This window comes from Massilia sp. NBRC 108631, assembly GCF_059704565.1.
In genome coordinates this window covers 1-56,857 of record NZ_BAAKJE010000049.1, presented here as the reverse complement: position 1 = coordinate 56,857, position 56,857 = coordinate 1, and the positions used below count along the sequence as shown (strand labels likewise).

The 56,857-nt window shown below is 66.7% G+C and carries 54 protein-coding genes (1 of these 54 cut by a window edge); 31 read left to right on the top strand and 23 right to left on the bottom strand.

Going from position 1 to position 56,857, the window contains the following annotated elements:
- From fliF to fliR, 13 genes are all read left to right on the top strand, one after another.
- On the top strand, positions 1-1,404 hold the 3' portion of the coding sequence (gene fliF, locus AC6H42_RS05820) for a flagellar basal-body MS-ring/collar protein FliF (RefSeq protein WP_057157558.1). Its footprint begins 339 nt before the window's first position; only the last 1,404 of its 1,743 coding nucleotides appear in the window; the start codon falls outside the window, past its left edge; it ends in the stop codon at positions 1,402-1,404.
- Positions 1,397-2,395 (top strand): flagellar motor switch protein FliG, encoded by a 999-nt coding sequence (fliG, locus tag AC6H42_RS05815; protein WP_057157557.1) that lies wholly within the window; start codon positions 1,397-1,399, stop codon positions 2,393-2,395. Before fliF ends, fliG begins: the two co-directional genes overlap by 8 nt.
- 14 nt (positions 2,396-2,409) lie before the next feature.
- Positions 2,410-3,147 (top strand): flagellar assembly protein FliH, encoded by a 738-nt coding sequence (locus AC6H42_RS05810; RefSeq protein WP_497547598.1) that lies wholly within the window; start codon positions 2,410-2,412, stop codon positions 3,145-3,147.
- 1 nt (position 3,148) lies between these two features.
- Positions 3,149-4,555 carry a flagellar protein export ATPase FliI gene (gene fliI, locus AC6H42_RS05805; protein ID WP_057157553.1) on the top strand — a complete coding sequence of 469 codons (1,407 nt, stop codon included), beginning with the start codon at positions 3,149-3,151 and terminating at the stop codon, positions 4,553-4,555.
- Positions 4,556-4,590: 35 nt separating this feature from the next.
- Complete coding sequence (gene fliJ / locus AC6H42_RS05800) at positions 4,591-5,031, top strand: flagellar export protein FliJ (protein WP_497547597.1); 441 nt, start codon at positions 4,591-4,593, stop codon at positions 5,029-5,031.
- A gap of 19 nt (positions 5,032-5,050) precedes the next feature.
- Positions 5,051-6,607, top strand: a complete 1,557-nt coding sequence (locus AC6H42_RS05795; RefSeq protein ID WP_497547596.1) for a flagellar hook-length control protein FliK — start codon at positions 5,051-5,053, stop codon at positions 6,605-6,607.
- Positions 6,608-6,674: 67 nt separating this feature from the next.
- Entirely contained in the window at positions 6,675-7,187 is a 513-nt protein-coding gene (gene fliL / locus AC6H42_RS05790; RefSeq protein ID WP_057157549.1) for a flagellar basal body-associated protein FliL, read from the top strand.
- A gap of 29 nt (positions 7,188-7,216) precedes the next feature.
- Positions 7,217-8,197: a flagellar motor switch protein FliM gene (gene fliM, locus AC6H42_RS05785; protein WP_056393971.1), complete on the top strand. Its 981-nt coding sequence runs from the start codon at positions 7,217-7,219 to the stop codon at positions 8,195-8,197.
- 25 nt (positions 8,198-8,222) lie between these two features.
- A complete protein-coding gene (gene fliN, locus AC6H42_RS05780; protein ID WP_056393969.1) occupies positions 8,223-8,642 on the top strand; it encodes a flagellar motor switch protein FliN in 420 nt (139 codons plus the stop codon).
- Positions 8,639-9,409: a flagellar biosynthetic protein FliO gene (fliO, locus tag AC6H42_RS05775; protein ID WP_229418314.1), complete on the top strand. Its 771-nt coding sequence runs from the start codon at positions 8,639-8,641 to the stop codon at positions 9,407-9,409. Before fliN ends, fliO begins: the two co-directional genes overlap by 4 nt.
- Positions 9,399-10,163 (top strand): flagellar type III secretion system pore protein FliP, encoded by a 765-nt coding sequence (fliP, locus tag AC6H42_RS05770; RefSeq protein ID WP_057157547.1) that lies wholly within the window; start codon positions 9,399-9,401, stop codon positions 10,161-10,163. The genes fliO and fliP overlap by 11 nt, the downstream gene beginning before the upstream one ends.
- A 13-nt stretch (positions 10,164-10,176) precedes the next feature.
- Complete coding sequence (gene fliQ / locus AC6H42_RS05765; RefSeq protein WP_025595552.1) at positions 10,177-10,446, top strand: flagellar biosynthesis protein FliQ; 270 nt, start codon at positions 10,177-10,179, stop codon at positions 10,444-10,446.
- 13 nt (positions 10,447-10,459) lie between these two features.
- On the top strand, positions 10,460-11,320 hold the full coding sequence (fliR, locus tag AC6H42_RS05760; protein WP_497547595.1) for a flagellar biosynthetic protein FliR: 861 nt from the start codon (positions 10,460-10,462) through the stop codon (positions 11,318-11,320).
- Here fliR and flgL read toward each other — a convergent pair whose 3' ends face one another.
- The 11 genes from flgL to flgB all read right to left on the bottom strand — a co-directional run bounded on the left by flgL (position 11,321) and on the right by flgB (position 22,181).
- Entirely contained in the window at positions 11,321-12,580 is a 1,260-nt protein-coding gene (gene flgL / locus AC6H42_RS05755; protein WP_082552108.1) for a flagellar hook-associated protein FlgL, read from the bottom strand.
- A 23-nt stretch (positions 12,581-12,603) separates the two neighbouring features.
- Positions 12,604-14,559 carry a flagellar hook-associated protein FlgK gene (flgK, locus tag AC6H42_RS05750; RefSeq protein ID WP_057157545.1) on the bottom strand — a complete coding sequence of 652 codons (1,956 nt, stop codon included), beginning with the start codon at positions 14,557-14,559 and terminating at the stop codon, positions 12,604-12,606.
- Positions 14,560-14,670: 111 nt separating this feature from the next.
- Complete coding sequence (gene flgJ, locus AC6H42_RS05745) at positions 14,671-15,660, bottom strand: flagellar assembly peptidoglycan hydrolase FlgJ (RefSeq protein WP_497547594.1); 990 nt, start codon at positions 15,658-15,660, stop codon at positions 14,671-14,673.
- A 10-nt stretch (positions 15,661-15,670) separates the two neighbouring features.
- Complete coding sequence (locus tag AC6H42_RS05740) at positions 15,671-16,789, bottom strand: flagellar basal body P-ring protein FlgI (protein WP_497547592.1); 1,119 nt, start codon at positions 16,787-16,789, stop codon at positions 15,671-15,673.
- Positions 16,790-16,791: 2 nt separating this feature from the next.
- Positions 16,792-17,448 carry a flagellar basal body L-ring protein FlgH gene (locus tag AC6H42_RS05735; protein WP_057157540.1) on the bottom strand — a complete coding sequence of 219 codons (657 nt, stop codon included), beginning with the start codon at positions 17,446-17,448 and terminating at the stop codon, positions 16,792-16,794.
- 16 nt (positions 17,449-17,464) lie between these two features.
- Positions 17,465-18,247 carry a flagellar basal-body rod protein FlgG gene (gene flgG, locus AC6H42_RS05730; protein ID WP_057157539.1) on the bottom strand — a complete coding sequence of 261 codons (783 nt, stop codon included), beginning with the start codon at positions 18,245-18,247 and terminating at the stop codon, positions 17,465-17,467.
- Positions 18,248-18,314: 67 nt separating this feature from the next.
- The gene (gene flgF / locus AC6H42_RS05725) at positions 18,315-19,058 is read right to left on the bottom strand and encodes a flagellar basal-body rod protein FlgF (protein WP_497547591.1); all 744 of its coding nucleotides are present in this window, start codon (positions 19,056-19,058) and stop codon (positions 18,315-18,317) included.
- A gap of 14 nt (positions 19,059-19,072) precedes the next feature.
- A complete protein-coding gene (locus AC6H42_RS05720) occupies positions 19,073-20,617 on the bottom strand; it encodes a flagellar hook protein FlgE (protein ID WP_057157536.1) in 1,545 nt (514 codons plus the stop codon).
- Positions 20,618-20,651: 34 nt separating this feature from the next.
- A complete protein-coding gene (locus AC6H42_RS05715) occupies positions 20,652-21,332 on the bottom strand; it encodes a flagellar hook assembly protein FlgD (RefSeq protein WP_057157535.1) in 681 nt (226 codons plus the stop codon).
- A gap of 25 nt (positions 21,333-21,357) precedes the next feature.
- Positions 21,358-21,765: a flagellar basal body rod protein FlgC gene (gene flgC, locus AC6H42_RS05710; RefSeq protein ID WP_057157534.1), complete on the bottom strand. Its 408-nt coding sequence runs from the start codon at positions 21,763-21,765 to the stop codon at positions 21,358-21,360.
- A gap of 2 nt (positions 21,766-21,767) precedes the next feature.
- Complete coding sequence (gene flgB / locus AC6H42_RS05705; RefSeq protein WP_057157533.1) at positions 21,768-22,181, bottom strand: flagellar basal body rod protein FlgB; 414 nt, start codon at positions 22,179-22,181, stop codon at positions 21,768-21,770.
- A 155-nt stretch (positions 22,182-22,336) separates the two neighbouring features.
- Between flgB and flgA the strand changes: the two genes are divergently transcribed.
- The 4 genes from flgA to AC6H42_RS05685 all read left to right on the top strand — a co-directional run bounded on the left by flgA (position 22,337) and on the right by AC6H42_RS05685 (position 25,637).
- Complete coding sequence (flgA, locus tag AC6H42_RS05700; RefSeq protein ID WP_057157532.1) at positions 22,337-23,056, top strand: flagellar basal body P-ring formation chaperone FlgA; 720 nt, start codon at positions 22,337-22,339, stop codon at positions 23,054-23,056.
- A gap of 82 nt (positions 23,057-23,138) precedes the next feature.
- Positions 23,139-23,444, top strand: coding sequence for a flagellar biosynthesis anti-sigma factor FlgM (gene flgM, locus AC6H42_RS05695; RefSeq protein ID WP_057157531.1), 306 nt, complete (start codon positions 23,139-23,141; stop codon positions 23,442-23,444).
- Positions 23,445-23,451: 7 nt separating this feature from the next.
- The gene (locus tag AC6H42_RS05690) at positions 23,452-23,916 is read left to right on the top strand and encodes a flagella synthesis protein FlgN (RefSeq protein ID WP_057157530.1); all 465 of its coding nucleotides are present in this window, start codon (positions 23,452-23,454) and stop codon (positions 23,914-23,916) included.
- A gap of 62 nt (positions 23,917-23,978) precedes the next feature.
- Positions 23,979-25,637: a hypothetical protein gene (locus tag AC6H42_RS05685; protein ID WP_057157529.1), complete on the top strand. Its 1,659-nt coding sequence runs from the start codon at positions 23,979-23,981 to the stop codon at positions 25,635-25,637.
- Positions 25,638-25,673: 36 nt separating this feature from the next.
- Here the strand turns inward: AC6H42_RS05685 and motD are convergent, their stop codons facing one another.
- From motD to flhB, 7 genes are all read right to left on the bottom strand, one after another.
- Entirely contained in the window at positions 25,674-26,456 is a 783-nt protein-coding gene (gene motD / locus AC6H42_RS05680) for a flagellar motor protein MotD (RefSeq protein ID WP_057157528.1), read from the bottom strand.
- Between the two features lies 1 nt (position 26,457).
- Positions 26,458-27,207, bottom strand: a complete 750-nt coding sequence (locus tag AC6H42_RS05675) for a flagellar motor protein (protein WP_057157527.1) — start codon at positions 27,205-27,207, stop codon at positions 26,458-26,460.
- Positions 27,189-27,920, bottom strand: a complete 732-nt coding sequence (locus tag AC6H42_RS05670) for an RNA polymerase sigma factor FliA (RefSeq protein WP_056393936.1) — start codon at positions 27,918-27,920, stop codon at positions 27,189-27,191. The genes AC6H42_RS05675 and AC6H42_RS05670 overlap by 19 nt, the downstream gene beginning before the upstream one ends.
- Positions 27,921-27,937: 17 nt before the next feature.
- Positions 27,938-28,762, bottom strand: a complete 825-nt coding sequence (locus AC6H42_RS05665; protein WP_057157526.1) for a MinD/ParA family ATP-binding protein — start codon at positions 28,760-28,762, stop codon at positions 27,938-27,940.
- Positions 28,755-30,212, bottom strand: a complete 1,458-nt coding sequence (gene flhF / locus AC6H42_RS05660) for a flagellar biosynthesis GTPase FlhF (protein ID WP_057157525.1) — start codon at positions 30,210-30,212, stop codon at positions 28,755-28,757. The genes AC6H42_RS05665 and flhF overlap by 8 nt, the downstream gene beginning before the upstream one ends.
- 201 nt (positions 30,213-30,413) lie before the next feature.
- Complete coding sequence (gene flhA / locus AC6H42_RS05655; protein WP_057157524.1) at positions 30,414-32,555, bottom strand: flagellar biosynthesis protein FlhA; 2,142 nt, start codon at positions 32,553-32,555, stop codon at positions 30,414-30,416.
- A complete protein-coding gene (gene flhB / locus AC6H42_RS05650) occupies positions 32,552-33,769 on the bottom strand; it encodes a flagellar biosynthesis protein FlhB (protein ID WP_082552107.1) in 1,218 nt (405 codons plus the stop codon). The genes flhA and flhB overlap by 4 nt, the downstream gene beginning before the upstream one ends.
- Before the next feature lie 234 nt (positions 33,770-34,003).
- Here flhB and AC6H42_RS05645 point away from each other — a divergent pair, with 234 nt between their 5' ends.
- The 10 genes from AC6H42_RS05645 to AC6H42_RS05600 are packed head-to-tail and all read left to right on the top strand — an operon-like array spanning position 34,004 to position 46,484.
- Positions 34,004-34,885: a hypothetical protein gene (locus AC6H42_RS05645; protein ID WP_057157523.1), complete on the top strand. Its 882-nt coding sequence runs from the start codon at positions 34,004-34,006 to the stop codon at positions 34,883-34,885.
- A gap of 56 nt (positions 34,886-34,941) precedes the next feature.
- Positions 34,942-36,090: a DUF4214 domain-containing protein gene (locus AC6H42_RS05640; protein WP_057157522.1), complete on the top strand. Its 1,149-nt coding sequence runs from the start codon at positions 34,942-34,944 to the stop codon at positions 36,088-36,090.
- 60 nt (positions 36,091-36,150) lie between these two features.
- Complete coding sequence (locus tag AC6H42_RS05635) at positions 36,151-38,274, top strand: glycosyltransferase (protein ID WP_497547590.1); 2,124 nt, start codon at positions 36,151-36,153, stop codon at positions 38,272-38,274.
- Positions 38,271-40,724 (top strand): glycosyltransferase family 2 protein, encoded by a 2,454-nt coding sequence (locus tag AC6H42_RS05630; protein WP_497547588.1) that lies wholly within the window; start codon positions 38,271-38,273, stop codon positions 40,722-40,724. Before AC6H42_RS05635 ends, AC6H42_RS05630 begins: the two co-directional genes overlap by 4 nt.
- Positions 40,721-41,356 (top strand): class I SAM-dependent methyltransferase, encoded by a 636-nt coding sequence (locus AC6H42_RS05625; RefSeq protein ID WP_497547587.1) that lies wholly within the window; start codon positions 40,721-40,723, stop codon positions 41,354-41,356. Before AC6H42_RS05630 ends, AC6H42_RS05625 begins: the two co-directional genes overlap by 4 nt.
- On the top strand, positions 41,353-42,555 hold the full coding sequence (locus AC6H42_RS05620; RefSeq protein ID WP_057157518.1) for a glycosyltransferase: 1,203 nt from the start codon (positions 41,353-41,355) through the stop codon (positions 42,553-42,555). Before AC6H42_RS05625 ends, AC6H42_RS05620 begins: the two co-directional genes overlap by 4 nt.
- Positions 42,556-42,591: 36 nt before the next feature.
- On the top strand, positions 42,592-43,953 hold the full coding sequence (locus AC6H42_RS05615; protein ID WP_082552105.1) for a rhamnan synthesis F family protein: 1,362 nt from the start codon (positions 42,592-42,594) through the stop codon (positions 43,951-43,953).
- A gap of 3 nt (positions 43,954-43,956) precedes the next feature.
- Positions 43,957-44,955, top strand: a complete 999-nt coding sequence (locus tag AC6H42_RS05610) for a sulfotransferase family 2 domain-containing protein (protein WP_057157516.1) — start codon at positions 43,957-43,959, stop codon at positions 44,953-44,955.
- Between the two features lie 9 nt (positions 44,956-44,964).
- On the top strand, positions 44,965-45,894 hold the full coding sequence (locus AC6H42_RS05605; RefSeq protein ID WP_057157515.1) for a methyltransferase domain-containing protein: 930 nt from the start codon (positions 44,965-44,967) through the stop codon (positions 45,892-45,894).
- A gap of 35 nt (positions 45,895-45,929) precedes the next feature.
- On the top strand, positions 45,930-46,484 hold the full coding sequence (locus AC6H42_RS05600; protein ID WP_057157514.1) for a hypothetical protein: 555 nt from the start codon (positions 45,930-45,932) through the stop codon (positions 46,482-46,484).
- A 9-nt stretch (positions 46,485-46,493) separates the two neighbouring features.
- On the opposite strand, the gene AC6H42_RS05595 is transcribed toward AC6H42_RS05600, so the two are convergent.
- Entirely contained in the window at positions 46,494-47,210 is a 717-nt protein-coding gene (locus AC6H42_RS05595; protein ID WP_497547586.1) for a pseudouridine synthase, read from the bottom strand.
- 120 nt (positions 47,211-47,330) lie between these two features.
- Between AC6H42_RS05595 and AC6H42_RS05590 the strand changes: the two genes are divergently transcribed.
- A complete protein-coding gene (locus tag AC6H42_RS05590; RefSeq protein ID WP_057157512.1) occupies positions 47,331-47,627 on the top strand; it encodes a hypothetical protein in 297 nt (98 codons plus the stop codon).
- A gap of 180 nt (positions 47,628-47,807) precedes the next feature.
- Here AC6H42_RS05590 and AC6H42_RS05585 read toward each other — a convergent pair whose 3' ends face one another.
- The 4 genes from AC6H42_RS05585 to AC6H42_RS05570 are packed head-to-tail and all read right to left on the bottom strand — an operon-like array spanning position 47,808 to position 50,976.
- Positions 47,808-48,845 (bottom strand): S49 family peptidase, encoded by a 1,038-nt coding sequence (locus AC6H42_RS05585; protein ID WP_057157511.1) that lies wholly within the window; start codon positions 48,843-48,845, stop codon positions 47,808-47,810.
- Between the two features lie 28 nt (positions 48,846-48,873).
- The gene (locus AC6H42_RS05580; RefSeq protein ID WP_057157510.1) at positions 48,874-49,248 is read right to left on the bottom strand and encodes a Rieske (2Fe-2S) protein; all 375 of its coding nucleotides are present in this window, start codon (positions 49,246-49,248) and stop codon (positions 48,874-48,876) included.
- Entirely contained in the window at positions 49,248-49,907 is a 660-nt protein-coding gene (locus AC6H42_RS05575; protein WP_497547585.1) for an HAD-IIIA family hydrolase, read from the bottom strand. Before AC6H42_RS05575 ends, AC6H42_RS05580 begins: the two co-directional genes overlap by 1 nt.
- A 34-nt stretch (positions 49,908-49,941) precedes the next feature.
- Positions 49,942-50,976: an RluA family pseudouridine synthase gene (locus AC6H42_RS05570; protein WP_057157508.1), complete on the bottom strand. Its 1,035-nt coding sequence runs from the start codon at positions 50,974-50,976 to the stop codon at positions 49,942-49,944.
- A 577-nt stretch (positions 50,977-51,553) separates the two neighbouring features.
- Here AC6H42_RS05570 and AC6H42_RS05565 point away from each other — a divergent pair.
- The 3 genes from AC6H42_RS05565 to mobA all read left to right on the top strand — a co-directional run.
- The gene (locus AC6H42_RS05565; protein ID WP_497547584.1) at positions 51,554-54,757 is read left to right on the top strand and encodes an Rne/Rng family ribonuclease; all 3,204 of its coding nucleotides are present in this window, start codon (positions 51,554-51,556) and stop codon (positions 54,755-54,757) included.
- 113 nt (positions 54,758-54,870) lie between these two features.
- The gene (moaA, locus tag AC6H42_RS05560) at positions 54,871-55,977 is read left to right on the top strand and encodes a GTP 3',8-cyclase MoaA (RefSeq protein WP_057157506.1); all 1,107 of its coding nucleotides are present in this window, start codon (positions 54,871-54,873) and stop codon (positions 55,975-55,977) included.
- A 7-nt stretch (positions 55,978-55,984) separates the two neighbouring features.
- A partial coding sequence (gene mobA / locus AC6H42_RS05555; protein ID WP_497547583.1) for a molybdenum cofactor guanylyltransferase MobA occupies positions 55,985-56,857 on the top strand: 873 nt, incomplete at its 3' end.

The window sequence follows — 56,857 nt, the reverse complement described above, 5'->3', positions numbered from 1 at the left end:
CCCAAGGGTGGCAATGTCGGCTTCGAGCTGATGGAGAACCAGAAGCTGGGCGTGTCCCAGTTCCTCGAGCAGGTCAATTACCAGCGCGCGCTGGAAGGCGAACTGGCGCGCTCGATCCAGTCGATCGCGGCGGTCGATTCGGCCCGTGTGCACCTGGCCATGCCGAAAGACAGCGTGTTCGTGCGCGAACAGCAGAAGCCGACCGCGTCGGTGATGCTGCACCTGCACCCCAACCGCCAGATCGAGCCGGCCCAGGTGCAGGCCATCGTGCACCTGGTGGCCTCCTCGGTGCCGCAGCTGATGCCGTCCAACGTGACGGTGGTGGACCAGGCCGGCAACCTGGTGTCGGACACCAACAAGAATGGCGCCGGCAGCAACAAGAGCCTGGACGCCAGCCAGCTGAAATACGTGCAGGAACTGCAAAAGCAGGTCATCAAGCAGGTCGAATCCATCGTGCTGCCCATCGTCGGCGAAGGCAATGTGCGCGCGGAAGCGGTGGCCGACGTGGACTTCGCCGCCGTCGAGCAGGCGGCCGAATCGTACAAGCCGAATTCGCCGCCGGAAGCGTCCGCCATCCGCAGCCAGCAAAGCAGCGAGACCAACGGCGCCGGCAACGCCAATCCGAACGGCGTGCCGGGCGCGCTGTCGAACCAGCCGCCCGGCACGGCCACCGCGCCGCTGACCACCACGCCGCCGGGTACCGCCCCCGCGCCGGGCACGCCGCCGGGCGCCGTGGCCGGCGGCGCCAACGGCTTGCCGAACCACAAGGAATCGACCACCAATTACGAAGTCGACAAGACCGTGCGCTACGAGCAGAAGGCCATGGCCGGCCTGAAGCGCATGACGGTGGGCGTGGTCATCAATTACCGCCGCATCGTCGACGCCAAGACCGGCAAGGTCACCGTCAAGCCGTTCACGCCGGAGGAAATGGCCAAGATCAACAGCCTGGTCAAGGAAGCCATGGGCTACAACCAGGAACGCGGCGACTCGCTGAGCGTGGCCAACGCGCCGTTCGACGGCGTCGACAAGCCGTTCGAGGCGCCGGTGGTGCTGGACTGGTGGCGCGATCCGGCCAACTTGCCGCTGGCCAAGGAGCTGGCCAAGTTCCTGATCACCGCGCTGATCCTGCTGTACATCCTGCTGCGCATCGTGCGGCCGATGATGCGGCCGGTGTTCAAGAAGATCGACGAGATCAACGAGCCCGAGCCTGAACCGGAAGAGCCGGTCATCGAGGAACCGGTGGGCCCGACGCCGGAAGAGATCATGGCGGAAGAACTCGCTAAAATGGAAGAAAATACCGCGCGGACATACCGCGACAACCTGGCGCTGGCGAAGAAACTGGCCGCGGACGATCCGCGCATCGTCGCCAACGTCATCAAAGCATGGATAGGCGCAAATGACTGATTCGACCGGACTGCAAAAAGCCGCCATCCTGATGCTGGCAATGGGCGAGAGCGAAGCTGCCGAGGTGATGAAATTCCTCGGCCCGCGCGAAGTGCTGAAACTGGGCGCGGCCATGGCGACAATGAAAAACGTGCCGCACGAGCAAGTGGTCGACACCCTGGACGACTTCCGCGACCAGGTGGCGGCCGCCTCCACCGTGGGCCTCGATTCGGACGAGTACATCCGCCAGGTGCTGACCAAGGCGCTGGGCGACGACAAGGCCTCGGTGCTGCTGTCGCGCATCCTGGGCGGCAAGGACGCGTCCGGCATCGAATCGCTGAAGTGGATGGATTCGCAGTCGGTGGCCGAACTGATACGCAACGAGCACCCGCAGATCATCGCCACCATCCTGGTGCACCTGGAGCGCGACCAGGCCTGCGAAATCCTGGGACACTTCACCGACCGCTTGCGCAACGACGCGGTGCTGCGCATCGCCACGCTGGACGGCGTGCAGCCGGCCGCGCTGCGCGAGCTGAACGACGTGCTGACCAAGCTGCTGTCTGGCAATGAAAACATCAAGAAATCGACGCTGGGCGGCGTGCGCGCGGCGGCCGAGATCCTGAACTTCATGAGCGGCGAGCAGGAAAATTCGGTGATGGACAACATCAAGAACTACGACAACGACATGGCGCAGAAGATCATGGACGAGATGTTCGTGTTCGACAACCTGATCGATATCGACGACCGCGGCATCCAGCTGCTGCTGCGCGAAGTGCAGTCGGAAATGCTGATCATTGCCCTGAAGGGCGCGTCGCAGGACTTGCGCGACAAGATCTTCAAGAACATGTCGGCGCGCGCCAGCGAAATGATGCGCGAGGACCTGGAATCGAAGGGGCCGGTACGCCTGTCCGAAGTGGAAACGCAGCAGAAGCAGATCCTGCAGATCGTGCGCCGGCTGGCGGACGAAGGCCAGATCGTGCTGGGCGGCAAAGGCGAAGATTCCTTCGTCTAAGTTGATAGAGTTACATGGCACATATACCCAAAGAGCAGCAAACCGCCTTCCAGCGCTGGGAAATGAAGTCCTTCGGCGACTTCCGCCCCAGCGCGGTGGCCGCGCGCGAGGCTGAAGCGGCCGCGCAAGCGGCCCTGGCACCGCCGCCGCAGGTGGACGCGGACGAAGGACACTATCTGGAGCAGGAACCGCCTGCCCCCGCCTACCCGACCGAGGAAGAACTGGCGGCCATCCGCGAGCAGGCCCGCATCGACGGCTACGACAAGGGCTACGCGGCCGGCCACGCCGAAGGCCATGCGGACGCCATTGCCCTGGGCAAGGAAGCCACCGACCTGGAGCTGGCGCCGCTGCGCGAACTGGCCGGCAACTTCAGCACCGCGCTGCAGGACGCCGACCAGCTGATCTCGGCCGACGTGCTGGAACTGGCGCTGCAGCTGGCCAAGGGCATGCTCAAGCAGTCGCTGCAGGTCAAGCCCGAGCTGATCCTGCCCATCGTGCGCGAAGCCATCGAATACCTGCCGGTGCTGCAGCAGCCGGCGCTGCTGATGCTGAACCCGGACGACGCGAAAACCGTGCGCGAAGGCATAGGCGAGGAGCTCGACAAGGGCGGCTGGCGCGTCATCGAGGACGCGCAGATCGAACGCGGCGGCTGCAAGATCGACACCGCCAGCAACCAGATCGACGCCCAGGCGTCGGCCCGCTGGCAGCGCCTGACCTACGCGCTGGGCAAAGACGTGAGCTGGCTGGACTGACATGGCCGACGCTGCCCCATCCAACCTGCACGCCGGCCGCTGGCGCGCCTACCTGAACGACTGCGCCGCGCTGACCGAGTTCGTGGAGCCGATGCAGGTGTCGGGCCGCGTCACCCGCGTGGCCGGGCTGGTAATGGAAGCGGTGGGCCTGCGCCTGGCCGTGGGCGCGGCCTGCACCGTGCCGCTGCCGTCCGGCGGCAAGGTGGAGGCCGAAGTGGTCGGTTTTGAAGGCGACCGCCTGTTCCTGATGCCGCAAAGCGATGTCGAGGGCATCGTGCCCGGCACCCGCGTGTTCCCGATCGAACCGACGATACCGCGCCCGGGCAGCGTCACGCACCCGCGCCGCCGCCCCAGCGACCGCGCGCGCCACCTGCCGGTCGGCCCCGAACTGCTGGGCCGGGTGCTGGACGGCGCTGGCCGTCCGCTGGACAACCTGGGCCCGCTGCACACCACGGAAAGCGCGCCCATCAACGTGCGCCCGGCCAACCCGCTGGGCCGCGCGCCCATCGTGGAAACGCTGGACGTGGGCGTGCGCTCCATCAACGCCATGCTGACCGTGGGACGCGGCCAGCGCATGGGCCTGTTCGCCGGCTCCGGCGTCGGCAAGTCGGTGCTGCTGGGCATGATGGCGCGCTACACCGAGGCCGATGTGATCGTGGTCGGCCTGATCGGCGAACGGGGCCGCGAGGTCAAAGAGTTCATCGAGCAGATCCTGGGCGAGGAAGGCCTGGCGCGCTCGGTTGTCGTGGCGGCCCCGGCCGACACGCCGCCGCTGATGCGCATGCAGGGCGCGGCCTACTCCACCGCGATTGCCGAGTATTTCCGCGACCAGGGCCAGAATGTGCTGCTGATCATGGATTCGCTGACCCGCTACGCCATGGCGCAGCGCGAGATCGCACTGGCCATCGGCGAGCCGCCCGCCACCAAGGGATATCCGCCTTCCGTGTTCGCCAAGCTGCCCATCCTGGTCGAACGCGCCGGCAACGGCGAAATGGGCGGCGGCTCGATCACGGCGTTCTACACCGTGCTGACCGAGGGCGACGACCAGCAGGACCCGATCGCCGATTCGGCGCGCGCCATTTTGGACGGCCACATCGTGCTGAACCGGCGCCTGGCCGAAGCCGGCCACTACCCCGCCATCGACATCGAACAGTCGATCAGCCGCGCCATGCATTCGATCACCTCGCACGAGCACCAGACCCGCGCCCGCCACCTCAAGCAGCTGTTTTCACGCTACGAGCGCAGCCGCGACCTGATTGCCGTGGGCGCCTACAGCCCGGGCAGCGATCCGGTGCTCGACCAGGCCATCAGCTTGCATGAAAATATCGAGCATTTCCTGCAACAGCAGATCACGGAGCGGGTGGACATGCTCGAGAGTTTGGGGCAATTGTCCGCTCTGTTCGATTGATTGACCGCCGTCCAGGACGCCTATAATGAACCATCATGGCCTCCCAATCTCAACTTGAAACACTGATCGAACTGGCCCGCCGGGAAACCGACGACGCCGCCAAGCGCCTGGGCATGGCCCTGAAGGCGGTGGCGGATGCCGAGGAAAAACTGAACATGCTGGTGGGCTACCGCGACGAATACGGCAAGCGCTTCGAGGCCAGCCAGCTGGCGGGCATCACGCCGATGGCGTACCGCAACTTCCAGGCTTTCATGGAAAAACTGGACAGCGCCATCAAGGGCCAGGAAGAAGTGTTGCGCCACAGCCAGCGCAAGGGCGAGCAGGAAAAAAGCATCTGGCAGGACGCGGAACGCAAGCGCATGTCCTATTCCACGCTGAACGACCGCGCGCAGGCGCAGGCGCTCAAGCTGGAAGCCAAGCGCGACCAGAAGTCCATGGACGAACACGCCGCAAGGCAAGCATTCTATAAACGCTAATATCGGATACGGCACCATCATGCAGACACCGCTCATCAACACCACCACGGGCGCAGGCGCCAACGCCGGCACGCAGGCGGGCAAGGCCGCGTCCGCGGCGCCGGACAGCCAGTTCCAGCAGGCGCTGACGCGCCAGATCGAGCAACGCCAGGCATGGACCCGTCCGGCCGCGCCCGCCGGCGCGGCGGCCTCTTCCGCCAACCAGGCCAGCCGTGCCAGCCAGGCCAAGCCGGCTGCGCCCCAAGCCGCCGCGCGCCCCGCGCCAGCCAGCCAGAACCAGGCCGCCTCCGCAAGCGAGCAAGCCAAGCCCGCGCCGGCACACAAACCCGCCAACGCTGCCGCCGCCAGCCGTGGCGAGGATGGCAAACCGGCCGGCGCGCCTGACAAGGCCGCGCCGGCCGCCGGGGGCGCGCCCGCCCCCACCGCCGGCAGCGCCGACACCCAATCCAGCGCCGATGCCGGCACAGGCGGCGGCGCTGCCGATGCCGCCGCCGCCTCCGATGCGGCCGCCGCCGCGCAGGCCGCCGATCCCATGGCCGCCATGCTGGCCCTGATGGCCGCCTTCAACCAGCCGGCCGCCGCAGCCGGCACGGTTGCCGCCGCCGGCCTGCCCGACGACACGGCCAGCCAGGCCGGCGATGGCCTCGCCGCCCTGCTGCCGGGCCCGGGTCCGGCCGCCGACCCGGACCCCGCTGCGGCCCTTGCCGCCGGCGCTGCAGCCGGTGCCACGCCCGCCACGGACGGCGCCATCGCCCTGGACGGCGAGAGCGCCGGTACTGCCGGCGCAGCCGATCCGGATGCCGCAACGCTGAAAGCGGCGCTCGATGCCGCCGCCCAGGCCATGCAGAAGCACCAGTCCGGCGCGCAAGCGCAAGCCGGCCCCGCCGCCAGCGGCCAGGCGGCAGAAGACACCGGCGCCGGCCGCGCACCGGCCGTGCTGGACGCCAGCCAGGCGCAAGCCGGCCGCGCCCAGCCCGACGCGGACGCCCAGCTGGCCGCCGCGCGCGACGCCAGGACGGACTTCGCCGCCCTGCTCAAGGAAGCCGCACCGTCCGCGCCCGCCGCCGTGGCGCCCGCCGCGCAAGCCCAGCTGGCCACGGTCCAGGCCGCCAACGCCGCCGCCGGCAACCAGCTGCAGGCGCGCGTCGGCACCGCCGCCTGGGACCAGCAAGTGGGCCAGAAGGTGGTGTGGATGGTGGGCGGCGGCGAGCAGAGCGCCACGCTGGAACTGAACCCGCCCGACCTGGGCCCGCTGCAGGTGGTGCTGAACGTGTCGAACGATGCCGCCAGCGCCAGCTTCACCTCGGCCCAGCCGGAAGTGCGCGCCGCGCTGGAAGCGGCCATGCCGCGCCTGCGTGAAATGATGAGCGAAGCCGGCATCCAGCTGGGCGAGGCCACCGTCTCGGCCGGCATGTCGGATCAAAACAACGGCTTCGACCAGGCCCGCGCTGCGCAGCAGGGCGGCGGCCGTGGCGGCCGCAACGGCGGAGGCGGTGACGGCGGCGGCGACGACAGCGCCGCTGTTGCGCCGGCGCCGCGCCAGCGCGCGCTCGGCATGGTCGATACCTTCGCCTGACCATTCTGACCGGCACGCAAGGCGTGCCATAATGGCGACATGATCCACTTCAGCTGCAAGGGTAACTTTGAAAGCGAATCCTAAATTAAAAGCGGAACCGAAAGCAGAGGCTGCCGCTCCGGCCAACTCCAAGAAATTGGTGTTGATCCTCGGCCTGGTAGCCGTGCTGGCCGCTGCCGGCGGCGGCGGCGCATGGTTCATGCTGAAGGGCGGCGGCGATCACGAAGCGCCGGCCAAGCAGAAGAAGTCCGCGCCCAAGTCCGGCCCGCCGGTGTACGTGACGATAGAACCGTTCACCGTCAACCTGCAGCCGGAAAACGGCGAGCAGTACCTGCAGCTGGCCTTTACGCTGCAGGTGAGCGGCCTGGAGGAAGTGGAAGTGATCAAGAACAATATGCCCAAGGTGCGCAGCCGCCTGCTGCTGCTGCTGTCGAGCAAGAAGGCGTCGGAGATCAACACGCCGGAAGGCAAGCAGCAGCTGAGCGCCGAGATCATGGAACAGGTGCGCGCACCGTTCGAGGATCGCGGCCCGCAGCAGGATGTGACCGAGGTGCTGTTTACCTCCTTCATTATTCAGTGACCCTAGTAAAGTCCAACCAGTAGAAAGCCATGGCTGATAATTTTCTCTCCCAGGAAGAAGTTGATGCCCTTTTAAAGGGCGTCAATGGCGACCAGGACGACGCCGCGGCGCCGGAAGAAGTCGCGGGAGTCAGAACCTATAACCTGGCGACCCAGGAGCGCATCGTCCGGGGCCGGATGCCGACGCTCGAGATCATCAACGAGCGCTTCGCGCGCCTGCTGCGCGTCGGCCTGTTCAATTTCCTGCGCCGCAGCGCCGAAGTGTCGGTGGGCTCGGTGCGGGTGTCCAAGTACAGCGAATTCATCCGCAACCTGGTGGTGCCGACCAATTTGAACCTGGTGCACATGAAGCCGCTGCGCGGCACCGCGCTGATGGTGTTCGATCCGGGCCTGGTGTTCCTGCTGGTGGACAACCTGTTCGGCGGCGACGGCCGCTTCCACACCCGGGTCGAGGGCCGCGACTTCACGCAGACCGAGCAGCGCATCATCTTGCGCATTCTCGATATCGTGTTCGAGGCCTACACCAAGTCCTGGGAGCCGGTGTACCCGGTGGAGTTCGAGTACATCCGCTCGGAAATGAATACGCAGTTCGCCAACATCGCCACGCCGAACGAGGTGGTGGTGGCGTCCACCTTCACGGTGGAGCTCGGTTCGGTGTCGGGCCAGATCCACTTCTGCATGCCGTACTCGATGATCGAACCGATCCGCGACGCGCTGACCTCCTCGCTGCAGGGCGAGGCGCTGGAAGTGGACAAGCGCTGGATCCGCCTGATGACGCAGCAGATCCAGATCGCCGAGGTGGAACTGGTGGCGTCGCTGGGCACGGCCAAGGTGTCCTTCGACGAGATCCTGAACATGCGGGTGGGCGACATCATCCCGCTGAACATTCCGGCCAGCATCGAGGCGACCGTGGATGGCGTGCCCGTGCTGGACTGCACCTATGGCGTGCTGAACGGACAATACGCGTTAAAAGTAGAGAAATTGCTGGCGAACGCCGATAACACGAAGTAATACAGCGAAGTAACTGGAGAGAAATATGTCGGATAATCAAGACGATCAAAGCTTGGATGATGATTGGGGCGCTGCGATCGCCGAGCAGGCCAAGGCGGAAGCCGAAGCGCTGCAAAACCAGCAGGCCGCGCAGGCCGCCGTGTTCCAGGACTTTTCCAAGCAGCCGTCCAAGACCGAGACCCACAACGATATCGATTTCATCCTCGATATCCCGGTGCAGCTGACGGTGGAACTGGGACGTACCAAGATTGCCATCAAAAACCTGCTGCAGCTGGCGCAGGGCTCGGTGGTCGAACTGGACGGCCTGGCCGGCGAGCCGATGGACGTGCTGGTGAACGGCTGCCTGATCGCCCAGGGCGAGGTGGTGGTGGTGAACGACAAGTTCGGTATCCGCCTGACCGATATCATTACGCCTTCCGAACGCATCCGAAAACTGAATAAATGAAGCCTGCTTTCCCGTTTGCCGCGCCAGCGGCGGTCCTGGCCGCGCTGGCCGCAGCCGCCATGTTCGCCGGCGCCCCGGCGCTGGCGGCGCAAACCGCCTCCGGTTCGATTTCCTCCGCCAGCAAGCCTGCGGCCCAGCCCGACCCCGCCGCCTTGCCGGCCGCCGCAGCCCAGGCTGCGGGCGCCGCCGCCGTGGCGACCGCCGGCGTGGCGCCGCCGGCCGCTGCCGGCTCCGCCGCGCCCGCGCCTGACAGCGCCGCGGCCCCCGCATCCGCCCCTGCCGCAGTCCCAGCCACTACCGCGCCGACCGCCACGCCCGAGCAGCAGGCCGCGCTGGCCGGCGCCCGGCCGGCCCCGGCCACCGCCATCGATCCGGCGCAAGCGCCCACCGCCACCGGCAGCCTGCTGACCACCATCTTCTCGCTGATCCTGGTGCTGGGCCTGCTGATCGGCCTGGCCTGGCTGCTGAAGCGCTTCGGCCCGAAAACCATCACCGGCGGCGCGCACGTCAAGCTGGTCGGTGCGCTCAGCGTCGGCGCGCGCGAGCGCATCCTGGTGGTGGAAGTGGGCGGGCAATGGATAGTCGTGGGCGCCTCCCCCGGCCGCATGAACGCGCTGGCCACGCTGCCGCGCCCGGACGGCGCCGACGGCTTCGATGCCGGTACGGCTGCAGGCAACGCGGCATCCGGCGCGGCGCCAGGCGCCCTGCCCGGCGCCAACTTCGCCGAATGGTTCAAACAGACGATAGAAAAACGTAATGGCAAATAAGCAAGGCAAGTCCGCCGCTGTGCTGAAGTGCCTGCTTGCGGCGGGCCTGGCGGCCGTGCCGCTATGGGCCGGCGCCGACCCGACCGTTCCGGCCTTCACGGCCACCCCGGCCCCGGGCGGCGGCACCAACTACGGCCTGTCGCTGCAGACGCTGATCCTGATGACGGCGCTGACCTTCATCCCGGCCGCGCTGCTGATGATGACCAGCTTCACCCGCATCATCATCGTGCTGTCGCTGCTGCGCCAGGCCATGGGCACCCAGTCGGCGCCGCCCAACCAGGTAATGGTGGGGCTGGCGCTGTTCCTGACCCTGTTCGTGATGGGCCCGGTGCTCGACAAGATTTACGGCGAAGCCTATCTGCCGCTGCAGGAAAGCAAGATCACCATGCAGCAGGCGCTGGAAAAAGGCGCCGCGCCGCTCAAGTCCTTCATGCTCAAGCAGACCCGCCAGGCCGACCTGGCGCTGTTCGTCAAGCTGTCGCGCACGCCCGCGCTGCAGGGGCCGGAGGACGTCCCGCTGCGCGTGCTGATTCCTGCCTTCGTGACCAGCGAACTGAAGACCGCGTTCCAGATCGGCTTCGCCATCTTCATCCCCTTCCTCATCATCGACATGGTGGTGGCCTCGGTGCTGATGTCGATGGGTATGATGATGATGTCGCCGGCCGTCATTTCGCTGCCCTTCAAGCTGATGCTGTTCGTGCTGGTGGACGGCTGGCAGCTGCTGATCGGCTCGCTGGCCCAGAGTTTCTACTAGTGAAGGAGCGCCCATGACACCCGAAAGCGTCATGACGATGGGCCGCATCGCCATGGAGGTGACGCTGATGGTGGCCGCCCCCATGCTGCTGGTGGCGCTGGTGATCGGCCTGGTGGTGTCCATCTTCCAGGCCGCCACCCAGATCAACGAAGCCACGCTGTCCTTCATCCCCAAACTGGTGGGCGTGTTCGTGGCGCTGGTGGTGGCCGGGCCGTGGATGCTGTCGGTCATGCTGGACTATATGCGCAACGTCTTCACAGGCATTCCCGGCCTGGTCAACTGATGGCGGCGCACCCGTGATCACGCTGTCCACCGTCGAGATCAACACATGGATCGCTTCCCTGCTGTGGCCGCTCACCCGCATCCTCGGCTTGATTGCCGCCGCGCCCATCTTCGGCAACCGCAGCACGCCGCGCACCGTCAAGCTGGCGCTGGGCGTGCTGCTGGCCATGGTGATCGCGCCCACCGTGCCGGCCGTGCCCGCCGCCGACCCCATGTCCTACGCCGGCCTGCTGATCCTGGCGCAGGAATTGCTGATCGGGGTGGCCATGGGCTTTACCCTGCGCATCGTGTTCGCCGCTGTCGAGATGGCCGGCGAAATCAGCAGCCTGACCATGGGCCTGGGCTTCGCCACCTTCTTCGACCCCAACACCCAGGGCCGCTCGTCGGCCATCAGCCAGTTCCTGGCGCTGCTGGCCACGCTGGCCTTCCTGTCGGTGAACGGCCACCTGGTGCTGCTGTCGGCGCTGGCCGAAAGCTTCCAGACGCTGCCGGTGTCCGGCATTCCGATTGCCGGCAGCGGCTTCAAGCACGTGGCGGACTGGGGCGGACGGGTGTTCAGCGCCGGCATGCAGCTGGCATTGCCCATCGTGGCGGCGCTGCTGATCATCAACGTGGCCTTGGGCATCCTGACCAGGGCGGCGCCGCAGCTGAACCTGTTCGGCATCGGCTTCCCGATCACGCTGGGCATCGGCTTCCTGGTGCTGGCCATGGTCCTGCCCTATATGGCCACGCCGCTGCAGAAGCTGTTCAACCAGGGCATAGAGAGCGCGCGGCAGTTTCCACGCAACTGGGCCGACCGCGAGCCGCGGCCGCCGGCGCCGCCGGCGCCGTTAAAACAAGCGCCGGGGCCGGCTGTCAATTCGCTGCCGGGCTGATTAGCTGATGAAGTTAAACAGCGACAAGCCCGTCAGCGTCTTGTAGGACTTCTGCGCCGCTTCCAGGTTGATCTGCTGCTGGGTGAACAGGGAAATGGCCTGGATGGTGTCCACTTCCATCAGGTTGGACAGGGTGGTGGCGTACTGGATGTTCAAGTCCTCGCCCGAGCTGTCCAGGTAGTCCAGCTCCTTCATGCGCGCGCCCACCGAGGCGCGCACCGCCAGCAGGTTGTCCGTCGCATTGTCGATGTTCGAGTTGGCCTGGTTCAGCGCATTGGTCAGCCGCGCCTGGCCCGCCGCGCCCTCGCCGTTCACGCGCAGCGCCTTCAGCATGTCCTGCATGGTCTCGAACACGGACTTCTTGTCGCTCGGGTCGACCGTGAAGCTGTCCAGGTCGGCCGGGTCGCCCTTGATCTCGAACTGCAGGCCGTCGAAGTTGATGCTCTTGCCGCTGGTGTAGGGAATCGGGTCGGCCGGGTCCGGCGCCGGCGGCACCGGCACGCCCAGCGTCAAGTCCATCACCGTGTAGGTGGTCACCTTGGGCACGCCCGGCGTGGCGGGCACCACCGTGAAGTTGATGGCGTACTGGTGGCCGGTGAGCGCGCTGGGGTCCGTTACCGCGCCCGGGGAAATGATGCCGGTGCCGCCACGGTCGTAATTGGCGGGATCGACGCCGGTCTGGAACTTGCTGTTGCCGGTGACGTTGTTCTCGAAGATGGCGCTGCCCGAATCGCTGATGCTGACCTTGCGCGACGAACCGATCTGCAAGGTGCGCTCGCCCTGGTCGCCCTGGTAGGTGGCGCCGGTGCCGTTCAGCGTGAACGGAATGCTGTCCTTGAAACCGGAGAAGATGTAGCCGCCCGAGCCGTCCGCCGTGTTGGCCATGCCCAGCAAGTCCTGCAAGCGCCCTTCCAGCTCCACCGCCAGCGATTCGCGGTCCTTGTTGGTCAGCGAACCGGCGCCGGCCTTGACGGCCAGCTCCTTGATGTCCTGGTACAGCGAAGTGACCGAGGTCAGCGCCACTTCCTCCTGCGACAGCGAAGCGCGCGCGTTGGCGCGGTTGGTGGCCAGCTGGGTGTTGATCGATTGCGACTGCGTCACTTCCAGCGCGCGCGCCGAGGCGATCGGGTCGTCGGCCGGGGTCAGCACGCGGCGCCCGGTGGCCAGCTGCTGCTGGGTCTTGGCGATGGCCGACTGCAGCGTGCCCAGCTGGCCCACGCCGTTGTCGAAGATGGTCTTGGAACTGATGCGCATGCTCATGATTGCATTTCCTTGCGATGTCTTTAGCGGCCCAGGCCCAGCAGCGTGTCAAACAGCGTGCTGGCGATCTGCATCACCTTGCCGGACGCCTGGTAAGCCTGCTGGTAGCGCAGCAGGTTGGCCGCTTCCTCGTCCAGGTTGACGCCGGAAACGGCTTGCTGCGCGTTCGAGGCTTGCTTGACCGCCGCCTCCGCCGCGCTGGCGCCTATCATCGTTTCGCTGGTCTTGTTGCCGACGAAGTTGACCATGGACGCGTAGGCGCTCTGGAACGTGGTTTTGCCCCCGTTCAGGATGTTCTTGGCCTGCAGGTCGCCCAGCAGCGCGCCGTTGCGGTTGTCGCGCGTGCCGCCGGTATTGGGCGCCACCGAGAAAGTGTCGCCGTTGCCCGGCGCGCCGCTGATGGCGATGTTGATGCCGCCGAAACTGATGCTGGCGCCGTCGGTGTAGGGCACGTTGGTGCCGGCCGGATAGGTGGTGCTCACGCCGTTGGCCGTCACCACCACGTCCTGCGTGGCCGGGAAACCGCTCAGCTCGCCGGTCGCCGAATCGTAGGTCAGCGTCACCGGCGCGGTCAGCGGATTGCCGGGCGTCAGGTAGTTGGCGTCGACCGTGCCGGGCGTGATCTTGCCGTTGCCGGTGTTGGCCAGCGGCGCGTTGGTGACGATGGGCGCGGCCAGCGCGATCTTGCCGACGTCGGTCAGCGCCACCTTGAAGTCGGACGCGGCCTGGAAGGTCGGGCGCACCTGGAAGTGGTCGCCCGTCTCGGGCGTGCCGGTCAGCGTATACTCCACGCCGTCCACCATTTGCGGACCGGTGGTCTGCGGGAAAGTCAGGATCGTGGCCTGGCCGTCCGAGGCGCGCGTCAGCACGTAGTTGGTGCCGTCATAGTTGAGGTCGTAGTCGCTCGAGGTCAGCGCGCTGGCGTCCTTGACCACGCCGCTTACCACCGCCGTGCTGAGCTCGGAGTTGCGGCTGTCGACGCCGATGTAGGCGTTGATGTCGGCAAAGAAATTGCCGCCCAGGTCGCCATTGCGGTCCTGGCCCAGCTTGTGCTGCGCATTGAAGCTGGCGGCCAGCCCGGCGGCCACCTGGCCCAGTTCGTTCTGCGCGCGGTCCAGCGCGCCGCTGCGGAATTCCAGCAGCCCGCCCAGCTGGCCGCCGCTCAGCGCGCCTTCCGGCAGCGGGGAAATCTGGTTGCCGGTGCTGTAGCCAACCGTCACGCGGCTGACGTCGGTCAGCGAGGTGGTGGTGGCCAGTTCGAAGTTGCGGTTGCCGATCACCAGCGGCTGGCCGGTGCCGATCGACACGGTCAGCGTGTTGGAATCGCCCTTGACCACGTTGACCTTGACCAGCTTGTTCAGTTCGCTGATCAGCTGGTCGCGCTGGTCCAGCAGGTCGTTGGGCGCCTTGGACGGGTCCACCGTCAGGCCGGCGATGTCGTTGTTCAGCTTGCCGATCTGCTCGGCATAGGAATTGATCTGCGTGACGGTGGCCGTGATCTGGCTGTTGACGCCGGCGCTGATCTCGTTGAGGCGGTCATTCAAGCCCTGGAAGCGCGCCGCCAGCGTGTTGGCGGTCGACAGCATGGCGCTGCGCGAGGCGTCGGTGGCGGCGTTGGCGGTGGCGTCCTGCACCCCCTTGAAGAAGTCCTGCAGCGCCGGCGACAGGCCGGAGGTGCTGTCGGCCAGCAAGTTGTCGATCTGGCTGATCTGGGCGTAAAAGCCGTTCAGGCTGGCCGCCTTGGTTTCCGCGCCCAGCAACTGCTTGGTCAGGAAATCGTCGTACTGGCGCTTGATCTGGGTGACCTCGGTGCCGGTGCCGATGAAATAGCCGCCGCTGCCCTGGGGCTGGGTGTTGGACTGGACCACGGTCTGGCGGCTGTAGCCGGGCACGTTGGCATTGGCGATATTGTGCCCGGTCGTGGACAAACCGACCTGCGCTGCCAATAAACCGCTTTTGCCGATGCTGAGAAGACTCATGGTGAAATACTTTCGTTATATGGTTAGTCTACGGCAGCGGCCGCCAAAACTTGAAATACGCCCCGGCAACAGTGCGCCATTTGTTGTTCTTTAGCATTCCTTGCGTATTCATTAAGCAAGGGATTGCTTGATAATCCGGGTCAGCTTGCTGGCGTATTGCGGGTCGGTGGCATAGCCGGCCTTCTGCAGACCGTGCGCGAACTTGCTGGCGTCGCCGGCGCTGGCCAGCACTTTTTCATAACGGGGGTTATTGGTCAGCAACTTCGCGTAATCCTTGAAGCTGTCGGCATAGCTGTCGTAGGCGCGGAAGCGTTCGACGCGCTGCTGCGGCTTGCCGTTGACGTACTCGGTGGTGACGGCCTCGACCGTTTTGCCTTTCCAGCCCGGCCCGGCCTTGATGCCGAACAGGTTGTTGCTGTTGCTGCCGTCGCGGCCCTTGATCTCGCGCTTGCCCCAGCCGCTCTCCAGCGCCGCCTGGCCCAGCATGAACTTGGCCGGAATGCCGGTGGCCTTGCTGGCCTCGTCCGCGTGGCTGCCCAGCTTGGACTGGAAGGCGCGCACATGGGCCGCCTGCGAACCCTTGCCGCTGTCCATGGCGGCGGCGCTGCCGCCCGGCACGTCGGCCTGGCTGGCGGCCCGGTTGGCCGCCGCCGTGCCGCCGGCCGCCTCGATGGCGCGCTGCAGCCTGGCCGCCGCCGCCGCGCTGGCCAGGTTGCCGGCGTTGGGAATGCCGGACGCGTCCGACGCGGCCGGCTCGGCGCCTAGCGCCAGCGCCTGCTCGTTCTGTTGCGACAGCTGCCGCACCAGCACGTCGGACAGGCCGATGCCCTTTTTGGCCAGGTTCTGGCTGGTCTGCTGGTCCAGCATGGAGGTGAACATCTTGCTCTGCTGGTTGTCCAGCATGCCCTCGCCCGGCGACGCGTCGCGCATGCTCTTCATCATCATGTTGATAAACATGGCCTCGAACTGGGTCGCGGCGCCCTTCAGCGCGTCCCTGGAACCGCTGCCGGCGTCGCGCCGCAGCGCGGCGGCGCTCTTGACGTCGGCCGCCAGCGTGTTGTTCAGGTCGTTCGCGGGCAGCGTGGGGCTCTGGCGTATCATGGCGGCGTCCTCAAATGATCTCGAGTTCGGCGCGCAGCGAGCCGGCGGCCTTCATCGCTTGCAGGATGGCCAGCAAGTCCTGCGGCGAGGCGCCGATGGCGTTGAGCGCCTTGACCACGTCGGCCAGCTGGGCGCCGCCTTTGACCATCATGACCTTGCCGGCATCCTTCTTGATGTCGATATTGGCCGTCTGGGTAACCACGGTCTGGCCGCCGGACAGCGGCCCGGGCTGGCTGACCTGCGGGTCGGTGGACACCGACACCGTCAGGTTGCCGTGCGAAATGGCGCACGTCTCGAGCGACACCGCCTGGTTCATCACAACCGAGCCGGTGCGCGCGTTCATGATGACCTTGGCGGCCATCTGGGCCGGGTTCACCTGCAGGTTTTCCAGCGTGCCGATGAAGGCCACGCGCTGGTCGCTGCTGGAGGGCGACTGCACCCGAATCACGCGGCCGTCCAGCGCATAGGCGATGCCGGCGCCGAACTTGTCGTTGATAGCGTCCACCACCCGGCTGGCGGTGGAAAAATCGGTGCTGTGCAGTTCCAGCCGGATCTGGTTGCCCTCGCCCAGCGAGTTCGGCACGGCGCGCTCGACGGTGGCGCCGCCGGAAATGCGGCCCACGCTCAAATGGTTGACCACCACCGAGGTGCCGCCCGACTGCGCGCCGACGCCGCCCACCAGTACGTTGCCCTGCGCCATGCCGTACACCTGGCCGTCGGCGCCCTTCAGGGGCGTCATCAGCAGGGTGCCGCCGCGCAGGCTTTTCGCGTTGCCCATGGAGGACACGGTCACGTCCATCAGCTGGCCCGGCTGGGCGAACGCCGGCAGCGAGGTGGTCACCATCACGGCCGCCACGTTCTTCAGCTGCAAGGTGTTGGCGGCCGGCAGGGTGATGCCCATCTGCTGCAGCATGGACATCACGGTCTGCACCGTAAACGGGGTCTGGGTGGTCTGGTCGCCTGTGCCGTCCAGGCCGATCACCAGGCCATAGCCCATCAGCTGATTCTGGCGCACGCCGGCCACGCTGGCCAGGTCTTTGAGGCGCTCGGCGCGGGCGGCCGGCGCGGCGCCGGCCAGCAGGGCCAGCGCGGCAACGGCGGCGGCGAGGAGTCGGGTAGTGTTTTTCATGATCAGAACGGCAGCACGCTGAGGAAGAAGCGGGCCGCCATGGAGTTCATTTCCGCGCGGTCGATCTTGGCGCTGGTGCGGTATTCCACGCGCGCGTCGGCCACGGCGGTCGAGGCCACGGTGTTGCCGGTGCCGATGGTGTCCGGGTTGACCATGCCGGAGAAGCGGATGTACTCCACGCCCTTGTCCAGCGCGATCTGCTTTTCGCCGGCCACGATCAGGTTGCCGTTCGGCAGGACCTCGACCACGGTGGCGCCCATGGTGCCGGTGAAGGTGTTGCTGGCGCTCTGGCTGGCGTTGTCGGCGAACTTGTTGTCGGCGGCGGCGGTAATCTGGCTGCCAAAAGTGCCGGCCAGCTGGCCCGGGGCCTTGAAGTTGATGCTGCCGGACTTGCCGCCGGCGCTGGCGCCGTTCTTGCCGGCCGAGGTGCGCTCGGTGATGACGATGTTGATCACGTCGCCCACCAGGCGTGCGCGGCGGTCTTCGAAATGCGGGCGGTAAGCCTGCGCCTGGAAGATGGCGCCGTTGCTGGGCGCGGCCATTTGCGCCTGCGTCAGCGGGCGCGCGGTGGTCTCGCCTTGCACGATGGAGGTCGGCGCGGTGCCGCAGCCGGCCAGCGCCAGGCCGGCCGCTGCCATGATGGGGAGGAGTGCTTTCATCGCGGTATTCCTTTGCTTACAGCTGCGACAGCTTGGCCAGCATCTGGTCCGACGTGGTGATGGCCTTGCTGTTGATTTCGTAGGCGCGCTGGGTCTGGATCATATTGACCATTTCCTCGACCACGTTGACGTTCGAGGTTTCCACATAGCCCTGCAGGATCACGCCGGTGCCGTTGGTGCCGGGCGTGTTGTTCTGCGCCGCGCCGGAGGCGCCGGTTTCCACGTACAGGTTCTCGCCCTTCGACTCCAGGCCGGTGGGGTTGATGAAGGTGGACAGCTGGATCGAGCCGATCTGCTGCGCGGCGGTCTGGCCCGGCAGGGTGACTGACACCGTGCCGTCGCGGCCCACGGTGATGCTGTTGGCGTTGGCGGGGATGGTGATGGCTGGCTGCAGCACGAAGCCGCTGGAGGTCACCATCTGGCCGTTGCTGTCGCGCTGGAAGGAGCCGTCGCGGGTGTAGCCGGTGGTGCCGTCGGGCAGCAGCACGTTGAAGAAGCCGTTGCCGTTGACCATCAGGTCTTTATCGTTGCCGGTCGCTTGCGGGTTGCCCTGGGTATGGATGCGCTCGATGGCCACCGGGCGCACGCCGGTGCCGACCTGCATGCCCGACGGCAGCTGCGTCTGCTGCGACGATTGCGCGCCGGGCTGGCGCACGTTCTGGTACAGCAAGTCCTCGAACACGGCGCGCGACTTCTTGAAACCGTTGGTGCTGACGTTGGCCAGGTTGTTGGCAACCGTGTCCATCGCGGTTTGCTGCGCTTCCATGCCGGTCTTGGCTATCCACAGCGATCGTATCATTTGCTTTCTCCCTTAATGGCGTGGCAGCCGAGGCTTTTTCCACGTCACCATTATGCAGGGGGCAGCGTTAAGTCAAAGCGAGGATCTGGGTGGCTTTCGCGGCGTTATTCTCGGCATTCTTCAGCAAGCTCATTTGCATGTCGAACTGGCGCCCGAGCGAAATCATGTTGACCATGGCGTCCACCGGGTTGACATTGCTGCCTTCCAGCGCGCCGTCCACCAGGCGCACGTTGACGTCGGCCGCGGCCGGCAGGCCGCTGCTCTGGCGGAACAGGCCGTCGTTGCCGCGCTCCAGGCCCTTGGTCTCCGGATTGACCAGCTTGATGCGCCCCAGCACGTTGGCCGGGCCGGGCTTGGTCTGGCTGGTGTCGATCGAGCTGACGGTGCCGTCGGAAGCGATCGCCACCTCGCTTTGCGGCGGGATCGCGATCGGGCCGTTCTCGCCCATCAAGGTCTGGCCGCTGGTGGTTTGCAGCAAGCCGTTTTCGCTCACCTTCAGGCTGCCGTTGCGGGTGTAGGCCTCGGTGCCGTCGGACGCCTGCACCGCCATCCAGCCCTCGCCGCGCAAGGCCACGTCGAGCGCGCGCCCGGTGGTCTGGATCGGCCCGGCGCGGAAATCCGCGCCGACGGTGGAATCGACCACGAAGGTGCGGGTCGGCAGCCCCTCGGACTGCACCGGCACCGCGCGGAACGAATCGAGCTGGGCGCGAAAGCCGGTGGTGGTGGCGTTGGCCAGGTTGTTCGACGCGGTGGCCTGCTGCTCCAGCACATGCCTGGCGCCGGTCATGGCGGTGTAGACGAGGCGGTCCATGGCTTGCCTTCCTATTAACGCAGGTTGACCAGCGTCTGCAGCACCTGGTCCTGGGTCTTGATGGTCTGCGAGTTGGCCTGGTAGACGCGCTGCGCGGTGATCATGTTGACCAGTTCGGCCGTCAGGTCCACGTTCGAAGTTTCCACCGAGGCCGAGCGCAGCTGGCCGTTGCTGCCGGTGCCCGGCGTGCCCACCTGTGGCGTGCCGGAGGCCGAGCTCTCCGCCCAGGCATTGTTGCCCAGCGGCGTCAGCCCGTCCGGGTTGGCGAAGTTGACCAGCACGATCTGGCCCAGCGGACGCGACTTGCCGTTGCTGTACTGGCCCAGGATCACGCCGTCGGCGCCGGCCGCGAAGCGCTCCAGGTGGCCGGACGAGTAGCCGTCCTGGGTGGACGCCTTTTCGCTGGTGGCGGTGCCGTACTGGGTGGTACCGGTAAACGAGGTTTCAATCACCAGCGGCTCGACCGAGCCGGTGTCCGGGAACAGCGGCAGCGTGATGCTGAACGGCAGCGACTGGGCCGGGGTCAGCGCGGCCATCGCCGTGGTGTTGATCGAGCCTTTCTGGTCGAACACCAGGGTGCCCACCTTGCTGGCCGGCGCGCTGATGGCAGCGGCCAGCGCCGCGTTGATCTTGTCTGGATTGGTGCCGACAATCGCGCCGACGTCGGTCGGCGCGGTGTAGGCGGCCAGCAGCCTGGCGCTCTGCGCCGGCGTGACGTTGGGCACGGCGTCCAGCGCCGCCTGCATCAAGGCGCCGGCGGCGGCCGAGTAGGCGGTGTTGGCGTCGGCGATCTGGACCGGATCGCCGGTCTGCACCGCAGCCTGGTAGGCGTCGCGCAGCGGCTTGAGGGTGGCGTCGTTGTTGACCACGGCTGCCACTGCCGCCGCCGCCTGCTCGACGCCGTCGCTGGCCACGTACACGTCCCAGGTGTTGGCGTCGGTCTTGACGTAGAACGTCGACATCACGTGCGGATTGCCCAGGCTGTCGTAGACGTCCAGCACGGTCTGCTTGTTGTAGGTCAGCGGGTCGAGCGCGTTGAACGGTACCTTTTCCGGCACCTTGCTGCGCGAGTCCAGGTTCAGCTCGAAGTTGGCCTTGGTGGTTTCCACCGGCACCAGGTCGGCGGTGTCGATCTTGATCGGGCCCGGCGCGCCCTGCAGCACCACACCGTCCTTGGTCACAGGATAGCCGGTCAGCGCATTGCCCTGGGCGTTGATGATGGTGCCGGTCTTGTCCAGCTGGAACTGGCCGTTGCGGCTGTACTGCACGCCGCCGCTGGGCGTGGTGGTGCGGAAGAAGCCGCCGCCGTTGATGGAGATGTCGAGCGGGTTGTTGGACGTTTCGATATTGCCCTGCGTGAATTGCTGCGCCAGGCGCGACACCGACACGCCGATACCGGCGTTGTTGCCGCTCACGCCGTTCAGCGAGTTGGCGTACAGGTCGGCGAATTGCGCCTGCGAGCCTTTGAAACCCACGGTGCTGGCGTTGGCGATGTTGTTGCCGATGACGTCCAGCGATTTGGCTGCGGCGTTCAGGCCGCTGAGTCCTTGTTGGAACATGATTTCCCCTATGCGGTGGTGGGTGACAAAGTAATTACAGGATTTGCTTGATGTCGGACATGCTCAGCTGGCCCGAGGTGGGCACGTTGAGCTTGACGCCGCCGGCGCCGGTGGACACGCTGGCCACCACGCCGAACTGCAGGCCCAGCGCGTCTTTCAGCACCTTGCCGCCGGAGCGCGCTTCGACGCTGAACACGTAATTGCCGTTGGGCAGGGTCTTGCCGTCTGACGTCTTGCCGTCCCAGGTAATGGGCAGGGTGCCGGCCGGCTGGTCTTCCAGCTGGATGGTGTCCACTTCCTTGCCGGCGGCGGTCTTGATGACGATATTCACCGTATCGGCCGGCGTGCCCAGGTCGATGCCCAGGATGGCCTTGCCGTCAGCCAGGCCGACGTTCTTGCCCTCGGACAGCACGCCGTGGTTGATCATGCCGGCCGCCTGCACGCTCTCGGCCGACTGGTAGCTCGACTTGAGCGACTCCAGCGTGGTGTTCAGCTTGTTGACGCCGGTCACCGTCGACAGCTGCGCCAGCTGGCTGGTGATCTGCGCATTGTCCAGCGGGCTCATCGGGTCCTGGTTTTTCAGCTGGGTGACCAGCAGGGTCATGAACTTGTCGGTGTCGGCCTGCACGCTGTCGGTGGCGACGGCCTTTTTCGGGTTGACGGCGTTCAGCAGCACGTCGCTGACGGGCGCGGCGGTGGTGGCGGCGGTAGGCATCGATTTCTCTCTTGTTTAAATGGGCTTATTGACCGATGGTCAGCGTTTTCAGCAGCAGGGACTTGGCCGCGTTCATGGTTTCCACGTTGGTCTGGTAGGAGCGCGACGCCGACAGCATATTGACCATCTCGTCCACCACGTTCACGTTGGGCATGCTGACATAGCCCTTGTCGTCGGCCATGGGGTGCTTGGGGTCGTACACCTGCTTGAGCGGCGACGGATCTTCGATCACGCGCTGCACCTTGACGCCGGTGGACGCGCCGCCGTTGGCGGCCGGCTGCGCCTCGAACACCACCTGCTTGGCGCGGTAGGCCTCGCCGCTCGCGCTGGTGGCGCTGTCGGCATTGGCCAGGTTGCTGGCCACCACGTTCAGGCGCTGGGCCTGGGCGCTCATGGCCGAACCGGAAACGTTAAATATACTAAACAGCGACATGGTTATTGTCCTCCCTGGATCGCCGCCATCAATCCCTTGATCTGGGAATTGATCAGCGTAATGCCGGCTTCATAGCGCAGCGCGTTGTCGGCAAACTGGTTGCGTTCCACATCCATGTCCACCGTGTTGCCGTCCACCGCCCCCTGCACGATGCCGCGGTACTGCAGCGGCGTACCGTCCGGCAGCGTGCCAGCTCCTTGCTGGGGGACAGGGAAATGTTTCTGCGCCGTCGTCTTCAGCGGCTGGGATGCGCCGGCCATGGCGCTGGTCAGGGCGGCGGTGAAGTCGATGTCCTTGGCCTTGTAGTTCGGCGTGTCCGCATTGGCGATGTTAGACGCCAGCACGGTCTGGCGCTGCGAGCGCAGGCTCAGCGCCGTCTCGTTAAAGCGCATGAATTCGTCCAGTTTTCCTAACATCGCTACCTCCGGCCCACTTTCTATTGGTGACAGGATCGATGATACGGATGGGCATGGCGATCCGATCGCGCGAGCAGCCCCGGATTTGCCGTCTTATTCCCCGCTTCGGCCGCGCGCGCGCGGGCTATCATGGCCACATTCGAAGGGAACCGACCATGAAACGCACACTGTTGACCGCCATATTGATGCTGAGTGCCACGCTGGGCGCCGCCGCTGCCCAGGCCGTGGCCCAGCAGCCGGCCGCGCCGGCGCGCCAGGACCTGGGCGCCGTGCGCCAGGCCGTGGAGCAATTCCTGCAGACGCAGACGGTGGGACTGCCGGGCGCCGTCACGGTCAACGTGGGTGCCATCGACCAGCGCATGGCGCTGGCCCCCTGCCCCCAGCTGCAAGCCTTTTTCATGCCCGGCGCGCGCGCCTGGGGCAAGACCACGGTAGGGGTGCGCTGTGCGGCCCCTTCCGCATGGACGGTGTATATTCAAGCCAATGTGACGGTGCAGGCCGACTATGTGGCCAGCGCCGTGCCGCTGGCCCAGGGCCAGCCCATCGAGGCGGGCCAGCTGGTGCTGGTCAAGGGCGATTTGACAACATTGCCGGCCGGCATAGCCACCGACATCGGCCAGGTGGTCGGCCGCAGCGCCGGCGTGTCGCTGGCGGCGGGCACGCCGATGCGGCTCGACACGCTGCGCAGCAAGCAGGTCATCACGGCCGGCCAGCTGGTGCGGGTGGTGTCCGGCGGCGCCGGTTTCCGCGTGTCGGCCGAGGCCCGCGCGGTGGCGGCCGCGTCCGAAGGACAGATCGTGCAAGTGAGGACTGCCGGGGGGCAGCAGGTCAGCGGCGTGGCGAAAGCCGGGGGCCTGGTGGAGGTGGCGTTCTAATAACGCTAAAGTTTATGATCACGGCGCCGTTAATTACTCAGATCCCGGGGTTTTTATGCCCCAAACAGATGAGGATATTGCTGTGAAAATTAACGACTCAGTCAAGAGCACGCCTGGCCTGCCGGCCTCGCCTGCCACCAGCACCACCGCGCGCGGCGCCGACAAGGCCAGTAGCGCCCCGATCAGCACCGACAGCGTGAAACTGTCGGCACAGGGCCAGGCCATGGCCGCCAGCAGCGCCAGCGGCAGCAGCGCCGTGTTCGACACGAAAAAAGTAGAACGCATCAAGCTTGCGATTGCCGATGGGCAATTCCAAGTCAATTCCGAAAAAGTGGCGGACGGCTTGCTGGAAACAGTCAAGGATCTGCTGCACTCACGTAAAAGATAGGTAAACCATGTCCTCCGTCTCCCCCATGTCCAGTCTGCGCGAAGAACAGCGCGTCATCACTGCCCTGCTGGAAGTGTTGAAGCAGGAACAGCAGCAGCTGGTGGCGGCGGACATCGATGGCCTGACGGAACTGACGCCACGGAAGTCTTCCCTGGTCAACGATATGGCCGTGCTGGCCAGCCAACGCCACAACGCGCTCGGCGCGGCAGGCTACAAGGCGGAAGAAGCCGGCATGGAAGCGTGGCTGGCCGCCAGCGGCGACCCGGAAGCGGCCCCGCTGTGGGCCCAGGTACTGGACCTGACGCGCGAAGCCAAAGAACTGAACCGCCTGAACGGCACCCTCATCAGCAAACACCTGAGCCACACCCAAGGCGCGCTGCAAGCGCTGCGGCCCCAGGCGCAAGGCAATTTCTACGGCCCCAGCGGCCAACCCACGACGGCCAACCCGCGCCGCGGCTTCCTGGCAGGTTGACAGGCGTCAATCTTCATTTGGAACAACGTTGCATTTAATGCAAACTATTGCATAATGCAACCATGCACACACATACCTGCCTTGCCGCCAGCGTCCTGACGCTGAACTTTGCCGCAGCGCTAGCGGCCACGCCCACATCCCAGGCCGCCGCGCCGTCCGTCACTGCCGCGCTCGACGGCGAGCGCCTGGGGCTGTACGACGGCAGCCAGTTCCGCTACGACGACGGCGGCTGCGGCGGCTGCGCGCCCAAACAGGCGCTGTGGTATTTCCAGGGGGAAGGCCTGGCCGTGCCGCGCCGGCCGGCCGGCCCGGCCACCACCAGCCCCGTTCCGGCCCCGGACGCTTCGCCCGCCCTGCCGGACCTCGTTTGGCTGGGCGCGCCTCAGTTGATCCGGCAGGCCACGCTGGCGCCGTCCGGCCGTACTCTGCAGGCGCCCGGCGCGGCGCCGCTGGCCATGCAACTGGCGCCCAGGATCGCTTCCAACCGCTCCTATTTCAATGCCGGCAGCCTCGACTTCTTCCGCCAGCGCGACGTGCGCGTGCGCGGCACGCTGCGCGACGTGGCAGGCAAGCCGACCTTCGAAGCGCGCACCATCTGGCCGCGCGACTTCGTCATCGACGCGGCGTCCATGCGCCGCCAACCGCTCAGTGCCGGCGACAGCCTGGCCGGCTTCGTGCGCCACGAAAACGGCGGTGCGCGCAGCGCTTACGCCACGCGGCTGATCTGGGAACGCCAGCCCGGCGCCCAGCGCGACTGGCGCGGCAAGCCGGTGCTGGCCGTCGTGCTGAACGGCGCCCAGGGCGACGACGACGAAGCCTACGGCGGCCACTTCGCTGTCGCGACCGGCCGCATGGGCCGCAACGGCGAATGGGCCGACTGGATGGTAAACAATTTCTACAACCTGGACAGCTACAGCGAGAAAGGCGTGATCGCGTCCATGGTGCCGATGGATAACTACCTGATGGACCTGAACAGCGGCCAGCAATACTACCGGCCGTCGACCATGCTGGTGGCGGTGCTGCGCGACGCGCGCACCGCGCAAGCCTTCCAGGGCAGCATGCAGGACACCTTCCGCCGCTTCTACAGGCACGACTTCCGCTACCGCCACGCCGCCGCCAACTGCGCCGGCATCAGCGTGGACGTGTTCAAGGGCCTGGGCTGGCAGCTGCCCGAGCAGGGCCCGACCAGCCGCCTGAAGGCGCTCGGCGCTTACGGCTACAAGGCCGCCAAGGACATGAGCCTGGCCAGCGGCCACAAGGCCTACGACTATTTCACCGAGGAACAGACCCGGCTCTACCCGGCGGTGGCATTCGCCGCGCTGGGCCAGGATTTGCTCAAGCTGCTCGGCGGCGGCCCGCAGGAACGCGCGCTGAGCCCGTACGAGCGCCAGCTGCAGGAGGACGTGGAAGCGCTGGTGCTGGTGCGCATCCCGCAGGTGCCGTCCAGCCGCGCGTTCGGCTCGGCGCCGGTGTTTTCCATAGACGAGTACCTTGCGCGCGCGCCGCAGGACGAGTCGCAGTGGCAGATCGTGCCGGTGCCGCCGCGCCCCTTCCCGCCCGAGCTGCGCGAGGGGCCGGCGCTGGCAGAAGAAAGCGCCCTGCCCGTCCCTGCCCCGGTGGGCGGTTTGCTGCTGGGCGTGGCGGGCGTGGGCGCCGGCTGGCACTGGCGGCGACGCAAAAACAGCCGCAGGGAGGCTTGGCAGCGCGCCGCGCCGGCGTAGCCGCACCGCTGGCCGCTTGCGCGGTGCGCGCCAGCGCTACGGCGGCGGCGCCGGGGCCGGCGGCGCGGTCGGCACTTCCGTGGACGGGTCGGGAATGCCGGACAGGATGGTGACCGCCACGCGGCGGTTGCGGGCGCGTCCGTCCGGCTGGTCGTTCGGCGCCACCGGGTGGTTGTCGGCATGGCCCACCGCCGTCAGCCGCGACGGCGCCACGCCGGCGTCGATGAACAGGCGCACCACGGCGCCGGCGCGCGAGGCCGACAGCTCCCAGTTGGACGGGAAATTGTTGTTGCGGATGGGCTGGTTGTCGGTGTGGCCTTCCACCTGCACCGCGTGCGGGTCCTCCTTCAGCAGCACCGCCACCGCCTGCAGCGCTTCGCGCGATTCGCTGGTCAGCACCGCCGCACCGGGATCGAACAGCACGCTGGCGTTGATCTCCACGCTCACGCCGCGGCTGTTCTGCGTCACCCGCACCTTGCCTTCCTTGACCAGCGGCGCCAGCGTGGACAGCAGGTCCTGCGCCAGCCTGGTCATCTGCTCCTTTTCCTTGCGCAGCAGCTCGGTGCGCCGGCGCAGCGCGGGATTGGGAATCGGCAGGTTCTGCACCTGGGTGTTGATGGGCTTGGCCGCGCCCTGGCCGCCGAAGGCGTCGCCCAGCGCGTCCGAGAAGATCTTGTACTTGCCGGTGTTGACGGCGGCGATCGAATACATCACCACGAAAAAGGCGAACAGCAGGGTGATGAAGTCGGCGTAGGAGATCAGCCAGCGCTCGTGGTTCTCGGCCTCGTCGTCGAATTTCCTGCGCGCGCGGCGTTCCATGTCAGTGGTACTCGCGCAGCAAGGTGGCGATGCGCTCGTCGATCACGCGGCTGTGGTCGCCCGTGGCGATGTCGTAGAACACGGCGGCGGCGATTTCCTGCTGGTGCACGTGCTGCGTGACGATGTTCTTCAGCTTGTTGGCGATCGGATAGAAGAACAGGTTGGCCATGCCCACGCCGTAGATGGTGGACACGAAAGCGATGGCGATACCCGAGCCCAGCTTGGCCGGATCGGCCAGGTTTTCCATCACCTGGATCAGGCCCAGCACGGCGCCCAGGATGCCGATGGTGGGCGAATAGCCGGCCGCCGATTCCCAGATCCGCACCGCCTGGCGCTCGGCGGTCTCGTAGGCCGTGATTTCGGTGTCGAGCAGGTTGCGCAGCTTGTCCGGGTTGATGCCGTCGACAATCAGGCGCAGGCCCTTGACGTTGAACTTGTCTTTCGACACCAGCATGTGGCGCTCCAGCGCCAGCATGCCGTCGCGCTTGGCGGTGGCGTTCCAGGCGCCGATTTCGCGCGCCAGCGAGATGCGCGTGTCCGGCGGCGGCGCCACGATCCACTTGGCCATGCGCAAGCCGCGCACAAAGGTGGCCGGCTTGGTCTGCAGCAGCACCGCGCCCAGGGTGCCGACCACCACGATGGCGAACGCGGCCGGCTGGAGCAGCGAGCTCAGCTTGCCCCCCTCCAGGCCCTGGCCGACCAGCACCCCGGCCACGCCCAATATCAATCCTGCTATGCTGGCCCAGTCCATGCCTGCTCCCGTAACGAGGCGCGCAGCCGCGCTACCGCTTGCGTATGCAGCTGCGATACGCGTGATTCGGACACGCCCATGACGGCGCCAATTTCCTTCAAGTTCAATTCTTCCTCGTAGTACAAGCCCATCAGCATCTTCTCGCGCGGCGGCAAGGCGTCGATGGCGTCGATCACGGCCTGGCGGAAGTCGGTGTCGAGCAGCGCGCGCAGCGGGTCGGCGTCCTCGTCGCTGTGGAAGCGGTCGAGGAAGCTCTCGCCGCCGTCGTCGTCGCGGAAGTCTTCGTAATAGATCAGCTGGTGGCCGCCGCCCTCGGACAGCATTTCCTGGTAGTCGGCCAGCGACAGCTTGAGCGACTTGGCCACTTCCGATTCGCTCGGCGGACGGCCCAGGCGCTGCTGCAGGGTGGCCATCGCGGTTTCGATCTTGCGCATGTCCTGGCGCATGCTGCGCGGCATCCAGTCGCTGTTGCGCAGCTCGTCGAGCATGGCGCCGCGGATGCGCATCACGGCATAGGTTTCAAACTGGGCGCCGTGGGTTTCTTCGTAGCGGTTGATAGCATCGAGCAAGCCGATCATGCCGGCCTGGACCAGGTCATCCACTTCCACGCTGGGTGGCAATTTGGCCTTCATATGGTGGGCCAGCCGCTTTACCAGCGGCATGTGCTCCGTCAGCAGCGAGTTCTTGTCCGCTTTCCCTTTGGCCGTGTACATATCGTTTCTAGTTTTTCTCAGACGCTAAAATGGTTGCTACTCCCCGTACGGAATTGAGGCGCACCGGCCAGCGCCAGACGGCCTGCCAGTTGCCGGAACGCGACCGATGCACCGGCCAGAGGAAAGGCATCGACCACCGCGCGCCCCAGGCGCGCCGCGCGCTGCAAGTACTCATCGGCCGGCACCGAACCCATGGAAACCAGGGTGACGGCCAGGTATCGGCTTGCCGCTTGCGCCATATTATCGTAAACCACCTTGGCTTCGGCCTCCGATGCGCCCGTGACCACGATGCCGAAGGGCCGGCGGCCCAGTTCGTGGTTCAGCCGCTTGATCATGCTGTAGGCGTTCTTGATCGAGGTGGCGCTGTTCGACACCTGCACCACGATGTCGGAACTGGCCATCACCGGCACCGGGAACGCCTCGCCGTCGAACTCGCCGTCCACGATCACCAGGCCGGTCTGCTTGGCCAGCACGTCGAAGGCCTTGGCCAGGCGGCGCGTCTCGTCCGGACCGGAGCGGGCCACGCCGCGTGTCATCGATACCACACCGAAGCCCTGCGGCACCTGGTGGATCACCTGGTTCAGGCCGCATTCCTGGCGCGCCACGTCCAGCAGGCTGGCGCCGTCGTCCACGCCCAGGCGGGAAGCGACGCCGTGCGCGCTGGCGCAGGCGTCCACCAGCAGCACGTCGTTGCCGGCGCGCGCCAGCGAGGCGCCCAGGTTGACCAGCATGGCGCCCTTGTCGTCCTGCGGGGTGGCGGAAAGGAAGGTGACGATGCGCGGCTGCGGGCCAGCCAGCATGCGGCGCAGGCCTTCGGCCTGGTCGAAATCGAAGTTAGCCAAGGCGCACCTCGCGCAGGCCGATGTCGTTGGCGGCGTAGCCGGCGGCGGCCATCACCAGCGGCAGGTCGCTGTCGGCGTACTGGCCGGCGGCGGCGCCCTGCTTGAGGCGGAAGGCGCGCTCGATCAGCGCGGCCGGGTCGGCCAGGTGCAGGTCTTCCGGCACCCGCTGGCCGCTCGAGACGTAGAACATATTCAGTTTCTGGCGGATCACCACGTCCAGCAGGTTGCCGATGGAGGCGGCCTCGTCCAGCTTGGTCATGATGCAGCCGGCCAGGCCGCTGCCCTGGTAGGCGCGCACCACTTCGTTCAGGGTTTCCTGGGTCGAGGTGGCGTTCAGGCACAGCAGGCGCTTGACGTTGGCGTCGGTGCCTTGCAGCATGGCCACCTGCTCGGCCACCATGTGGTCGCGCTGGCTCACGCCGACCGTGTCGATCAGCACCGTGTGCTTGTTCCGCAATTCCTTCAGGGCGATGCGCAGGTCGGCCTCGTCCTTGACCGAGTGCACCATCACGCCCAGGATCTTGCCGTAGATGCGCAGCTGCTCGTGGGCGCCGATCCGGTAGGCGTCGGTGGTGATCAGGGCCAGCTTGTCCGGGCCGTGGCGCATCACGCAGCGCGCGGCCAGCTTGGCGGTGCTGGTGGTCTTGCCGACGCCGGTGGGGCCGACCAGCGCGAACACGCCGCCCTGCTCGATCAGCGCGTCCTCGTTGGCGATGGCCGACAGGTTGCGGGTCAGCACGGTCTTAATCCAGCGCATGCTGTCGGCGGCGTCGCGGCCGGCCGGCAGCTTGTCGATCAGGTAGCGCGCCAGGCTGGCCGAAAAGCCGGCCGCCAGCAGTTCGCGCAGCACGGCGGCCTTCTGCGGCTCGCGCTGCTGGGTCGAGCCCCAGGAGATCTCCGCCAGCTGGGTTTCCATCATGCCGCGCATGGCGCGGATTTCATTCATCATGCCGCTCATTTCGGCAGCCGCGTTGGCCTTGGCGCTGTTGACGGCGTCGGCCACCATGGCGCTGATGCGGTCCAGGTCCAGCGACGGCGCCGCAGCGGGCGCGCGCACGGCCTGGCGCACCTGCGCTTCGGCCGCGGGACGCGGCGCCGGGGCTGCGGCGCGCGGGGCCGCGGCCCCGGCCGCGCCGCGCTGGGTGGCGGCGCGCATCGCTGCGGCGTCGAGCGCCTCCATCGGCGACATCGGCTTGGCGGCGGCCACCGGAGCCAGCGGCGCAAGGTAGGACGGCGCTTCCGGCAGGTCCAGGTAAGGGTTGGGCTGCGCCATCGGCGAGTCCGGGGAAGGCTGCGCCAGCGAGGCGGCATCGTCGTTGGCGAGGGCGAGAATTTCCACTTCGCCATCGGTTGGGCGATTCGACAAGATCACCGCATCGGGCCCCAGGGCCTCGCGTACTTTGCGCAATGCTTCACGCGACGTAGGTGCAGTAAATTTTTTGACGTTCATGACCAGTTCCCCTGTTACGCAAGTGCCGCGACTTCAAGTCGGACGCGGCTCACTCTCATGCTGCCATTATTGACGATGCATCAGAGAAACGATCGGGGGAACAGGGAGGAAAACCGCCCCTTATTCCAGAATGGCAAAATCGAGCCTGGCCCCATTTTCCTGCGCGGAAAGAGGGGTCAGGCTCGATTTTGCTCGGGGGAATTACTGTGCGCCGACCAGGGCGGTGACGCGGATGGTTTTGGTTTCCGGGATTTCGGCGTGCGACAGCACCTTGAGCTGCGGCAGGGCGCGGCGCAGGAAGCGCGACAGCAGGGTGCGCAGCGGACCGGGCACCAGCAGCACCGGCGTCAGCCCCAGCGCTTCCTGCTGCGCGGCGGCGGCCTGGGCCTGCTGGGCGATGGTGTCGGCCAGGCCGGGCTCGATGCCGGCGCCTTCCGGACCGCTGGCGGCCAGCGCCTGCATCAGCAGGCGTTCCAGGCGGTTGTCCAGGGTCATGACCGACAGCTCGCCGCCGGACGGGAACAGCTGCTGCACGATGGCGCGGCCCAGCGAAATGCGCACCAGCGCGGTCAGCTCGTTCGGGTCCTGGGTGTGCACGGTGTGCTCGGCCAGGGTCTCGATGATGGAGCGCATGTCGCGGATGTGCACGCCTTCGGCCAGCAGGTTCTGCAGCACTTTCTGCAGGGTCGACAGCGACAGCATCTTCGGCACCAGGTCTTCCACCAGCTTGGGCGATTCCTTGCCCAGGTGGTCCAGCAGCGCCTGCACTTCGGCGCGGCCCAGCAGTTCGGAGGCGTGGGTGGTGATCAAATGGTTCAGATGGGTGGCCACCACGGTGCCGGCGTCCACCACGGTGTAGCCCATGGTTTGCGCCTGGTCGCGCAAGCCGGCGTCGATCCAGATGGCCGGCAGGCCGAAGGCCGGGTCTTCCGTCACCAGGCCGGGCAAGGTGCCGCTGGCCATGCCGGGATTGATGGCCAGGAACTGGCCGTTGAACGCTTCGCCGGCGCCCACTTCCACGCCCTTGAGCGCGATGCGGTAGGCCGACGGCTTCAGCTCCAGGTTGTCGCGGATGTGCACCGGCGGCGCCAGGAAGCCCACTTCCTGCGCGAACTTCTTGCGGATGCCCTTGATGCGCTTGAGCAGCTCGCCGCCCTGGGTCTTGTCGACCAGCGGAATCAGGCGGTAGCCCACTTCCAGGCCCAGTGTATCGACCGGCAGGATGTCCTGCCAGGACGCTTCTTCCTGCTCCGGCGCGCCAGCCGCGGCGCTGGCGGCCGCCGCCGCTTCCGCGGCCGGGGTGCCGGGCGCGGCCCCGTCCGCGCCGCCGGCGCGCGCCTTGGCGCGCTTGTCCATCAGGTAGCCGGCGCCGCCCAGCACGCCAGCCAGCAGCAGGAACACCAGGTTGGGCATGCCGGGAATCAGGCCCATGCCGCCGATGATGCCGGCGGTCACGTACAGCACTTGCGGCTTGGCGAACAGCTGGCCGATCACCTGGGTGCCGATGTCCTGCTCGCTGGCCACGCGCGACACCACGATACCGGCGGCGATCGAGATCACCAGCGACGGGATCTGCGCCACCAGGCCGTCGCCGATGGCCAGCAGGGTGTAGACCTTGAGCGCTTCGCCGAAGGCCAGGTCGTGCTGGATCAGGCCCACCAGCAGGCCGCCGACGATGTTAATCACCGTTACCAGGATGCCGGCGATGGCGTCGCCGCGCACGTATTTCGAGGCGCCGTCCATGGCGCCGTAGAACTCGGCTTCCATCGACACTTCGCTGCGGCGCTTGCGCGCTTCGGCTTCGCCGATCAGGCCGGCGTTCAGGTCGGCGTCGATCGCCATCTGCTTGCCCGGCATCGCGTCCAGGGCGAAGCGCGCGCCCACCTCGGCGATGCGGCCCGCGCCCTTGGTGACCACGGTGAAGTTAATGATGGTCAGGATGATGAACACCACGATACCGACCGTGTAGTTACCGCCGATCAGGAAGTGGCCGAACGCTTCGATCACCTTGCCGGCCGCGCCGGCGCCGGTGTGGCCCTCGGTCAGCACCACCCGGGTGGAGGCCACGTTCAGCGCCAGGCGCAGCATGGTCGACACCAGCAGCACGGTCGGGAAGGCCATGAAGTCGAGCGGTTTGACGGTGTACAGCGCGGTCAGCAGCACGATGATGGACAGCGCGATATTGAAGCTGAAGAACAGGTCCAGCGCGAAGGCCGGCAGCGGCAGGATCATCATCGCCAGCAGCATGATGATCAGGATAGGCGCGGCCAGGCTCTTGCTGCCGGCGCCGCTCATGCCGCCGACAGTGCGGTTCATCCATTCTGGCATTCTGATGCTGTTCATGATGCTGCTCCGTTGCTGTTGTCGCGGTTCTTATCGGTTTTGTTCTGCAAGGCTTGCTGCCTGGCCAGCTTGGCCGCCTCGTAGGCCGGATGGTTGGGGTCCATATCGTTCGGCACGTCGAGCCTGGTCGGACGGTCCGGATAGCGGCCGCCCGGCTTGAAGGCGCGCAGCTGGAACACATAGGCCAGCACTTCGGCCACGGCCGCGTACAGGCGCTGCGGAATCTCGTCGCCGATGTCGCTGTGCTTGTACAGCGCACGCGCCAGCGCCGGCGCTTCCAGGATCGCCACCTTGTGCTCGCGCGCCAGCTCGCGGATCTTGGCCGCCACTTCGTCGGTGCCCATGGCCACCACTTTCGGCGCGCCCGACCCTTCGGTGTACTTCAGCGCCACCGCGTAGTGGGTCGGGTTGGTCACCACCACGTCGGCGGTCGGCACGTCGGCCATCATGCGGCGCTTGGCCATCTCGCGCTGCAGCTGGCGGATCTTGCCCTTGATCTGCGGATTGCCGTCCGACTCCTTGGACTCCTGGATCATTTCCTGGCGCGTCATTTTCAGCTTGTTGGCGTAGTGCCACATCTGGTACGGCGCGTCGATGGCGGCGATCAGGCCCAGCGAGCCGACGATGAACAAAAAGCTCATGCCCAGCATGTCCAGCATGTGGGCGCTGCCGAGCTTGAACGGCTCCATGGCCAGGCCGATCACGGCGTCTTTCTGCTTCATGACCACCAGGTAGGCGACGAAACCGACCACGATGGTCTTAACGATGGCCTTGACCAGCTCCACCAGCGCGTTGGTCGATACCATATTGCCCAGGCCGCGCATGGGGTTGAGTTTCATCAGGTTGGGCGTGACGGCCTTGCCGCTGAACAGCCAGCCGCCCACCAGCAGCGGCGACACCAGCGCCACCACCATCACCGCCACGCCCAGCGGCAGGCAAGCCAGCAGCACGCGGCCGACGTCCACGCCGACACGGGTCAGCAGCACGTCGGCATTGAAGATCTGCTCCTTGTCCAGCGCCAGGCCGGACACCATGGCCGAAGACAGGTCGCGCACCAGGCTGGAACCGAACATCCACAGCATGGCGCCGGCCGTCATCAGCACCACGAAGGTGGCCACTTCACGCGATCGGGGAACGTCGCCTTCTTCACGCGCCTGCTCGAGGCGCTTCTGTGACGCCGGTTCTGTCTTTTCGCTTTCGCTTTCTTCCGCCATGGCCGCCCCTGCGCTTCATTCAACTGTACGCAGTATGCCAGCGGCAACTTTGTTTCCATCGGTAGAACAGCAGGGAATTGGCCTGCTACTTCCGCGCCACAACTTGCTTTTTGCAATGAGAAAGATTCGATTGCCGTTGTTGAAAACGCCAATATTCGCATGCTATATTGCAAACACCCGAGCGCCCTTATCGCTCCATCCCGCCCTGGAAATAGGGCAGAAAATACGTCTGCCATGGAAATTTCCAATTCCGTCGTCACGCTCAAACCAGGCATTTACATCCTGCGCCATCCCAAGGGCAAGCTGCCGCCGCTGAGCATTTCGCGCGCGCCCGCCGACGCCTCGCACAGCGGACGGATCGAAGCCCTGTGGACGCCCGGCACCCAGGGCGCCGTGCTGCGCGACGGCAGCGACTGCATCGTCATGCACGTGCTGGACGCGCCGGTCGAGCTGCTGGTGAGCGCTTTCCTGGCCCATGCGGGCGACGCCAAGCCGGCGCTGCGGATAGACCGCGTGAGCCTGGACCAGGCGGGCGCCGAGGCGGCGCTTGCGCCGGCCGCCGCCGCCGCGCCCGCCGCGCCGCAGCCCGGCCGTCCCATCGAAATCAGTCCGCAGGGCCTGTCGCTGATCGGCCATATGGAACGCAACGGCGACGCGGTTGCCGCCGAAGGCCAATACCTGGGCAAGCCGGACGCCAACCTGCGCCTCGAGGGCTTCCAGTTGATGTGGCCCGACCGTCCGCAGGGTGTCGACCTGGCCTACAGCGTATCGCTGGAAGGCAGCGGTGCGCTGCCCACCGTCACCACCGGCCAGTTCTGCGGCACGCGCGGCAACGCGCGCCGCATCACCGAGGTCACCTTCACGCTGGTGGGCGAGCAGGCGCACCGCTTCGCGCTGCACGGCGTGGCGCATTTCTCCGGCGGTTTCATGGTGCCGGTGGTGTCGGGCCTGCCGTTGAGCGGACCGAGCGGCATGGAGCACCTGACGGCCATCAAGCTGGCGGCCCTGCCCGCAACGCAGGCCGAGGCGCAGGCACCGAATCCATGGGCGAAGTCGGCCCGCACCAAGGTTTTCAAAGCCGGCGCTACCGGCTCGGGCAAGCAAGCCGGCAAGTAGCCCAGGCAATTTGCGGTTTCCGTACTTCGTGCTCGCAACTTCAAGGAGAATGAAAGATGTACGACTCAGATACCAGTACCGTCACCAGCGCATTGCAAGGCACCAGCACGGCGGTGTTCACCGACGACACCATCGCGCGCATCCTGGCGCTGACCAGCAGCGCGGGCGACCCGGCGATCAAGATCGACAACGCTCCCACCATCGCCGCCAACGGCACGGTCACCTTCTCCGCGGGCACCGAACTGGGCTTCGTGAACGTCACCGGCACCGGCACCAACCTGAGCATCACCGGCGAGGCCAGCACCATCATCCTGGGCGGCACCGGCAGCGCCAACCTGGTGGTCGGCAATCCGAACGACACCGTGGTCAGCGGCGGCCAGCCGCCGGCCGTCACGTTCATGGGCGGTCCGCCTCCGAATGTCCCCGAGGCGCTGCTCACCGCGCTGGCCAACGTCGATCCGCAGGCGGCCCGGGTGGTGGTGGGTTCGGCCGGCAATGACAAGATTACCGTGGTCGACAAGAAGAACACGCTGACCGTGCTGGGCAGCGGCGACAGCACCGTCATCACCGGCCACGGCGTCGACACGGTCCAGGCCACGCTCGGCAACAGCACCATCATCGGCGGCAACGGCGACTACGCGGTGGTAAAGCTGGCCGGCAACTCCAGCAACTACACGATCCAGGGCACCGACGGCAGCGGCGCGACCAAGGGCCACGCGGTGCTGACCAACGCCACCACCGGCAAGACCACCAACATCTCCGGCATCCAGTTCGTCCAGCTGGACAACAGTGAATCGCTGGTGTTTGCCAAGAACCTGGTGGAAGGCCAGGCCGGCCTGATGTACCAGGCCGTGTTCGGGCGCGACGCCGACGCTTCCGGCTTCGATTTCTGGCTCGACGCCATCAAGGCCGGCACCTCGACGATCAGGCGGGTGGCGCACGACTTCGTCAATTCGCCCGAGTTCGCAGCCACGCACGCCAACCAGACCGACCAGCAATTCGTGCAGAGCCTGTACCAGAACCTGTTCGGCCGCGCCGGCAAGGCTGAAGGCGTGGCGTTCTGGACCGACGCCCTGGCGCATGGCACGACCAGGGGCGACGTGGTGGCGGACTTCACGCAAGTCGCGATCAACAACGTTGCCGGCATCATCCACACCGAAGCGCAGGTGATCGGCAACGTCACTATCGTGTCCGGCATCATCTAGGCCGGTGTCATTTTTCGGCGGGCACCATCCCGGCCGGACTTCTTTAGGCAGCGACTGTACATGACGCACCCGAAAGGGGGGCCTCCCCCCTTTTTCCTTGCTTGCTGCCCCCGCACGCGCGCCGACGCCCTGCTGGCGCGCGCAGCCGAGGCATTTCAAGCCGGCCATTACGCCGACGCGCTGATCGCAGCCGAGTCATTGTGCCGCCGCTATCCGGCGCAGCACATTCCGGCCTTGCTGCGCAGCCGCATTGTGGACATGTGCCGTCCCGAACTGGCCGCCCGTGCTTGTTACCTGGCGTGGACCACCGCGCCCGAGCTGCCCATGCTGCAGGACGCCATGCTGGGCAGCTGGCTGCGGGGCGGCGCCGCCGACAGCGTGCGCGCGCTGGGTCCGGCCTTCCTGCCCGCCCGTTGCCGCGACGGCAGCCACGCCGCCCTGGCCGCGCTGCTGCGCCAGGCCGGCCTTGGCGCGCTGGGCGCCTGCTGGAAAAACGGCGCCGCCATCGAAGGCGTGCTGCTGCCCGCCGCCGGCACGCCCGCGCAGGCGCGCCTGCTGCTGTCCGACGAGCACACCCAGTACCAGTTTCAGATCCCGGCCGACGGCCGCCGCTTCCGCCTGCCCTGCCCGCAGCCGGACGGCGTGTGGTCGCTGAGCTTTGACACCGCCGCCGGCGAAAGCGGACCGCTGCAAGGCGCGCCGCTGGTGTTCGGCTCGCCGTTCGGCCCGCCGTTCGGCTCGCCGTTCGGCCCGCCGCCCGGACCGCAAGCCGGCCGGGCCGGGCTCTCAGCGGCGCGGGCCAGCGAGCGCGCGGAGGCCGGGGCCAGGATCGAGGCACGGTCCGCAGCGCCGGCGCCGCGCATGGTCGATATCGTCATCCCCGTCTATTCCGACGCCGCGCGCACCCGGGCCTGCATCGACAGCGTGCTGGCCAGCCTGGCGCAGAACGCCACGCCGGCCGCCGTGCTGGTGGTCGACGACGCCAGCCCGGAGCCGGCGCTGTCGGCCTGGCTGGACGGCCAGGCGGGCGCCGGCCGCATCACGCTGCTGCGCAACCGCCACAACCTGGGCTTCATCGAAACCTGCAACCGCGCCATGCGCCGGCATCCCGGGCGCGACATCATGCTGCTCAACGCGGACACCCTGGTCCACGGCGACTGGCTGGACCGCCTGCGCGCCGCCCTGTACAGCGCCCCGGACCTGGCCTCGGTCACGCCCTGGTCCAACAACGGCGAAATCAGCAGCTTCCCCGCCATCGCCAACGCCGCGCGCGGTCCCGACGCGCAGCAGCTGGCCCGCATCGACCGCACGGCGGCGGCGCTGCGCGCCGGCGGCGGCACCGGCGACATCGAACTGCCCACCTGCTGCGGCTTCGCCATGCTGGTCCGGCGCAGTGTGCTCGACGAGATCGGTTTGCTGGACGGCGTGCACTTGGTGCGCGGCTACGGCGAAGAGGTCGACTGGTGCCTGCGCGCGCGCGCCGCCGGCTACCGCCACCTGCTGGCCAGCGGCGTGTTCATCGCCCACGCGGGCACGGTCTCGTTCCGCTTTGAAAAGACGCTGCGCGTGCGCCAGAACCGTGCCGTGCTCAGCGCGCGCCACCCGCGCTACCACGACGAGTACGACCGTTTCCTGGCCGACGATCCCTTGCAGGCGGCGCGCGCGGCGCTGCGTGCCGCGCTGGCGGCACAGCGCTGCCCGTGGCTGGCGGCCGCCATGCACGCGCTGCACGGCGCCGACGAACCGGCCCGCCCCGTACCCGCGCCGCTGCCCGCCTCCTGCCTGCGCATCGGCGTCTGGCAGCACCGCGCGCACCACCGCGGCAACGGCCGGCTGCTGGAACTGGCGCGGCTGATCGCCAGCCGCCCGCAGCTGTCGCTGCGCCTGCTGGTGATCGGCTACGCCAGCGAAGCGCTGTGGCGCACCGGCGTGGTGGATGCGCTGCCGTCCGGCGCCGGCAGCAACCACGCCCTGCTGGGCGACGCCGCGCTGCTCGGCATGGCCGGCTGCCCGCTCGTGCTGGCGTCGCCGGAACTGACCACGCCGGTGGGCGTGGCGCGCGTCGACCTGGACCAGGACTTCACCCCGCAAACCTGGCTGGACCGCTGGCTGGCGCACTACGCGGCGCCGGCCGCGCCGCGCGGCGCGGACCAGCCGCAATCAACCGAGACCGCCGCCGCATGAACAATGCCCCGCCTACCGGCCGCAAGCCAGGCGCCAGCAACGGCGCGCCCGCGCGCCGCACCGCGCAACGCTGGCACGGCGCGTTCGAAGGCCTGCACCGTGGCCTGGCTTACGGCTGGGCCGTCGACAGCGAACTGCCGCAGCAGTGCGTGGTACTCGAAATCCTGCGTGACGGCGAGCCGCTCGGTTCCGTGATCGCCGACGTGGCGCGCAGCGACCTGCTGGGCCGGTTCGCCGCGCACGGCGCACACGGCGCCTGCCACGGCTTTGTTGCCGACCTGGGCCACCTCGCCGCCGACGCGCAGGGCGTGCTCACCGCGCGCGTGGCCAACACCGGCTGCGTGCTGCCCGGCCACGCCGAACTGGCAAGCACCGATGCGGCCAGGCCGCCGCTGGCTATCCGCAGCGCCGTGTTCAGCGACGGCGCGCTGCGCCTGCACGGCTGGGCCGCCGACAGCCGCGACGAGCGCCGCAAGGTCACCGTGCGCGCCTACCTGGGCCAGCAACTGCTGGCGGAAACCGTCGCCGACCAGCAGCATCCAGCCACCCGCAGCGCCGGCGTGGGCGACTGCGGCTTCACGCTGGACCTGCCCCCGGCCCTGGGCGACGGCCGCAGCCACAGCGTGCGCGTGACCGGCGGCAACGGCGAGGCGCTCAATGGCAGCCCGCTCACGGTCTGCTGCTACGCGGACGGCGCCCGCGCGCTGCTGGCCGCGGACGGCGGCGCGCCGCGCGGCGGCGTGCTGGCCAGCCTGCTGGACGGCTATGAACGCAACCTGCCACGCAGCCTCGGCCTGGGCCACTACCCGCAATGGCGCACCATGTTCGAAGCGGCCGCCGCCACCGCCGCTGCGCCTGCGGCGCAGGTCGGCCTGATCGTGGCGCCCGGCGATGCGGCCGCGCTGCAGCGCACGCTGGCCAGTATCGCGCGCCAGTGCCGCGCCGGCGTGCGCGCCTTCCCGCCCGCCGCCGGCAAGCAGCAAGCCACGCAGCCCTTCGCCGCACAAGTGCAGGCTGCGCTCGGCGCCGGCTGCCAGCTGCTGGCCTGCGTGCGCGCCGGGGACGAGCTGCCGCCGCACGCGGTCGGCTGCATGCTGGAAGCGTTTGCCGCGCCGGACGTGCAGCTGGCTTACAGCGACAGCGAGCGCGCCGGCCAGCCCTGGTTCAAACCGGCCTGGAACCCCGACTACGCGCTGGCCAGCGACTACCCGCTGGACCTGCTGCTGGCCCGCGCCGATGCCGTGCGCGCCCTGCCGGAAGCGGCGTTGGAATCAGCGGCCAGCCTGGCCTGGTCGCTGCTGGCGGCGCACTGGCGCACGGCCGCGCGCGCCATCGCCCACGTGCCGCGCGTGCTGCTGCACTGCGGCGCACCGCCGGACGTGCAGGAACTGCAGCAGCGGCTCGATGCCGCCGCCGCCGCGCTGCGGTCCGTGGAACCGAAATCCACCTTGCAAGTGCTGCCCGGCGCACCAGCCGGCGCGGGCTTCCTGCCGCGCCGTGTGCTGCGCCCGCTGGGCAAACGCGAACGCCAGGCCAAGGTCAGCCTGATCATCCCCACGCGCGACCGGGTGGAACTGCTGGAACGCTGCATCGGCTCCATCCGGCGCCATACCGACTGGCCCGGCCTGGAGCTTGTCGTCATCGACAACGACTCCGCGCTGCCCCGCAGCAGGAGCTATTTCCGCAAGCTCGCCCAACAGGGCGTCACCATCCTGCCCTGCCCCGGCCCGTTCAACTTCGCCACGCTGAACAACGCCGCCGTGCACGCCGCCAGCGGCGAGATCATCGGCCTGGTCAACAACGACATCGAAGCGCTGCACGGCGGCTGGCTCGACGAGATGGTGGGCCAGCTGCTGCGCCCGGGCGTGGGCGCGGTGGGCGCCAAGCTGCTGTGGCCGAACGGCATGGTGCAGCACGGCGGCGTGCTGCTCGGCGTGGGCAATGTGGCAGGGCACTTCGGCAACCGGCTGGCCGACGCCGACTGGGGCGACCATGGCCGCAACCAGCTGCAGCAGCAAGTGAGCGCCGTCACCGCCGCCTGCCTGCTGCTGCGCAAGCGCGACTACCTGGCCGTGGGCGGCATGGACGGTGCGGCCTTCCCGGTCGCCTTCAACGACGTCGACCTGTGCCTGAAGCTGCGCCAGGCCGGCAAGGCCATCGTCTGGACCCCGCATGCGCGCCTGCTGCACGCCGAGTCCGCCAGCCGGGGCCACGAGGACACGCCGCAAAAGCGCGCCCGCGCGCTGCGCGAAATCGACCAGCTGCGCGCGCGCTGGGGCCAGGCCCTGCAGCACGACCCGGCCTACCACCCCAGCCTGAACCTGGACCCGCACAGCCACGCCTACGGCGGCCTGGCGCTGCCGCCGCGCGACCGTACTCCGCGCCTGGCCGGCCTGCGCAACGATGACAACCACGGCAGCGCCGCGCTGCCCCACCAACGGACCCCATGAGCGCCAACCCAGCCACCTTAGCATCCCCCCAGGCGCCGGCCCAGCCGCTGCTGCTGCATGTCGGCTGCGGCCACGCCCGGCCCGAACGCCTGCCGGCCTACTTCCGCGAGCGCCAGTGGCGCGAAATCCGGCTCGACATCGATCCCGGCGTGCAGCCCGACATCGTCGGCAGCATCGCCGACCTGTCCGCCATTCCATCCGCCGGCGTCGACGCGATCTGGTGCTCGCACAGCCTGGAGCACCTGCCATCGTTCGAGGTGCCGGCCGCCCTGGAAGCGTTCCGCCGCGTGCTCAAGGCGGACGGCTTCGCGCTGATCAGCGTGCCCGACCTGCGCGCCGTGGCGCGCCACATCGTCGAGGGCGACTTGCAGCAGCCGCTGTACCATGCGGCCGCCGGACCGATCAGTGCGCTCGACATCCTGTTCGGCCACCAGGCGTCTATCCGCAAAGGCAACCAGTACATGGCGCACCGCACCGGTTTCACCAGCGATACGCTGGGCGGTGCGCTGGCCGAGGCCGGCTTCGACGAAGTGCGCGTGCACGAGGGCACGCACTGGGACTTGTGGGCCGTGGCCACCATGCCGCGCACGCCCGGCGAACTGTTCAACCAGCTGGCCGGGGTGGTGCGTTGAAAGCGCTGTTCATCCACCAGAATTTTCCCGGCCAGTTCATCCATGTGTCGGCCGCGCTGGCCGCCGACAGCGGCAACCAGGTGGCGGCGCTGTCCATGGAGCGCAATCCGGCGCCCGCCGGCGTCGCCGTGCGCCACTACACGCTGCTGCGCGAGCCCGCAGAGGAGATCCACCCGCTGCTGGCGGACCAGGAAGGCATGGTGCTGCGCGCCGAAGCGTGCGCCGCAGCGGCCTTGCAGCTCAAGCGCGACGGCTTCGAGCCGGACGTCATCGTGGCCCATCCGGGCTGGGGCGAAGCGCTGTTCATCAGGGACGTGTTCCCGCGCGCCCGGCTGGTGATCTATTGCGAGTTCTACTATGCGGTGGAAGGCCGCGACGTCGGCTTCGACCCGGAAGAGCCGCCGCTGACCTTCGCCCAGCGCTGCCGCCTGCGCCTGAAAAACACCACCAACCTGCTCAGCTTGGAGCTTGCCGACGCCGCCATCTCGCCCACGCAATGGCAGAAGAGCACCTACCCCGCCTGGGCGCAGGACAAGATCACCGTGATCCACGACGGCATCGACCTGCAGCGCCTCAGGTTCAATCCGCGCGCCCGCCTGACCATCGAGGCCGCCGCCGGCGGCCACCTGACGTTGCGGCCGGGCGACGAGGTGCTGAGCTATGTGTCGCGCAGCCTGGAGGCGGTGCGCGGCTTTCACGTTTTCATGCGCGCCCTGCCGGAAGCGTTGCGCCGCCGCCCCCATGCCCACGCCGTCATCGTCGGCGGCGCCGCGCCGGGCTACGGCTGGCACGCCCCCGGCGGCCGGCCCTGGAAGGATTACATGCTGGACGAAGTGGGCGGCCGGCTGGACCTGCGGCGGGTCCATTTTGTCGGCAAGGTACCGTACCAGAGCTATCTCGACCTGCTCAGCATCAGCAAGGTGCACAGCTACTGGACCACGCCGTTCGTGCTGTCGTGGTCTTTGCTGGAAGCGGCGCTGAGCGGTGTGCCGGTGGCGGCGGCCGACACCGCGCCGGTCAGGGAGTTCGCCGGACGGCTTGGCATCCAGACCGCCGGCTTCTTCGACCATGGGCAGTTTTCCGAGCACATGGTGGCCGGCTTGAGCCAGGCCCCGGCAAGCCGGCGCGCGCCGCCGGCGATGCCCGAGCTGTCGATTGCCCACTGCGTCCGCGCGCAAAAAAAACTGCTGCGGCACTGACCCTTACACTGACCGCTACCGCGAAAGAACAGAACCATGCGAGACAAACCGCAAACCGCAGTGCCGGCCCAGGACGAGCCCGCCGGCGCACCGGACGGTGCCTCCTTTTCGGCGCGCGGCCACGTCGACACCGTGGCCCACAGCACCCTCAAAGGCTGGGCGGTCAGGAACGACAGGCAAGACATCGCGGCCACCGTCGAACTGTTCATCGACGACGTCCGGGTCGGCCTTGCCGAATGCAAGAGCTACCGCACCGACTTGCGCGACGCGCGCATCCGGGGCGGCTTTGCAGGATTCGAATTCCCGATTCCCAGCGCGTTCCTGGACGGGCTGCCGCACCGGATCCACGCCAGGGTCCCCGGTGCCAGCGACGGGCACGGGCTGCCCGGACTGGCAGAATTCTCGGACTACGATCCCACCGCCCGGCGCGACCACTTCCAGCACTACTACCGGTCCGCCGTGCTCTCGACATCCTTTCCCGGACGCTCGGCCGAGGTGCTGAAACGCATGGGCAAGCTGGCCATTTTCTGCTCTTACTTCGAACAGCCCTTCTTTTCCGCCTACCATGAACGGATGCTGGAGAGCTTGAGGAAAAGCGGCTACTGGATCCTGTGCGTCCACTCGCTGGCCGAGGACATGCCGCAGCCGGCCGCGCCGCGCCAGGCCGACGGCTACCTCGTCAAGAAGAACCATGGCTATGACTTCGGTTCCTGGCTGGCCGGGATCCACTTCCTCCAGGAATTCCTGCCCGGGCTGGAGCACATGGTGCTGATCAACGACAGCGTACTGGGTCCGTTCAATGACCTGGCTGGCCTATTCGGAAACATGGAGGCCGACCCGGCCGACTTCTGGGGCCTGATCGACAGTTTCCAGACCAACTACCACCTGCAGAGTTTTTGCCTGGGCTTCAAGAAGCGCATACTGCAAAGCAGCTTCTTCACGTCCTTCTGCTCATCGTTCAGCTTCTCCGACGACAAGGGCGTGGTCATCCAGGAAGGCGAGCTGTCGCTCACCCGCAAGCTGACGCAACAGGGATTCCTGCCGGCCACCGCGTTCAAGTACGAAGATGTGGCCAGCCACTGGGTGAAGAAATGGCGCGGCGAGCTCCACGGCAAGAAGCCGGACCGGAACGCCGCCCCGGACCTGGCCAGGAGCCGGCTGCTGGCCCTGATAGAGGACGTGGAAGCGGGCATCCCGATGAATCCGACCCACTTGTTCTGGGACAGCCTGATCGAGCTGGGCTTCCCCTTCATCAAGCGCGAACTGCTGTTCAAGAATCCGATGAACCTGCCCAATCTGCACCTGGCCAAGCGGCTCATCGCCAGCCATTCGGACTACGACCTGGCGCTGATCGAGCACGCCAGCCGCTTCTTCCCGGTCAGCCGGATCTACCTGTAAGCGATGAAAATACCGCGCCCCCTGCTCTCGTCCCTGTTCGGCAAGCAGCATGCCGTCGACCTGGAGGAATTGATCAAGAGCGTGTTCAGGGAACTGATCGGCCGCGAGGTCGAGCCGGCGTCCCTCGAATACTGGACCCAGGCCATCCAATCGGGCCTGCACAGCGTGGACTACTTCCTGCAGTTCGTCTCGACCAGCCAGGAAGCGATCGAGAACATCCCCGCCGAGAACCATGAGCACCTGCTGAAACTGATTTACCAGCGTTCCCAGGCCGGCTCGGCGAGCGGCAATCCCTATCTGATCAACGAGAGCAGGCGCAAGCTGTATTTCCTGCATATACCGAAGGCGGCGGGGATCTCGTTGACGCATTACCTGGCGCAGGACTACCATCCGCTGCAGATCAAGTCCACCGTGTTCGGCAGCACGCAACAGCACAGCTTCCACCGGTTTTTCGTCGGCCATTTTTCCATCAACGAGATTCCGGCGCACGACCACGATTCGGTCAAGCTGATTTCCATTCGCGATCCGCGCAGCCGTATCGTCAGCCTCTACCATTTTCTGACCAACGTCCCCGACGAGGACGCGACCTGGGGCAGGGCCGCGCAAGCGGCGCGCAGCGGCACGCTGGCGGAGGTGCTCAGCTGCAGCGATCCGCAGGTCAGGTTCGCATTCGACAATTACTACGTCCGCGCCCTGTCCGGGCGCGGCGTGCCGCTGTCCGCAATAGACAAGGTGATGGACCAGGACGACCTGTGCACGGCGATCGCGAACCTGGCCAGGTTCGATCACGTGGTCAGGATGGAAGACCTGACTGCCAACGGCGGCTTGGCGCCGTCCACCGTGCAGGATCTGAAAGCGCGGCTGGACCTGCAGCTGCAGCTGCCTATCGCGGAGATGAACCGGGGCGATAGAAGCAGGCCGGTCAATCTCGACGACATCCCGCAAGACATGGTCGCGCTGGACTACCAACTGCTGCAAAAATACTACGCCATACTACGTTAAGGGATCACGATGAAAGCCATCTCATTAAACGGCTACACCTTCTATTTTGAATGCGCCTCGAAATTTCATTCCTTCCTCATCATCAAGGGGCTGGTCCATTCGCAATCCGGGGCCGCGGTCAGCATCGCTTCGGTCGAGCTGAAGGGAGACGGCATCCAGTTCCAGAAAAGCGCCATCCGGGCCGAAGAGAACGGCAATAATTTCGCCTACAAATTCGAGCTGGAGGCGATCTCGCTGTCCAACGGCTACCATGCGGACATGGGCGTGGAAATCGCCATCGACGGCGTCAAGCTGTTCATCAGTATCCGGGACATCACGGCGGTCCTGCAGCACCTGGACAAGGACCTGGGGCAGCAGTTCCTCCAGCATGTCAACGAAGCGGGCAAGATCAAGCTGCTGGACATCGGCGGCCGCGCGCGCAGCGGGGTGCTGCGGGCCGACGATTTCTCCACCGTCGAGACCACCGTGATCGACATCGTCAGCGATACCGGCGTCGATATCGTGGTCGACGCCCACAATATGTCGTCCAAACTCAACAAGGACGAGTTCGACGCCTGCATGTGCATCTCGGTGTTCGAGCACCTGATCATGCCGTGGAAAGTGGTGCTGGAAGTAAATAAAGTGATGAAGACCGGCGGCGTGTTCCTGGTCGCCACCCACCAGACCGTCGGCCTGCACGACATGCCCTGGGACTACTACCGCTTTTCCGATTCCGCGTGGGACGGCCTGTTCAACAAGTTCACCGGCTTCGAGATTGTCGGCAGGGCCATGTCCGGACTGAACTACATCACGCCGTTTGCCTGGTCGGCCGACAAGAACTTCGCCGAGCGCGCCTGCGGCTACGAAAGCAGCACGGTGCTGGTGCGCAAGACCGGCGACAGCAAATTGCAATGGCCGGTGATTGCGTCCGACCTCGTGGATGACAATTATCCCGAATAAGGGCCTCGGCCCGCAACTACCAAGGAAGACATGACATGCCATCCCGTTCAGAAGACAAGGCCAACCAGATCTTGCGCGAATATCAAGCGGCATTCTCGACATTGAACGCGGGGGACTTCATCGGCGCGGACTGGGGCGCCAAGGCGCTGCTGCTGGCGCTGGAAAAGGAGAACGGCGTGCTGACCAACGAGGCGGTGCCGTTTTTCGTCGCCCTGCGCTTCGACCGCCACCTGGACGTCAACACCTTGCCGGACGTGATTTCAGGCCTGCTGTACATCCGCGGCATGGCCAATATACAGCTCGGGCACCATGCGCGCGCCCGGGAGTTTTTCTGCGCTGCCTATGAATTCGCCTTCAGGAAGCTGGTCTACAGATCCAATCCGATCGACATCTCCGAAGGCATCTTCTGGCCGGCGCTGTTCCACGAGGCGCTCAGCGCCAAGATGGACGCCAACCTGCAAGGATTGATTTATGCGCGCAGCTTGTTCGCCCATCATGCCAACAACCACCAGCTGCTCAGCTCAACGGCGCCATTCGAAGCGTCCATGCGGGAATTCAAGCTGCGCGTCGAACACGAACTGGCCTCCTGAGCGTCAGGGTCAGGCCGGCGCCAGCAGCGCCAGTTGCTCCGGCGCCAGGTAGCACCATTCGCCCTCGGCCAGGCCCAGCGATTCCAGCTGCAGCTGGCCGATGGCCGAGCGGTGCAGCGCGCTGCAATGGTTGCCGGCGGCGGCCAGCATGCGCTTGACCTGGTGGTACTTGCCCTGCTCCAGCACGATTTCCAGCTGATGCTCGCCGCGCCGCTCGCACACCAGTGCCGCCAATGGCGCCGGTTCGTCGTGCAGCTGCACGCCGGCCAGCAGCTGCGCCACCAGCTCCGGCGTCACCGGAGCTTGCGTGGTGGCCTGGTACACCTTGGGAACGTGCCGCTTCGGCGACGATTGTGCATGGATAAACGGCCCATCGTCGGACATCAGCAGCATGCCGGTGGTGTCGTGGTCGAGCCGGCCGACCGGCTGCACCTCGCGCCAGCTGAATTGCTCGGGCAGCAGCGTCAGCACGCCCGGGTGATGGCTGGGCTTGCGCGAGCATTCGTAGTTGGCCGGCTTGTTCAGCGCGATGTACAGGTGTTCGCGGTACACCCACTCTTCGTCGAAGATGGTCAGCACCAGGCCATCGGTGTCGATGCTGGCCTTGTAGTTGTCGTGGACTACGCCGGCGATGCTGACTTCGCCGTCTTCGATCAGGGCGCGGCAGTATTTGCGCGTGCCGAAACCCTGGGATTGCAGGATGCGGTCTAAGGATAATTTGCTCATAGGGCGAGACTTTACCAGATTTCAAACACAGCTTGACGCAGATCAAAGGCCCCGCAGCTTGCTCCGCTACACTAAATTTAATGTAGGAATCTACCTAGTGCCTGTCAGAAAGGATGCAAGATGAGCTCGCAAAAAATGGCTACCCGCCACCTCGCGCTGCACGCCACCCGCCTCGGCGTGGCGCGCTGGCGACTGGGCGCGGCAGGCAAGGCGCCATCCGCCATGCCGCAAGCGCACTGGCATTTGGCAGCGCAACAGCACTTCCTCGATTGGCTGGCCGGCGGCGGCATCAACTCGGAAATGGCATGCGAAAATGAAAACAGCGGCAATGACGCCGCCGTTCTCATGCCCCATTGCGGGGCTCAATGCGAGGAATTGAAATTCTCTCGGGTCCGCATCAGCGATGCGGTTGAGTAGTTCGTTTCTGACTTACGGCAAACTTGTGCAGACAACGAGTTATGCTGTTTATGCGGCCTCCCTGGGAAAGAACTACAACACCAATATAGCCCACCCCGGGAAGAATACAAGAAGAAATCAGGCCGTCTTGTCAATGTTGCACCGTGCGGTGACGCACGCAAACACGACATTTCTCTGCAATTAGCGCACTGCGGGGGCAGCGCTTTGCACTGCCGCCTTCATCACGCCGGCGCCCATGGCGGCGCCGAATTTCTTCAGCACGCGCTCAGGCAAACCCTCGTGCTGGGTGTAGTCGACGATGTCCTCGGCGTGCACCACGTCGCGCGCGACGGTATCGACCGTCCCCAGCCCGTCCGCCAGGCCCATGTCGATGGCGCGCGCGCCGGTCCAGAACAGGCCGGAGAAGGTTTCCGGGGTTTCCTTCAGGCGCTTGCCGCGTCCGGTGCGCACCACGTCGATGAACTGGCCGTGTATCTCGTTCAGCATGGTCTGCGCGTGCTGGCGGTGTTTCTCGCTCATCGGCATGAACGGGTCCAGGAAGCCTTTGTCGGCCCCGGCCGTCAGCAGGCGCCGCTCCACGCCGACCTTGTTCATGACGCCGCTGAAGCCAAACCCGTCCATCAGCACGCCGATGGAGCCGACGATGCTGGCCTTGTTGACGAAAATCTTGTCGCCGGCGGCAGCAATGTAATAGCCGCCCGAGGCGCAGATTTCGTTGACCACCACGTACAGCGGCTTGGCCGGGTAGCCCTGGCGCAGGCGGCGGATCTCGTCGACGATCATGCCAGCCTGCACCGGGCTGCCGCCCGGGCTATTTATATGCAGCACCACGGCCACCGAGCCGTGGTCGGAAAAAGCCTTGTTCAGGGCCGGGATCACCACCGCCGCCGAACCGCTGCCTTCCGTTTCGATATCGCCTTCGATCTCGATCAGGGCCGTGTGGCGGCCCAGGGTTTCGGTGTCGGCGCCGGGGAAGGTGAAATCGAAATAGGCGGCGATGGCGACAAATACCAGCACTAAGGTCATCAATTTGAAGAAGATGCCCCAGCGCCGGTTGGCGCGGCGCTCGCGCACGGTGGACAGCACCAGCTTTTCGAGTACCTCGCGCTCCCAGTTCAGCCCCGCCACCGATGGGGCGGGCGCAGGCGCCGGATTGGATGCGGCGCCGGCGGGAGTGTTGCCGCCAGCGTGATTGTTATCGCTCGTATTGTCGCTCATAAAATCTTAACTCGGGGGTGGGCGCCGCTCAGGCGCGGGCGGGCCGGATGTAGTCGTCCGGCTGCCAATAAAGGTGCTCGTCGTGCTCCACCACGGCGATCGGGCGCAGCCGGCCGCCACGGCACGGACCGCCGGCGCACTGGCCGTTGTCGGGAATGTACACCGCGCCGTGGGTCGAACACATGATGTACAGCTTGCTCGACTCGAAAAATTCGCCCTGGTTCCAGTCCAGTTCGATGGGCACGTGGGCGCACCGGTTCAGGTAGCCGTAGACCTTGCCGCCATAGCGCACCACGAAGCCGGTGGCGTCCTCGCCGCCGGCCGTGACTGGGAAGCGCACGCCGCGGCCCAGGTCCGCTACCGCGTCGGCCGCGCAGATCAGGATTTCCACGCTATCGCTCATCAGGCGTTCTCGTTCAGCCACTGGTGCAGCTCGGCCACGGTTTTGGCCGAGTACATCGGGTTGCAGGCCTGCAGCTGGTCGACCGGATGGGCGCCGTACTCGACCGCCACCCCGGCCGCACCGGCGTTGTTGGCCATCAGCAAGTCATGGCTGGTGTCGCCTATCATCAGGGTACGCTTCAAGTCCTGTCCCAGTTCACGGGTCAGTTCCTGCAGCATGGCCGGATGCGGCTTGGAGAAGGTTTCGTCCGCGCAGCGCGTGGCGTCAAACAGCGACAGCAGCCCGGCCGCATTCATCGCGCGGTTCAGGCCGACGCGGCTCTTGCCGGTCGCCACGGCCAGGAAGTACGCCTGCTGCGACAGTTCCTGCAGCATCTCGGCCACGCCCTGGAACAAGGTCAGCTCATGGTCTTTCGACAAGTAGTGGTAGCGGTAGCGCTCCACCATGCGCGGATAATATTTGGGGTCGATGTTGGGCATCACCGCCTGCATGGCCTCGTACAGGCCCAGGCCGATGACGTGCGAGGCCGCGTCCTCGCCGGGAATGGGCAGGGCCAGATCCTTGGCCGCAGCCTGGATGCAGCGCACGATTGTTGATGTGCTGTCCATCAACGTGCCGTCCCAATCAAACACGATCAGATCAAATTGCTTTCTTGCCATGTATTCCGGCGCTGCCTGCCACCGGCTCCTCTATCTATAAATTCAATGGTTTGCCCAAGCTTAGCAAGAATCGCTCGCATTCGGCGGCCAGCGGCGCGTTCAGCGTCATGGTTTTGCCCGTTTCCGGGTGGGTAAACGTGATCTGGTGGGCATGCAGGAACATGCGCTTGAGCGCGCCGCGCGTGGCGTCGGCTTTCTGGAGCGCCTTATTCAGTGCGAAATCGCCGTATTTATCGTCACCTGCGATGGGGAAGCCCGACGATGCCAGATGAACCCGGATCTGGTGGGTGCGCCCGGTTTTCAGCTCGGCTTCCAGCAGCGCGAACTGCGGATATTTTTTCAGCAAGGTAAATACCGTGTGCGAAGCCAGCCCGTCCGGGGCCACCGCCACGCGGCGCTCGCCGTCCGCAGTCGAATACTTCTTCAGCGGCGACTTGACATGCTGGCGCGCATTCTTCCAGTCGCCCACCGCCAGGGTCAGGTAGCGCTTGTCGGTATGGCCGTCGCGCATCTGCTCGTGCAGATTGGTCAGCGCCGAACGCTTCTTGGCCAGCAGCAGCAGGCCGGAAGTGTCGCGGTCCAGGCGGTGCACCAGCTCCAGGAACTTCGCGTCCGGGCGCGCGGCGCGCAGCTGCTCGATGACGCCGAAGGATACGCCCGAGCCGCCGTGCACGGCGGTGCCGGCCGGCTTGTCGATCACCAGCAGGTGCGCATCCTCGAAAATGATGGCGAACTCGGCGGCAGGCACGTTGGACTCGGCCTTTTCCGCCACGCGCACCGGCGGCACGCGCACCACGTCGCCCTGTACCAAACGGTACAGCTGATCGATGCGGCCCTTGTTCACGCGCACTTCGCCGGACCGCAGGATGCGGTAGATATGGCTTTTCGGCACACCTTTGCAAATACGCAACAGGTAGTTATCGATGCGTTGCCCGGCGTCTTCTTCGCCTATCGTCAGGAATTGTGCTTGCGGCAGGACCTGTGTGGGGACGGCGGCTTGCGGCTTTTGCGCCGCATTCTGGACCATGTTTCGGCCGTTCTTCCCAGAAAATCTCTCTAAGTCCTTCATTTTGAATATATAATCGTTTTGCCGCAGTTTAAGCTGCTGTACGTGTAAGAATAAAAGCACATTTTACACAGGGGCGTATCCGCTGGCCTCGCTTATTTAGCAAATTCAGTGGAAATAAATGTATACGCACACTCGTGCGGTCATCAGGGTGGCGACCACTGTCGCCATCGGGTAGCGCGCACGGGTGCTGGGATTAGATTGGCTGGATTGTTAGGATAAGTCCGGTGAGCAAGCACACAGTCGTTGCTCGCTGGTTGATGAAGCTGATTACGCTTGCCGTTTTCGCCAGGCACCATACAAGATGCCATGGCTCGACGCTTTGCGCACGCCTGCCTGCCCCGCCCGCCCCGGCCGAGTCACCTCGGCCGCTCGGCCCGCTGGATGAGTTGCAAGCAGTGCGCACACTCGGCATGACGCTCGGCCTCATGCGCCCTTTGCGGCCGCAACGCTACCGCGTTGCTGCGCCGCATGACGAGGCAAAACCCCTCCGCCTCCTTACTCCCGCGTATATCCCTGGTATCACGCCGTTCCCGAGGGAACGGCTAGAGATGGCCTTCGGGCCGCGGAGTTAATAAAAATGAAACGCATGTTGTTCAATGCGACGCAGCAAGAAGAGTTGCGCGTTGCCATCGTCGACGGTCAGAAACTGATCGACATCGACATCGAAACCGCTGGCCGTGAGCAGCGCAAGTCCAACATCTACAAAGGCGTCATCACCCGCATCGAACCATCGCTGGAAGCGTGCTTCGTCAGCTACGGCGAAGACCGCCACGGCTTCCTGCCGTTCAAGGAAGTGGCCCGCAGCTACTTCCGCGAAGGCGTGGACGTGCGCAATGCCTCCGTCAAGGAAGCGCTGCGCGAAGGCCAGGAAATCATGGTGCAGGTGGAAAAAGAGGAGCGCGGCAACAAGGGCGCGGCCCTGACCTCCTTCATCTCGCTGGCCGGCCGCTACCTGGTCCTGATGCCGAACAACCCGCGCGGCGGCGTATCGCGCCGCGTCGAAGGCGAAGAGCGCCAGGAACTGCGCGAAACCATGGACAAGCTGGACCTGCCGCAAGGCATGTCCGTGATCGCCCGCACCGCCGGCATCGGCCGCAACGTCGAAGAGCTGCAGTGGGACTTGAACTACCTGATGCAGCTGTGGCGCGCGATCGAAGGCGCCGGCAAGGCCGCCTCGGGCGCCTTCCTGATTTACCAGGAATCGTCGCTGGTGATACGCGCCATCCGCGATTATTTCCAGCCAGACATCGGCGAAATCCTGATCGACACCGACGTCATCTACGAGCAGGCTCACCAGTTCATGAGCCACGTGATGCCGGACATGGTGCACCGCGTCAAGCGCTACAGCGACGACGTGCCGCTGTTCTCCCGCTTCCAGATCGAACACCAGATTGAAACGGCGTACTCGCGCACCGTGCCGCTGCCATCGGGCGGCGCCATCGTCATCGACCACACCGAAGCGCTGGTGTCGGTGGACGTGAACTCGGCGCGCGCCACGCGCGGTTCGGACATCGAAACCACCGCCTTCAACACCAACTGCGAAGCGGCCGAAGAAGTGGCCCGCCAGCTGCGCCTGCGCGACCTGGGCGGCCTGATCGTGATCGACTTCATCGACATGGAAGTGGCCAAGAACCAGCGCGAAGTGGAACAGCGCCTGAAGGATGCGCTGCACCACGACCGTGCCCGCGTCCAGATGGGCAAGATTTCCCGCTTCGGCCTGATGGAACTGTCGCGCCAGCGCCTGCGTCCGTCGCTGTCCGAAGGCTCGCACGTGACCTGCCCGCGCTGCTCGGGCACCGGCCACATCCGCGATACCGAATCGTCCGCCCTGCAGGTGCTGCGCATCATCCAGGAAGAGGCGATGAAGGAAAACTCGGCCACCATCCACGTGCAAGTGCCGGTGGACGTGGCGGCCTTCCTGCTGAATGAAAAGCGCGGCGAAGTGCTGAAGATCGAGAACCGCCACCGCATCAATGTGATCCTGATCCCGAACAAGCATCTGGACACGCCGCACTACAAGCTGGAGCGCATCAAGCACGACGATCCGCGCCTGGAAGACCACACCGCCAGCTACACCATGGCCGAGCAAGCTGAAACCGACATGGCCTACAACAAGCGCCAGAAGGAAGAAGCCAAGCCGCGCCAGGAAGCCGTCGTCAAGACCATCACCCCGGCCCAGCCTGCCCCGGTGGTGGAGCGCAAGCCTGCGCCGGAGCCGGTCAAGCCTGCGCCGGTGGTGGCTGCACCAGAGCAAGGTTTCTTCGCCAAGCTGTTCTCCTTCTTCTCGCCGAAGAAGGAAGAGCCGGCGGCAGCGCCTGCTCCGGCAGCGGCCGCCAAGCCGAGCGCCGAGCGCGGCGACCGCAACGCCCGTGGCCCGCGCGGCCGCAGCCGCAGCGGCAAGCCGGGCAGCCGCGAGCGTGAAGAACGCGAACCAGGCGCCCGCACCGGCGCCGACGAAGCGACCAAGCCAGTGGAAGCGCGCGAAGGCCGTCCAGCCCGTCCGCCGCGTCCACCGCGCGAGCCGCGTGAAGCGCGCGAAGGCCAGCCGGCCGACGCCCAGGCCCCGCGCCCGGAACGCGCCGAGCGTCCTGAGCGCGCAGAGCGCCCGGAGCGTGCCGAACGCACGCCGCGCCCACCGCGTGAACCGCGCGCCGACAAGGCGCCGGTCGAGGTGAAAGCCGATGCGAAAGCAGACGAGCTGGCACTGACCGCAGGCGCCGCCGCAGCAGCCGTCACCCTGACCGGGGCACCGGCGGTGGCCGCGCCAGCGGGTGAAGCGCAAGTGAAAGTCCCGGCGAACGCCGGTCCTGACGGCGAAGACGGCGAAGCAGTGGACGGCGAAGAGCCGCGCCGCCGCCGCCGCCGTGGTGGCCGCAACCGCAACCGCCGCGAACGCGACGGCGCCGAAGGCGTCGAGGGCGCGGAACTGGCCGAAGGCGAGTCCGCACCGGTGATCAGCTTCACCGTCGCTCCGGCCGAAGGCGAAGCCGCGCCGGCAGCGCCTGTGGCTGTCGCCGCTCCGGCCGATCCGACCGTGCCGGCCGCGGCCCCGGTTGCCGCCGAAGCAACGGTCGCCGTGGCGGACGCGCCTGCCGCCGTGGCTGCTCCGGTCGATCCGACCGTGGCCGTGGACGCACCGGTGCCAGCTGCCGACGCGCCGCCGGCTGCCCCGGTAGTCACGCCGGCCCCGGCTATTGCTGTGGAGGCAGTAGTTGCCGCAGCGCCCGCCGAGGTTGCGCCTGCCGTGGAAGCGGCCCCTGTTGCAGAGGCGCCGGTTGCCGCCGCCCCGGCAGCAGCCGAAGCAGCCGCAGCGGCCGCCGAAGCAGTGCCTGCCGTGGCAGTTGCCGACGCAGTGCCAGCGACGCCAGAGCCGGCCCCGGCCGCCGAGTACGCTTTCGAGCAAAAGCCGCAAGCCGCTGACGCAACGCCGGCCGCAACGCCGGTTGCAACCCCGCTTGCCGCGCCGGCGGCCGAGCCTGTCGCCGAAGCGGCTCCGGCAGCAGCAACGCCAGCCGTGGCAGCAGCGCCAGCCGCCGAAGCCGCCGCACCGGTGGCAGCCGCGCCAGCGCCAGCAGCAGCGCCGGCCGCCAAGCCAGCCGACCTGAACGCGATCCTGGAAGCGGCCGGCCTGACGCTGGCAGCGACCGACCCGGCCAAGCTGCGCGCCGCGCAGGAAGCCGCCTCGCAAGCGGCCAGCACCCCGGTGCGCGTGCCGCGCGAGCGCAAGCCCTTGCCGCCGCAAGCGGACGAACCGCTGGTCCAGGTTGACACCCGCCGTTAATCGCCGGACGGTCGACTAAAAAGGGGAAGCCATGCGCTTCCCCTTTTTTATTGTAATTACATATATGCAACTATCCGCGAGCAGGCAAACTGCCGTCGTGCTATCGTATCCGCATGTCTGAAAAAATCATCCTCTTCACCGACAACCGCTCGCAAGCGGCTGTCGTGCCAGCCATCCTGCAGGCGCCCACGGGCGAGCTGCGGGACCAGCTCGCCCGTCCCCTGCACGACCTGCGCATCTCCGTCACCGACCGCTGCAATTTCCGCTGCGTCTACTGCATGCCCAAGGAAGTGTTTGACAAGGACTACCACTACCTGCCGCACTCCTCGCTGCTGAGTTTTGAGGAAATCACGCGCATCGCGAAGATCTTCATCGGGCACGGCGTCGAGAAACTGCGCCTGACCGGCGGCGAGCCGCTGCTGCGCAAGAACATCGAGAAGCTGATCGGCATGCTGGCCGAGCTGAAAACCGTGCACGGCAAGCCGCTCGACCTGACGCTCACCACCAACGGCTCGCTGCTGGCCAAGAAGGCCCAGTCGCTCAAGGACGCCGGCCTGCAGCGCGTCACCGTGTCGCTGGACGCGCTGGACGACGCCATCTTCAAGCGCATGAACGACGTCGACTTCGCGGTGGCCGACGTGCTGCACGGCCTGGACGTGGCGCACGGCGTGGGCCTGGGGCCGATCAAGGTCAACATGGTGGTCAAGGGCGGCATGAACGACCAGGAAATCCTGCCGATGGCGCGCTACTTCAAGAACACCCCCTACATCCTGCGCTTCATCGAATACATGGACGTGGGCGCCTCGAACGGCTGGAAGCTGGACGAGGTGGTGCCGTCGGCCGAAGTGGCGCGCCGCATCGGCGCCGAACTGCCGCTGGAACCTGTCGCCGCCAATTACACCGGCGAAACCGCCGCGCGCTGGCGCTACCTCGACGGCGGCGGCGAGATCGGGCTGATCTCGAGTGTAACCCAGGCATTTTGCCACGACTGTACCCGCGCCCGCCTGTCCACCGAGGGTAAGCTGTACACCTGTTTGTTTGCCACGCGCGGCCACGACCTGCGCGCCCTGCTGCGCAACGGCAGCAGCGACGCGCAGATTTCCGGCGCCGTCAGCCACCTGTGGCAGGCGCGCGGCGACCGCTACTCCGCACTGCGCACCAGCCAGACGGAGGGCATAGACCAGCGTCAAAAAGTCGAGATGTCTTATATCGGGGGATAGTTTGAGCTTGAAGAACGAGGTTACCGGCCTGATCCTGGCCGGCGGACGCGGCACCCGCATGGGCCGCGTCGACAAAGGATTGCAGCCCTTCCATGGCAGCACCCTGGCAGCCCATGTGCTGCAGCGGCTGGCGCCGCAGGTGGCCAGCGTGGCCATCAGCGCCAACCGCAACCTGGCAAGCTATGAAGCCATGGGCGTGCCGGTCTGGCCCGACCAGCTGAGCGGCTTCGAAGGCCCGCTGGCCGGCCTGCAGACGGCGCTGCGCAACTGCACCACCGAGCTGCTGCTGACGGCCCCCTGCGACTCCCCCTTCCTGCCGGCCGACCTGGCCGGGCGCCTGCACGCCGCCCTGCGCGAACAGGACGCCGACCTGGCGGTGGCCGTCACCGCCGAGGCGGACGAGAGCGGCGACAGCTACCAGCGCGTGCATCCGGTGTTCAGCCTGATGAAAGCCAGCGTGCTGCCGCAGCTCAGCGCCTATCTCGACACCGGCGCGCGCCGCATGGACGGCTGGTACAAATCGGTGCGCGTGGCCGAAGTGCTGTTCAGCGACGCTGGCGCCTTCCGCAACATCAACACGCTGGGCGACCTGAAAGACATGGAAGCGCTGGCGGCGCGGGGCCGCGGCCCCGCCGCCGCCGGCTACACGCCGGACGCCATGCCTGTCGAGCAGGCGCAAGCCATCATCCGCAGCCTGGTGCAGCAGATGCCGCCGGCGCCGCTGGCTGAACGGGTCGGCCTGCGCAGCGCGCTGGACCGGGTGCTGGCCGCCGACATCATCTCCCCCATCGACGTGCCCGCGCACGACAACTCCGCCATGGACGGCTACGCCTTCCGCGGCGCCGAGCTGCAGCCCGGCGCCGCCACCACCTTCAAGGTG

Coding starts and splice junctions, on each gene's coding strand:
- fliG (WP_057157557.1), top strand. CDS start 1,397: ATGACTGATTCGACCGGACTGCAAAAAGCCGCCATCCTGATGCTGGCA.
- AC6H42_RS05810 (WP_497547598.1), top strand. CDS start 2,410: ATGGCACATATACCCAAAGAGCAGCAAACCGCCTTCCAGCGCTGGGAA.
- fliI (WP_057157553.1), top strand. CDS start 3,149: ATGGCCGACGCTGCCCCATCCAACCTGCACGCCGGCCGCTGGCGCGCC.
- fliJ (WP_497547597.1), top strand. CDS start 4,591: ATGGCCTCCCAATCTCAACTTGAAACACTGATCGAACTGGCCCGCCGG.
- AC6H42_RS05795 (WP_497547596.1), top strand. CDS start 5,051: ATGCAGACACCGCTCATCAACACCACCACGGGCGCAGGCGCCAACGCC.
- fliM (WP_056393971.1), top strand. CDS start 7,217: ATGGCTGATAATTTTCTCTCCCAGGAAGAAGTTGATGCCCTTTTAAAG.
- fliN (WP_056393969.1), top strand. CDS start 8,223: ATGTCGGATAATCAAGACGATCAAAGCTTGGATGATGATTGGGGCGCT.
- fliO (WP_229418314.1), top strand. CDS start 8,639: ATGAAGCCTGCTTTCCCGTTTGCCGCGCCAGCGGCGGTCCTGGCCGCG.
- fliP (WP_057157547.1), top strand. CDS start 9,399: ATGGCAAATAAGCAAGGCAAGTCCGCCGCTGTGCTGAAGTGCCTGCTT.
- fliQ (WP_025595552.1), top strand. CDS start 10,177: ATGACACCCGAAAGCGTCATGACGATGGGCCGCATCGCCATGGAGGTG.
- flgL (WP_082552108.1), bottom strand. CDS start 12,580: ATGAGCATGCGCATCAGTTCCAAGACCATCTTCGACAACGGCGTGGGC.
- flgK (WP_057157545.1), bottom strand. CDS start 14,559: ATGAGTCTTCTCAGCATCGGCAAAAGCGGTTTATTGGCAGCGCAGGTC.
- flgJ (WP_497547594.1), bottom strand. CDS start 15,660: ATGATACGCCAGAGCCCCACGCTGCCCGCGAACGACCTGAACAACACG.
- AC6H42_RS05740 (WP_497547592.1), bottom strand. CDS start 16,789: ATGAAAAACACTACCCGACTCCTCGCCGCCGCCGTTGCCGCGCTGGCC.
- AC6H42_RS05735 (WP_057157540.1), bottom strand. CDS start 17,448: ATGAAAGCACTCCTCCCCATCATGGCAGCGGCCGGCCTGGCGCTGGCC.
- flgG (WP_057157539.1), bottom strand. CDS start 18,247: ATGATACGATCGCTGTGGATAGCCAAGACCGGCATGGAAGCGCAGCAA.
- flgF (WP_497547591.1), bottom strand. CDS start 19,058: ATGGACCGCCTCGTCTACACCGCCATGACCGGCGCCAGGCATGTGCTG.
- AC6H42_RS05720 (WP_057157536.1), bottom strand. CDS start 20,617: ATGTTCCAACAAGGACTCAGCGGCCTGAACGCCGCAGCCAAATCGCTG.
- AC6H42_RS05715 (WP_057157535.1), bottom strand. CDS start 21,332: ATGCCTACCGCCGCCACCACCGCCGCGCCCGTCAGCGACGTGCTGCTG.
- flgC (WP_057157534.1), bottom strand. CDS start 21,765: ATGTCGCTGTTTAGTATATTTAACGTTTCCGGTTCGGCCATGAGCGCC.
- flgB (WP_057157533.1), bottom strand. CDS start 22,181: ATGTTAGGAAAACTGGACGAATTCATGCGCTTTAACGAGACGGCGCTG.
- flgA (WP_057157532.1), top strand. CDS start 22,337: ATGAAACGCACACTGTTGACCGCCATATTGATGCTGAGTGCCACGCTG.
- AC6H42_RS05690 (WP_057157530.1), top strand. CDS start 23,452: ATGTCCTCCGTCTCCCCCATGTCCAGTCTGCGCGAAGAACAGCGCGTC.
- AC6H42_RS05685 (WP_057157529.1), top strand. CDS start 23,979: ATGCACACACATACCTGCCTTGCCGCCAGCGTCCTGACGCTGAACTTT.
- motD (WP_057157528.1), bottom strand. CDS start 26,456: ATGGAACGCCGCGCGCGCAGGAAATTCGACGACGAGGCCGAGAACCAC.
- AC6H42_RS05675 (WP_057157527.1), bottom strand. CDS start 27,207: ATGGACTGGGCCAGCATAGCAGGATTGATATTGGGCGTGGCCGGGGTG.
- AC6H42_RS05670 (WP_056393936.1), bottom strand. CDS start 27,920: ATGTACACGGCCAAAGGGAAAGCGGACAAGAACTCGCTGCTGACGGAG.
- flhF (WP_057157525.1), bottom strand. CDS start 30,212: ATGAACGTCAAAAAATTTACTGCACCTACGTCGCGTGAAGCATTGCGC.
- flhA (WP_057157524.1), bottom strand. CDS start 32,555: ATGAACAGCATCAGAATGCCAGAATGGATGAACCGCACTGTCGGCGGC.
- flhB (WP_082552107.1), bottom strand. CDS start 33,769: ATGGCGGAAGAAAGCGAAAGCGAAAAGACAGAACCGGCGTCACAGAAG.
- AC6H42_RS05645 (WP_057157523.1), top strand. CDS start 34,004: ATGGAAATTTCCAATTCCGTCGTCACGCTCAAACCAGGCATTTACATC.
- AC6H42_RS05640 (WP_057157522.1), top strand. CDS start 34,942: ATGTACGACTCAGATACCAGTACCGTCACCAGCGCATTGCAAGGCACC.
- AC6H42_RS05635 (WP_497547590.1), top strand. CDS start 36,151: ATGACGCACCCGAAAGGGGGGCCTCCCCCCTTTTTCCTTGCTTGCTGC.
- AC6H42_RS05630 (WP_497547588.1), top strand. CDS start 38,271: ATGAACAATGCCCCGCCTACCGGCCGCAAGCCAGGCGCCAGCAACGGC.
- AC6H42_RS05625 (WP_497547587.1), top strand. CDS start 40,721: ATGAGCGCCAACCCAGCCACCTTAGCATCCCCCCAGGCGCCGGCCCAG.
- AC6H42_RS05615 (WP_082552105.1), top strand. CDS start 42,592: ATGCGAGACAAACCGCAAACCGCAGTGCCGGCCCAGGACGAGCCCGCC.
- AC6H42_RS05610 (WP_057157516.1), top strand. CDS start 43,957: ATGAAAATACCGCGCCCCCTGCTCTCGTCCCTGTTCGGCAAGCAGCAT.
- AC6H42_RS05605 (WP_057157515.1), top strand. CDS start 44,965: ATGAAAGCCATCTCATTAAACGGCTACACCTTCTATTTTGAATGCGCC.
- AC6H42_RS05600 (WP_057157514.1), top strand. CDS start 45,930: ATGCCATCCCGTTCAGAAGACAAGGCCAACCAGATCTTGCGCGAATAT.
- AC6H42_RS05595 (WP_497547586.1), bottom strand. CDS start 47,210: ATGAGCAAATTATCCTTAGACCGCATCCTGCAATCCCAGGGTTTCGGC.
- AC6H42_RS05590 (WP_057157512.1), top strand. CDS start 47,331: ATGAGCTCGCAAAAAATGGCTACCCGCCACCTCGCGCTGCACGCCACC.
- AC6H42_RS05585 (WP_057157511.1), bottom strand. CDS start 48,845: ATGAGCGACAATACGAGCGATAACAATCACGCTGGCGGCAACACTCCC.
- AC6H42_RS05580 (WP_057157510.1), bottom strand. CDS start 49,248: ATGAGCGATAGCGTGGAAATCCTGATCTGCGCGGCCGACGCGGTAGCG.
- AC6H42_RS05575 (WP_497547585.1), bottom strand. CDS start 49,907: ATGGCAAGAAAGCAATTTGATCTGATCGTGTTTGATTGGGACGGCACG.
- AC6H42_RS05570 (WP_057157508.1), bottom strand. CDS start 50,976: ATGAAGGACTTAGAGAGATTTTCTGGGAAGAACGGCCGAAACATGGTC.
- AC6H42_RS05565 (WP_497547584.1), top strand. CDS start 51,554: ATGAAACGCATGTTGTTCAATGCGACGCAGCAAGAAGAGTTGCGCGTT.
- moaA (WP_057157506.1), top strand. CDS start 54,871: ATGTCTGAAAAAATCATCCTCTTCACCGACAACCGCTCGCAAGCGGCT.